Here is a 54,615-nt window from a genome sequence, read left to right as displayed (position 1 = left end):
GTTTCCGGCGCGGGCGTTCTTGTGTGGTCAGGAGCCGCGGATGACCTCCGGACGCACGACGACGGGACGCGGCGATGACTGACACCCCGGCCGCGCTGCTGCGCGCCTCCGCCGTGGGAGCCCAGGTGGGCGAGCGCTGGCTCGTGCGCCCGACCACCTTCACCGTACGGCCCGGGGAGATCGTGGCCCTCACGGGGCCCAACGGTTCCGGCAAGACCACGCTGCTGCGGCTGGCGCTGGGCCGGCTCGACCCCACGACCGGGACCCTCGACCGCCGGGTGGACCTGGGGGACGGGGCCCGGGGCATCGCCGCCATGACCGGCCCGCCGCCGTTCTACGCCCGCCTGACGATCGCCGAACACCTGGATCTCGTGGAGACCTCCTGGGCCGGTGCGGGCGGCATGGCCCTTCCCCTGGACGAGGTGCTCGAAGCCCTGGACCTGGCCCGGCTGGCCGACCAGTACCCGGATGAGCTGTCCTCAGGGGAGCGTCAGGGGATCGGCCTCGTGATGGCGTTCGCCCGCCCCGCCGCGCTGCTCGTTCTGGATGAACCCGAACAGCGTCTGGATGCCCGGCGCCGTCAGGTCATCGCCGAGCTGATGCTGCGACGACGCGATCTCGGGACCGGCGTCCTGCTGGCCACGCACGACCCGCGACTCGTGGACCTGCTGGGCGCCCGCGAGGTGGTGCTGGCCCGCGAGCAGGAGGGGAACGCGTGGGCGGACGACGACGAGTCCGGTGACATCTCCGACGCCGACCCCGGCGGCGGAGCGCTGTGAGCGCCTCGCCCGACCCCGCCGCATCACGCGACCCAGACACGTCGCCCGCCCCGGCCGTCTCGCCCGCCCAGTCGGGCCGCCGGCAGCTCCAGGCCGTCAGGGTGCTGCTCCGCGGCGCGTCCGAGGACGGCCGCTGGTACCCCTGGTATCTGGCGGCTCTGCTCCTGGGGCTGGTCATCGGTCCGGGCGTCTGGTCGGTGGTGCTCGTGCTCGCCGGGCCGGTCGCCCCGCTCTCTTCGGCCGGAGTGCTCGGCCTCGTCGCAGGCCTGGAAGCGCTCCTGGTCCTGGCCGCCGTGGCGACCCCCGCCTACCTCGGCCCGGTGTGGAGTTCCGCCGAGGAGATCCATTACCTGGCCGCGGGACCCTTCGGCGTCCGGGCCACGCTCGGCGCCCGCACGCGGCTCATCCAGGGGTGCGCGGTGCTCTTCGCGCTGGTCCTCGCTGCGCTGCCGGTCCTGGCCTGGTGGCAGGGGAACGGCGAAGCCCCGGGACTTCCGGGCATCCTCGGGACGGCGCTTGGCGTGGGACTGATCGGCGGGCTCGTCTCGGCCCTGCTGGCATCTCGCAAGCAGAGAGGTCCGGCCGGCCTGACGATCCCGCGTCTCGAGGATCTGACCGCCGCACGGGACGTCGCACTCGCCGGACTCATGACCGGGGACAACCGGTCCCTCGCCGCCGGGATCCCGCGGCGCGGGCCACGCCGGACAGGCCGCGCCTTCCCGGCGGGTCTGCTCGCGCGATCAATCGCCATCGACCTCCGCTATCTTCGACAGGATCCGTGGGGCGTGGGGCTCGCGCTCGTGCTCCTGGTGGCCGGCGCGGTGGCACTGGCTTTGGTGGGAGCGACTCCGGCGATGCTCGCGGTGGTGCTGCTGCTCGCGCAGGCCGCCATGACCCGGCTGAGCGGCGCCCTCGGCGATGTCGCGGATACCGTGGGGTACGACGTCGTCGTGCCGCAGCCGCTGCCGGCCCGGCTGCTGGCTCACGCGGCGCTGCCGCTGATCGTCCTGCTGGCAGCCGTCGCGGCGCCGGTCCTCGCCGTCGATCCCTCCCGCCTGGCGCCCGCTCTTCTGGTGACGGCCTGCGCCGCGCTGATCCGGTTCGCGAGCCTGGGAGCGGCGGGCCTGCCCGCCCAGTACCTCACGCCGGTGAGCACCCCGGTGGGTGACACGACCGCGGTGTTCATGGTGCTGTGGCTGCTCAGGCCCGTGATCCCGGCGGTGTGGCTGCTCTGGGCGGGAACGCGCTTCCCGTCGGGCACGGTGCTCGGGGTCCTGGCGGTGGGGCTCGGGGTGCTGTCGCTCCTCCGGTTCGCCGGGCTCGCTTCCCGACGCTGACGGGCCCCGGTCAGGCGCGACAGTCAGGACCGCCGGTCAGGCCCGCCGGTCGTGTGGCGGGATCGCGTAGCGCGGGCTGCTGTAGATCCTGAGAGCGAGACCCATGACGCATCCCGCCACGAGCAGTGTGGGGACGATGAGGAAAAGCGGTGACACCTGTCCGTCCCGGTCCGTCGCGATGACCGAGGCCACCATGACCCAGCTCAGCAGCAGGAGCACCAGCAGATTCACCACGCCCAGATCCCGGGTGAGGTTGCGGGCCAGGAGGGCACGGTTCGCCGGCCGGAACCAGTACTCGGCGTTCGGCACGTTGACCATGCCCGGCGGGAGCCGGAAGATCCAGTGCGGCGCGGTGGTCAGGAGCAGCGTGATCCCCGCCGCCACCGCGGACAGCGTGAGGACGAAACGTCCTTTGGTGTCCCAGCGGTTGACCGTGCCGTCCGCCCCGAAATGGCCCGGCACGGCGTCCGGCGCCACGGTCAGGAACCACACGACCGTGGCGGCGAACACCAGCAGGCCCGCGCCGGTCAGCAGCCGGCCGGTGCGGACCTGGTGGTCGGCGTGTGTGTCGTGTCCCGCGTCATTCCCCATGGTGGGAGCCTAGCCCCGGTCGGGATCCTGCCCGTCGTTCACCGCGGCGGTGACGCGCGCGACGAACAGCGCGAACGCGTCCAGCCAGCCGCGCAGGAACTCGGCGGTGCCCTCGTTGGTGACGGTGCCGTCGTCGTCGATCAGGCCGGGCGTGAAGTGGATGTACGCCTCCGGGCTGGCGAGCTCGGGGGAGTTCACGAACGAGAGGATGCTCCGCAGGTGCTGCTGCGCCACGGCCGTGGAGATGTTGCCCGGCGAGGCGCCCGTGACCGCCGAGGGCTTCTTCGCGAACGAGTTGCTGCCGTAGGGGCGGGAGGCCCAGTCGATGGCGTTCTTGAGGGAGCCCGGGATGGATCGGTTGTACTCCGGGGTGACGAAGATGAGCGCGTCGGAGGCCTCGATCCGCGCCTTGAAGTCGCGGGCGACGGGCGGGAAGGTCTTGTCGTAATCCTGGCTGTAGAGCGGGAGGTCCTTCAGGGGGATCTCCTCGAGCTGCAGCTGCTCCGGCGCCAGTTTCTCGAGCGCCCTGGCGAGTTTCCGGTTGATCGAGGTGGATGACAGCGAACCCACCAGAACGCCGACCTTGAACGTCATGTCATGTCCTTTCAGAACGATTCACGGCTGAATCCCCCTCTGCCACGCTAGGCCGGGATGGCGTCCTGGTCCAGAGGCGCTGCGGGGTGGAAATCATCCCTCGTGCCGGGCGCGGTCCGGACGTACGCTTGGAAGACGTGGGCTCTGCCCGGGCCCACTCCGGACCCTCGAGAGGATGCCCCATGTCCAGCATCACCAATTGCCTCTGGTTCGACGGCCAGGCGGAGGAAGCCGCCGAGTTCTACGTCTCCGTGTTCCCCGACTCCTCCGTGACCGCGGTGTCCCGCTACGGCGAGGGCGCCCCGTTCCCCGCCGGGACGGCGCTGACGGTCGAGTTCCAGCTCAATGGGACCCCGTATCAGGGCTTGAACGGCGGCCCGCAGTTCAGCTTCAACGAAGCGATCTCCTTCTCCATCAGCTGCGCCGACCAGGCCGAAGTCGACTACTACTGGGACAAGCTCACAGCCGACGGCGGCTCCGAGGGCCAGTGCGGCTGGCTCAAGGACAAGTTCGGCGTCTCCTGGCAGGTGGTGCCGCAGGCGCTCGGCTCGATCATGTCCCGCGACGACGCCGCGGGCGTGGGTCGCGCCATGCAGGCCTTCATGGGGATGCAGAAGTTCGACATCGCGGCGCTTGAAGCCGCCTACCGGGGGGAGTGACCGTCATGCCCGCCCTGAAGAACTGCATCTGGCTGGACGGCACCGCCGAGGAGGCCGCGGACTTCTACGTCTCGGTGTTCCCGAACTCCACGCGCGGCATCACCACCCGCGTGCTGGAGGGCTCACCCTTCCCCGCGCCGTTCCCGCCCGGCACCGCGCTCACGGTGGACTTCACCCTGGACGGCGCGGCCTTCCAGACCCTCAACGGCGGCCCGATGTTCAGCCCGAGCGAAGGCGTCTCCTTCGTCATCATCACGAAGGACCAGGAGGAGACGGACCACTACTGGGACGCCCTCACCGCCGACGGCGGCCTGGAACAGCCGTGCGGCTGGCTCAAGGACAAGTTCGGGGTGTCCTGGCAAGTGGTCCCCGCCGAAGTGGATGCCATGACCGCGTCCACGGACACTGCGGCGTCCCTGCGCGCCATGAACGCCCTGATCACGATGACCAGGATCGACCTCGCGGCGATGCAGGCGGCGTATCGCGGAGACTGACCCTGCCGCCGTCGTCGTGCACGGCTGCGCCTCCCGGCGCGCACCGGGAGGCGCAGCCCTGCGTCAGGCGCCGACGATGGTCCCGACGATGCCGAGAATTCCCAGGACGGTCATCACGACGACGGTGAGCCAGCCGAGAGTGTTGCTGAGCCGTCCGTTGACCTGGTCTCCCATGAGTTTCCTGTCGCGGGCGATGAGCATCGTGATGATCAGGAAGGGCGCCGCGGCGATCGCGTTGATGGTGGCTGAAAGGACCAGGAGCTGGATCGGGTTGCTGAAGATGAGGCTCAGGATCGTGCCGAGGGCCGCGCCGACGAGGACCAGCGTGTAGAACACCGGGGCTTTGCGGGGCGATGTGTCGAGGTCCCAGTTCTTGTTCAGCAGGCCGGACAGGCCGGCCGCGCCGGAGGACGCGAGCACGGGGATGGCGAGGATGCCGGAGCCGATGAACCCGAGGGCGAAGAGCAGTTTGGCGAAGGGGCCGGCGATGGGTTCCAGGGCCTTGGCGGCGTCGTCCGCCGACCCGATCTCGGTGCCGGTCTGTCCGAGGGTCGCCGCCGTGGCCACGATGATCGCGAACATGATCAGGACCGAGAACGCCATGCCGGTGAAGACGTCGACGCGGGCGAGGCGCTTTTTGTTCTTCGTGTCCTGTGGTCCGCGTTCGTTGAGCCCGGTGGCGTCACCATCCGAGGACTCGGCTTTGAGATCCTCCACGCGGTTGGCGCTCTGCCAGAAGAACAGGTAGGGCGAGATGGTGGTGCCGAAGATCGCCGCGATCAGGGCCCAATAGCTGAGGTCCCAGTGCAGGCGGGTGGCGAGGAGCCCGTGGAGGATCTCACCCCAGTCCGCGTGGACCGTGAAGAGGACGGCGACGTAGGCAAACAGGGCGAGGCACAGCCACTTGAAGATGCGCTCGATGGTGGCGAACGATCCTTTGGCGAGAGTGAACGCGATGCCCGCACCGGCGATCAGATTCCAGAGGAAGGCCGGGCCGGCGCCCAGCATCTCCATGCCTTTGCCGACGGCGAGGGTGTCTGCGGCGAGGTTCACGACGTTCGCGATGATGAGTGCGATCAGCAGGATGGCGATGAGCAGGCGGAGTCTGCTGGAGAACTTCTCTCGGGCCAGGGCGCCGAGGGACTTCCCCGTGGCGAGAGCCGTGCGGTCGCAGATCTCCTGCACCGCCATCATGAGCGGCAGGGTGGCGGGCACGGTCCACAGGGCCGAGGCCTGGTAGGTGGCGCCTGCCTGCGCGTAGGTGGCGATGCCCGAGGGGTCGTCGTCGGAGGCTCCGGAGATCAGCCCGGGGCCGAGTGCTTTGAGGTACTTTTTCGCGCCGTGCGGTTCGTTCTCTTGGTCCGCACGGTCGGATTCATGTCCGGGAGTGTCCGCGGCCACGGTGTCCTCCTGTGGATGAGGTCGCGCCCCGGCGACCGAGCCGGATGAGGGCGCACGGGATCAGGACGAGGAGGCTGACGGCGTCGACCGGGTCGACGCCGTCAGCCGGCGGAGCCGAACGGCTACGCGGCGTGCTGCAGTGAGGGAGTGAGGCCGGCGCTGTCGATGCGGCGCACCGGGCGCTCCTGCGGCGCGGCATGGCGCCACTTCCTGAAGGGGGCGAGATCTTCGGCCATGGAGCGGGATGTGATCTGGACGTTCAGGCGGCGGCGCTTCGCGTCCCGGGCAGCCGCCAGGTAGAACGCGCGCCGTTCCCAGGGGGAGCGGAGGCCATTGGCGCGGCAGAGGAAGAACCGCAGCGTGGTTCCTTCGATGCGGTACTTGACGACGCCCTGGACGATGCCGTCCCGATAGATCTCGTACTGATTCTGGACCGGGTTGTCCACGATGTTCCAGGTCTTGCTGACGATTCGCATGCTCTCTCCTTGTCACGGGTTTGAGGCGAGTTGCCTGCTCGGTGTGGAGGGGTGTCATGGTCGCGAACGCTCTGGACGCCTCGCTTGATTAAAAACCTAGTTCCTCGAACTATCTATGTGCAAGAGGGAGGTTTCCGCCAGGAGCTCGGCCGCCTCTCTTGAAAACGTAGGGGTTCGATCGGCCGGGCGGCAGGTCTACAGTGGAAAGGGGGTTCACTAGTTCGTTTACCGAATTTTCCAGACGGGAAGGTCTTGCCGATGGTTCTGGAAGTGATCAACCGGAGCTGGCTCGAGGGTGGGCGTGAAGACCACGTTCTCAATTCCCTGCACCTGCTCCGTGAATTCCGTGAGGTCGAGACTGGCGCCCGGGAGTCCTTACGGGCGGATCTGAACATCAACGACAACGACCTGGAAGCGCTGCGCTTCGTCGTGGACGAGTCGGCTGATCACGACGTCACGCCGAAGCAGATCGGGGCTCACCTGGGCATCACGTCCGCCTCGACGTCGGGCTTGGTGGAGCGTCTGATCTCGGCCGGGTATCTCACGCGCAAGGTCGACCGGCACGATCGCAGGGCGCGTATCCTCCACGCCACGGCAGACGCCCGCGTCATGCTGGACTCCGGTCTGCAACGTCAGGTCAGCGCCCTGCTCTCCGCAGCCGGCGCCTTCACGGAGGAGGAGCTGGCCACGGTCGAGAGGTATTTGGGAGCGCTCATCGAAGCGCTCTCCGAGTTCGATCCGCACCCGGGGCGGGACACAGCGAAGTGACGGCAGCCTCGCCCGAGGTCCCTTGCGCTCCCGCTCGGGTCGAAACCGAGTCGGGCGGGCCTGGCGCGTCCCGGCAGCTCTCAGGTGCATCCCGTAGAGTCGAGAAACGAGGGAATGGTGCCCCGATATCGAGGGTCGCGCCGAACCTCCCAGCCATTGGCGGCACTGAATGAACACTGACCTCCTCTCGCGCCCCGCGCGGAGCAACCCCCTGGTGGAGCGATTCGTCGCTCTTCAAACGCAGATGAAATCCGATGGGCTTCTGGTTCGCCGCCGGGGCTTCTACCTCACACTTTTTTCGATCCTGATCCTGGCTTATGGCGCTGCATGGGCCGGCTTCGGCCTGCTGGGTGATTCCGGGTTCCAGATCCTGATCGCGGTCGGTCTGGGCGTGCTGATGACCCAGTTCGGCTTCCTGGCCCACGAGGCGGCGCACCGCCAGATCTTCTCCACCTGGAAGGCCAACGACTGGTTCGCGCGCCTCGTCGCAACAGGGCTGTCCGGCATCAGTTACGCCATGTGGCAGCAGAAACACACCCGGCACCATTCGACGCCGAACATGATCGGCAAGGATCCCGACATTCGCCCCGGTTTCGTGGCCTTCTACGATCAGGCGGCTGCAGCGAGGCCGAGGGCACTGCATTTCATCGCCAAGGGGCAGGGCTACTTCCTCTTCCTGCTGCTGCCGTTCCTCGGCATCAGCCTGCAAGTGGACTCCTACCGTCACCTGTTCAGCAGAGGGCGGGTGGACCGGCGCGCCCTCGAACTGGCGATTCTCACCATCAGGACCTGCGCGGTTCCGGCACTGGCGTTCATCTTCCTCCCGCTGCCCCTGGCCATCACCTTCGTCCTGGTCCAGCAGGGAGTCTTCGGTTTCTACATGGGAGCCACCTTCGCCCCGAACCATAAAGGAATGAAAGTGTACGCTGCGGGGGATCGGGTGGACTTTCTGACCAGGCAGGTCCGGTCCTCACGGAACATCACGGGGAACTGGGCCATGGATGTGCTGATGGGCGGCTTGAACTACCAAATCGAGCACCACCTGTTTCCCACCATGCCTCGGCCTGCCCTCCGACGCGCCGCAGCGATCGTCCGACGTACCTGCGCCGAGGAGAACATCCCGTACACCACGTCGACGCTGCTCGCTTCCTACGGGACCGTCATCAAGTATCTCAACGAGGTCGGCTATGGCCGCGGGTCGGTCTTCGAATGCCCTGTCGCGCAGACACTGCGGCGGCCGGCTCTCACGAGCTGAACGGACGCTCCACGGCCCGGTGCCCAGGAGGCGCCCGCCCATAGACCCATCTTCGCTCCGTGCCGGTCACGGTGGGATGATTCAAGGGGGATCACGGCATGGCGCCCGGACGGATCGGACCTCTCGGGCCAGGTGAGCGGAGGCGCGGATGCGCACGTTCGGAGTCGAAGAGGAACTGCTGATCGTCTCGGCGGACAGCGGGTGGCCGCTGCCTCTCGCCCGCGCCGTTCTCGACGCCGCGACGCGCTCCGGTTCGTTGCCCGGGCCGGGTCTCACGACGGAATTCAAGCAGGAGCAGATCGAGGTCAACACCAGGCCGTGCGAGACGGCGGAGGAGCTGCGGGCCGAGATCGTGGCCGGCCGTTCGCTGGCCGACGCTGCGGCCCGCACCGTCGGCGCACGGATCGCCGCCTCGGGAACCCCGCCGCTGATGCATACGACGCAGACGGAAGGCGACCAGCGGTACTCCGCCATGTCCCGGCGCTTCGGCATGGTCGCCCGGGAACAGATCACCTGCGGATTGCACGTCCACGTCTCCGTGGATTCACGGGACGAGGGTGTCGCGGTCCTGGACCGGATCAGACCCTGGCTCCCGGTGCTCCTCGCCCTCAGCGCCAACTCGCCCTTCTGGAACGGCGAGGACACGGGCTTCGCCAGCTACCGCACCCAGATCTGGAGCCGCTGGCCGTCGGCGGGGCCCGCAGAGCTTTTCGGCACCGCGGCCGGATACGACGCGACCATCGCGCGGCTGATCCGCACCGGCGTGCTGCTGGACGAGGGCATGGTGTACTTCGACGCACGGCTCTGCCGGCACCAGCCCACCGTGGAGGTGCGGATCGCCGACATCTGCCTCCGGGCCGACGACGCCGTGGTGCTCGCCGCAGCCGTGCGGGCACTGGTCGAGACGGCAGCCGCGGAGTGGCGGGCGGGCATCCCCGCTCCGGCCGTCCCGACGGACACGCTGCGGCTGGCCGATTGGCAGGCGAGCCGCTTCGGGCTGCGGGGAGAACTGCTCGACCCGGCCACCGGCGATCCTCGCCCCGCGGCCGCCGTCGTCGAGGACTTCACGGATCACCTCGACGTGGCGCTCGACGGCGCCGGCGACCTGCCGCTCGTCCGCGCCGGGATCGCGCGGATCCTGGAGCGCGGCTCGGGGGAGCGTCTGCAGCGCGAAGCCTATGAGAGCGGACGCGCCTCCGACGTCGTCGCGGCGATCGTCGAAGCCACCCACGCTTCCAGCGGGCAGACCGAACGCGAGCCGCTGGACTGAACGCGTTCCGAGTGCGGTTCAGTTCTCCGGTTCAGCCGCGGTCGGTTCTGCTGGAGGCGCTCGCCCTCAGGGCCTCGGGGTGGTGGGTGAAGCGGGCCGCGAGGCCGGCGATGTAGGACGCTCCCTCGGATCGGTAACCCTTGATTTCCGCTGCTGTGAGGCTGACGCGAACGGTTCCCCGGTCGCTCGCCATTGTCAGCACGAAGCTGGCGCCGTCGCTGTAAAGTGTCCACCTCAGGGGATCGCTCTCGATCCGCTGCAGACCGTTTAGGCCCGCCGCTGCCCCAGAAGGCGAGGACGCCTGGTCGGCACGACGTCGGCGATCACTCATCATCGATCTTTGGGCGCCGGAGGGCGGTAGAAGATCGCGAGCTGGCCCACCGCGCCGACGACTCCGAGGAAGACCGCGATGAGCAGTCCCGCCCAGCCGCAGAGGAGGCCGGCGATCCCGGTGCCGGTGAACACGTGGTCCACGCTGAGCCGCCCGGCGCCGAGCGTCGCCACGGTCACCGCCGTCGCGCCGAGGACCAGGTTGTACTCCCATCCGCCCTTGGTCGCGAAGAACCCGTGCCGGTGGACCGTCCAGAACGCGACGACCATCAGAGCGACGTAAGCAGCCCCGGCGAGCGGGGTGAAGAGCCCGAGGGCGAGCGCGATCCCGGCCGCCGTCTCGGTCGACCCGGCCATGATCGCGTTGAACCTGCCCGGTTTCATGCCGATGCTGTCGAACCAGGCGGCGACCTGCCCGATTCCGCCCTTGCCGAAGAACTTCTGGAAACCGTGGGCGGCCATCGTGATTCCCACGACGAGGCGCAGGAAAAGGATTCCCGCATCGAGTGCGGCGCTGTCGGCGATCATGGACACAACGTACCGCAGACGGGGTCCGCGCCGGCGGGAGGGAGCGAGTCCGTGCGGTCACGTTCATGCTCGGGGCTGAACCCGTGCGGTCGCGGCGAACACGGCCCCGCCTCACGCCGTCGCGCGCTCCCGCCACCAGGCCACGGTCGCCCGGGCGGCTTCGTCCAGCGGGGTCGACCCGAACCCGAGCAATGCCTCGCTCGTGCTCGAATCCATCACGAACGGCGCCGTGAACTGATACTCCAGCTCGTTCAGCTCCCGGATGGACGGCATCACCAGGCCCAGCCCCTTCATGAGCCGGCGGGGCAGCACTGCGACCTTCGCGGAGGGGACGCCGGCCGCCGTCGCGAAGGCTTCCGCCATCTCGCGCTGCGTCAGCGCTGGCCCCGTCGGAGCGTGCAGCACGCGGTCCCAGAGGGATTCGTCGCGGGCGGCGGCGATCATGGCGGCCGCGTAGTCGGGCACGTAGGTGAAGGAGTGCGGCTGGTCGGCCGACCCCACGACGCGCACCGTCTTCGCCGCCAGCACGAGCGGGACCATGCGCTCGCCGGCGTGGGCGTTCAGCGCCTGCGGACCGAAGTAGTCGCTCGCCACGATGCTCACGGTGTGCGCGGGGTGGGCCGCCCGGGCCGCGAGCAGCTCGGTGCGCACCCCGCGCTTGCCGCCGCGGGCCTTGCGCGGGCTGTCCTCGCGCATGACGCGGTCCGGCTCGCTGTATGAGTACAGGCTTTCGGGGAACACGACGACGGCCCCCGCCTCCGCGGCGGCATCCAGCACCGCGCGCTCGGCCTGCGGCAGTTCGGCGCGCCAGGCCTGCTCCGTGTAGGCGCTGCTGTGCATGCAGTGGAAGACGGCCCGCACGCCGTCGAGTTCCCGCGCGAGGGATGCCGGGTCTCCGGCGTCGCCCCGCACGCGGTCGATGAGCGGGTGGTCCGGGCCGGAGCCGGAACGGGTGAGCAGGCGGACCCGTTCGCCCTGCTCGGCGAGCTGGGACGCGACCGTCCAGCCGATGGGGCCGGCGCCGATGACGAGGTAGGTGCTGGGGTTCTGGGACATGGTGTTCTCCTGGGGCGGAAGTGAAGGTGGATGTGAAAGCGAGAGCACCGCTCTCTGAATCCAGAATGAAGCCCTGCCGGACGGAAGTCAAGAGCACTGCTCTCAAAAGTTGACGCTGCTCTCGGAATCGGACAGCATGGGTCCATGCCGGACACCTCAGCCCCTCGCGCCGACCGCACCCCCGGGCCTCGTGAGCGCGCCCGGGCCCGCACGATCGCCGACATCGTGAGCCTTGGGCGGAAGCATCTCGCCGAACAGGGGGCGGCGGCCCTGTCCCTGAGGGCGGTGGCGCGGGACCTCGGCGTCGTCTCCTCGGCCGTGTACCGCTATGTCGAGAGCCGGGACGAACTGCTGACGCTCCTGCTGATCGACGCCTACAACGAACTGGGCGACGCCGTCGACGCGGCCGTGAACCAGGTGCCGGACGACGATTTCCGCGAGCGGTTCCTGACCCTCGCACAGGCGGTCCGCCGCTGGGCCGTGGCGGAACCCGCCTGTTACGCGCTGCTGTTCGGCAGCCCGGTGCCCGGGTACCAGGCGCCGGGGGAGCGGACCATCGAGCCCGGGACCCGGGTGGTCCTACGGCTGGTCGGGATCCTCGACGCGGCCCACCGCGCCGGTGCGCTGCGGGATCCGGGGGAGGCCGGCGTCGTGTCAGACGCCCTGGCCGGCAACCTCGCCGCGGTGCGCGATGAACTCGGGCTGGAACTGCCGGATGAGCTGCTCGCCCGAGGTGTCCTGGTCTGGACGTCAGTGTTCGGGGCGGTCAGCTTCGAGGTGTTCGGGCAGTACGGGCCGGACACCTTCCCCGCCCGGGAGGAGCTTTTCGCGCATCAGATGCGGACGCTGGCCGATGTCGTCGGGCTGTAGCGCGGCCACGACCTCCTCGATCCAGGCCCAGAGGCCCGGGTCGGCGGTCAGCAGGGGTGCGGCAGAGTAGGCGAGCACGGTTCCGTCGGCGACTTCGAGGTCCCGCGCGTGACGCGTCAGGAGGTCCAGGCGTGGTCCGGTGAGAAAAGCTGCGGCCTCCGCGGCGCGCTCCGCAGGCGCCCACAGCTTGAACGCCGTGCCGTCCGCGCTGCTCACGGTGGACGCCCCGAACGACGACGGTGGCGGGACCAGGTGCCGCCGCAGGATGCCGCGCGCTCGCGCGGGTTCGAGGACGAGCGGCGGGAGCGGCCCGCCCGTTCTGATCGCGAGGTAGCCGCCGTCGAAGATGCGGGTGTTCCGGCCCCGGCCGACGACGAATCGGTAATTGCCCACTTCCACGGGCCGATGGGCGGTCCAGCGCAGAGCCTCGGTGGTGCTCTGTTGAGTGCCTTGTCCGAAGAGCAGCCCGGGCAGCCGTGGGGCCGGCTGATCGAACAGGAAGGTCCGGTGGTTCGCCGCGGCGAATCGCTGCAGGCGATGCCGCAGGGTGGCGCGTTCGCGGGCTTTGCGGCGCAGAGCGAGGGCCATCCAGAGGCGCACGCCCGCCATGGCCAGGGCGATGACCAGCAGCGTCAGCGCGAGCCGCCGACCGCCGCCGGGGTCCAGGGGGAAGGCCCACCAGGTCGCTCCTGCTCCGGCGCCCAGGAAGACGAGGGCCAGCAGGAAGACGACCAGTGCGGCCCCGGAGCGAGGCGGATCCGGAACCTCCGAGGGCGCGAGCGGTTCCGTAAGGGCGCTCGCGTCCAGAGGGGATTCCATGGGACCACCGTAGCGGGAGCCGTGCCGTGTGAGGCAGGGAGTGGTCCTGTCGGATTCCGCGCTCTGATTCATTCCCGGCGCGGCAATATCCCCGCCGGGAATGAAGTCGCGCACCGGAACCGGAAGTCGGCGTATGGCGCGCACGGTGGTCATGACTTGACCCGCTCAGCGCGGGCTGGTTCCGTGGCGAGATGATCACGGTGCAGGACGTCACTCCAGGGTTCCGCGAGAGAGGGCTCCGTGCCCTCACCTTCAACGGCGGGGCCGTATGACCCGGCTCGCCGTGGTGTCCGGGACGGGTCGGGGCCTCGGGCGGGCCATCGCGGAGGAACTGCTCGACGTCGGCTGGTCGGTGATCGGTCTGGAGCGTCCGCCGGGAGCACGGCGTGAACCGCGGGCCGGTCTGACGGTGCTCCAGCACGATGTGCGGGCCGACGTGCCCGAGGATCTGATGGCGGCCGTCGGGGAGCGCCCGGTCGATCTGCTCGTCAACAACGCGGCGCAGGGCGCGCCCGGCGGCGGTGTCCAGCACGCCGATCCGGACCTCGTGCTCGCGAGTCTCGACGTCGCCGTCGCGGGTCCGATGCGGCTCGTCGCGGCGCTGCTGTCGTCACTGCGCAAGGCGCCGGCTCCCGTGATCGTCAACGTGAGTTCGCGCCTGGGTTCGGTGACGGCCCAGGCCAGAGGTGACTTCGACGGTTTCGGCACGAGCTACGCCTACCGGATCTCGAAGGCGGCGCAGAACATGCTGACCGTTGCGCTGGCGCAGGAACTGTCTCCCGGGATCAGGGTCCTGGCCGTGCATCCCGGCCGGCTGATGACGGGAATGGGCCGGACCGGTGCGGACAAGGCCCCCGCGGTGGCGGCTCGGGAACTCCTGGCCCTGGTCGAGGAGGAGGATCGACGGAGTCCCCGGTTCTGTTCCCTCGGCGAGCCTGACCTGGAGTGGTGATTCGGGTGCCCTGATTTCCTTCCGGTGCCGCAATATCCGCACCGGAAAGAAATTCGCGCGCCGGAACCAGGGGACGGCGTGAGCCGCGGGCCGGACGTGTGAGGAGAGCGGGCTGCCCCATCCCCCCAACGATCGTCATGCTAGTTTTGACCTTTTGGCCACCGCTTCGGTGGCCTCCGGAATTTCAGAGCGGGGCCCTGTGCCGGTGGGTCCTGGCGGGTCTCCGGCCGGCCCCTCGGAAGGGCATGAGCACATGATGGACCAGCAGGGGCGTTCGCCCGAAGACCACACCGCCGGCAGCACGCCGCGCCGCGCCGTCGTGCGGGGAGCTGCCTGGAGCATTCCCGTGATCGCCGCGGCCGTGGCTGCCCCGCAGGCGGCCGCGAGCGGAGCGGGCATCGACGCCGCGGCATGGGCCGAGGCCGACTTCACCGACGGCGGCCTCCGCACCCGCCTCAGCGGTGGAGTGGTGGCGGGTCCGGCCTCCGGTGGGGACATCCCGGCAGGTGTCCTCCTCACGCTCACCATGGACGTCACCCTGGTGCGGGAGAACACCATCCCGGTGGTCGGCGTCGTGGTCGATCCCCGCCTGAAGCTCACCTCGACCGTGCCGCAGACGATCATCAGCACCGAGGTGTTCACGCTCACCGCCACGACGGTCGCGCCCCTCATCGTGGGCGCCCCGCCGGCGACCGTGTCCCTGACGGCAGGCCCGTCCACCGCGCTGAACGCGGCCCATGTCGTGGCGCTGATCAGCAACGTCCCGGGCGACACGGACCCCTCCAACGACGTCGCTGACGAGAGCGTCGGCCTCGCCTGAGGACACTAGGCGCCTCGAGGGATGTTCGCTCACGGCGAACTTGAGTGAAGGCGACTCAACTTTGCTTGACACCAGAATGCTTAAGAGTAGAGTTGAGTGCAGAGCGCTCAAGGAAAAGCCTTGGACGCAGCGAACACCTACTTTTTCCAAGGAAGGAAGCAACACATGTCACGTGCTGTAGGCATTGACCTCGGAACCACCAACTCGGTCGTCTCCGTTCTGGAAGGTGGCGAGCCCACCGTCATCGCCAACGCTGAAGGCGGTCGCACTACGCCGTCAGTGGTTGCGTTCTCCAAGAACGGTGAGGTCCTGGTCGGCGAGATCGCCAAGCGCCAGGCCGTCAACAACATCGACCGCACCATCGCCTCCGTCAAGCGCCACATGGGCACCGACTGGAGCGTCGACGTCGACGGCAAGAAGTACACGGCGCAGGAGATCTCCGCCCGTACGCTCATGAAGCTGAAGAACGACGCCGAGGCGTACCTGGGCGAGAAGGTCACCGACGCGGTCATCACCGTTCCGGCATACTTCAACGACGCCGAGCGCCAGGCCACCAAGGAGGCCGGTGAGATCGCGGGCCTCAACGTCCTGCGCATCGTCAACGAGCCCACCGCGGCCGCTCTGGCCTACGGTCTGGACAAGGGCAAGGAAGACGAACTCATCCTGGTCTTCGACCTCGGTGGCGGCACCTTCGACGTGTCCCTGCTGGAAGTCGGCAAGGACGAGGACGGCTTCTCCACCATCCAGGTCCGCGCGACCGCCGGTGACAACCGCCTCGGCGGCGACGACTGGGATGACCGGATCGTCCAGTACCTCCTGGGCCAGCTGAAGGCCAAGGGCATCGACCTCTCCAAGGACAAGATCGCCCTCCAGCGTCTGCGCGAGGCCGCGGAGCAGGCCAAGAAGGAACTCTCCTCCTCGACCAGCACCAACATCTCCCTGCAGTACCTCTCGGTCACCGCTGACGGCCCGGTCCACCTGGACGAGCACCTCACCCGTGCCAAGTTCCAGGACCTGACCAAGGACCTGCTGGAGCGCACCAAGAAGCCGTTCCACGACGTCATCAAGGAAGCCGGCATCAAGGTCTCCGACATCGATCACATCGTGCTCGTCGGTGGTTCCACCCGTATGCCCGCCGTGACCGAGCTGGTCAAGGAGCTCGCCGGTGGCAAGGAGCCCAACAAGGGCGTCAACCCGGACGAGGTCGTGGCCGTGGGCGCAGCCCTGCAGGCCGGCGTGCTGAAGGGTGAGCGCAAGGACGTGCTCCTGATCGACGTGACCCCCCTGTCCCTCGGCATCGAGACCAAGGGCGGCGTCATGACCAAGCTGATCGAGCGCAACACCGCGATCCCGACCAAGCGCAGCGAGACCTTCACCACGGCGGATGACAACCAGCCGTCCGTGTCCATCCAGGTCTTCCAGGGCGAGCGTGAGTTCACCCGGGACAACAAGCCGCTGGGCACCTTCGAGCTGACCGGCATCGCCCCCGCACCGCGTGGCGTGCCCCAGATCGAGGTCACCTTCGACATCGACGCCAACGGCATCGTGCACGTGTCCGCCAAGGACAAGGGCACCGGTGTGGAGCAGTCCATGACGATCTCCGGTGGCAGCGCCCTCTCCAAGGAGGACATCGAGCGCATGGTCGCCGACGCCGAGGCGCACGCCGCCGAGGACAAGAAGCGCCGTGAGGCTGCGGACACCCGCAACGCCGCCGAGCAGCTGGCCTACGCCACCGACAAGCTCATCGCCGACAACGACGACAAGCTGCCGGAAGAGGTCAAGACCGAGGTCAAGGCCGACGTCGACGCCCTCAAGGCCGCCCTCGAAGGCACGGATGACGACGCTGTGAAGGCTGCGTTCGAGAAACTCCAGGCTTCCCAGACGAAGCTCGGCGAGGCCATCTACGCCCAGTCCCAGGCTCCCGCCGGTGGTGAGGAAGCCGCAGGCGCCTCCGCCGGTGCTCCTGACGAGGACATCGTGGACGCCGAGATCATCGACGAAGACGAGAAGAAGTAACCATGCCGCACCACGGTAACGAAGCAGAACACGGCTCCGGGACCGGGGACGAGCGCCAGGAGCCGGTCATCCGGGACAACCGCAAGGTCGACCCGGAGACCGGCCAGGCACGGACCCCCCAGGGCTCCGAAGCTCCAGCCGGTGGCGGCGCCACCGACGCGAACGGTGATGCACTCAGCCAGGCCGAGGAGATCCTCAACGCCGCGGGCGCCGATGCGGGGAACACCCCGTCGTCGTCCGAGGCGGAGGAGCTGCGCAACGATCTGCTGCGCCTCCAGGCCGAGTACGTCAACTACCGCAAGCGGGTGGAACGTGACCGGGCGGTGGCGGGCGAGATGGCCGTCATCGGCGTGCTGAACGCCATCCTGCCGGTCATGGACGACATCGACGCGGCACGGGCCCACGGGGACCTCTCCGACGGCCCGTTCGCGGCGATCGCCGGCAAGCTGGAGAACACGCTCAAGACCTACGGACTGGAGCGCATCGAGGAGACGGGTGTCGAATTCGACCCCACCATCCACGAGGCCCTCATCCAGCAGCCCGGCGAGGTCGAGGTGGACACGGTCAGCCAGGTCCTCCGGGCCGGCTACCGCACCTCCTCCCGCGTCCTGCGGGCTGCGCAGGTCATCGTCGCGGTCCCGCAGTAAGCGGGGACCATCTGCGGTGCGGGCGCCACGGCGCCCGCACCGCCCCCTTTGGATTTTCAGACAGGAAAGGAAACGCCCTTGGCAAGCCAGGACTGGGTTGAGAAGGACTTTTACAAGATCCTTGGTGTCGCCAAGGACGCGTCCGACGCCGACATCAAGAAGGCGTACCGCAAGCTCGCCCGCAAGTATCACCCCGACACCAACGCCGGGGACGCCGAAGCGGAGAAGAAGTTCAAGGACATCACCGAGGCCAACTCGGTGCTCTCCAACCCCGAGGACCGTCAGCAGTACGACGCCATCCGCGCCATGGGGAGCGGCGCACGCTTCGCCCCGGGCAGCGGCGGACAGGGCGCCGGACCCGGCGGCTTCGAGGACCTCTTCGGCGGCATCTTCAACCAGGGCGGCCGGACCCGCGGAGGCTCCTCGGGAGGCATCCCGCCGGAATTCGCCGATCTGTTCGGCGGCGGAGGCGGCTTCGGAGGCTTCTCCCAGCAGCCCACCAAGGGCACGGACCGCACGGCCAGCACCACGATCTCCTTCAAGGGCTCCATCCAGGGCACCGCGGTCAGCCTGCGCGAGCCGGACGGCAACGTCATCGATGTCAAGATCCCGGCCGGCATCAAGGACGGTCAGAAGGTCCGCCAGCGCGGCAAGGGCAACCCCGGATCCGGTGGCAACGGCGACCTGATCATCACCGTCCACGTGAAGGAGCATCCCTTCTTCAAGCGGGACGGGAACAACATCCGCATCCACGTGCCGATCAGCTTCAACGAGGCCGCGCTCGGTGGGAACATCGAGGTGCCGACCATGGAGGGCGAGAAGGTCAAGCTCCACCTGGCCGCCGGCACTCCGAGCGGACGCACCCTGCGGGTGAAGGGCCGCGGCGTGAAGACGGCGAAGGCCACCGGCGATCTGCTGGTGACGGTCGACGTCGTCGTGCCGCAGAAGCTCAACGACGCCGCCAAGGCGGCGGTCGAGGCCTTCGCCGACGCCACCGCGGGTGAGGACCCCCGGGCGGTCATCGCCGCCCACGCCGTGCTGTAGGAGGTGAGCCATGGCGATCGACCTGAATCAACCGCTTTTCGTGATCTCGGTTGCCGCCGAGCTGGCCGAGATGCACCCCCAGACCCTGCGTCAGTACGACCGGCTGGGCATCGTCTCGCCGAGCCGGGCGCCGGGCAAGGCGCGCCGCTATTCGCAGCACGACGTCGACCGGCTGCGTGAGGTGCAGCGCCTCTCCCAGGAGGGCGTCTCCCTCGAGGGCATCAAGCGCATCCTCGAACTGGAGAACCAGGTCGCGGCTCTGCAGTCCCGCGTCCGGGAACTGACCGAGGAACTGGAGCGCCGCCCGGCGGCGCAGGAACCCCGGGTCTTCGCCGCCGGGGTGTCGGCCGGCGACGTGGTCCCGCTCGCGCGGGGCCAGCGCCCGACGCCGCGGAGCCAGGCCGTCGTCATCTGGCGGCCGTAGCGTTCCGGGCAGCGCCCGTTCGCATCCGGTGCGGATTCTGAGCGATCCCGTGCCGTCCCAGGCCTGACCACCAGGGCCACATCACTCAGGGGCGGGACACCAGGCAGGTGTCCCGCCTTTCGTGTGTCCGATGACGGGTTTCCGCCTCCCTCCGGGGGCAGGAACCCCGCGTTCAGCCGTCTTTCCGCTCGTTCGTCCGTGCCGTCTAGTTGTTCGGCAGCTCCGAATGACCAGTCGGTATGGCCCCATGGACGCCGAAGAATAGCGCTCCTAGGCTGAAAGCACAACGATGACAAGCCACCGCCCGTCAAGGCGGTACGAACGTGGGGCACCAGCGAAGGTCCCACGACGCTGCGGAGGTCTTCCTCCGCAGTTCCTGAGGTGAGAGGAACCGCGAGGGAGCGGGTCCCGGGCGGTTCCTCTCACTTCTTTTGACCACCAGTCTTCTGACCACGACCAGATGGGATGCCATGCTCCTGACACAACTCCAGTACTTCGTCGCCCTGGCGCGGGAGGAGCATTTCGGCCGGGCGGCCGCGGCATGCTTCGTCTCGCCGTCGACGCTTTCGGAGGCGGTGCGCAAGCTGGAAGTCGAACTCGGGGTGCCGCTGGTCCGCCGCGGACACGCCTACGAGGGCCTCACGCCGGAGGGCGAGATGGCGCTCACCTGGGCCCGCCGTGTGGTCTCCGACCAGGAGGCACTCTCCGCGGAGATCGCGGCGGCACGGGGCCAGCTGACCGGCGTCGCGCGGATCGGCACCATTCCGGCCGGGATCGCCCTCGCGACGGCGGTGGTGTCGGCCCTGGCGGACGCGCATCCTCTGGTGCGCTCCACCGTCCAATCGGGGCTGAACAGCGAGGACGTGGTGGCGCGGCTGAGGGCCTTCGAACTCGACGCCGGCATCATCCACCCGTCCGCGGCGGACGGCCCGGACCTCGTGTCGGTGCCCCTGGGCGAGGTCACCAATGTGGTCGTGGCCGCTCCGGGCATGTTCCCCGAGGACCAGCCCTCGATCACGGGACGCATGCTCGCCGAAGTGCCTCTCGGACTCCTGGCCTCGGACATGCGGGCCCGGCAGCTCGCCGATGAGGCGTGGCGGTCCGCCGGCCTCCAGATCAAGCCACGCCTGGAAGCCGACTCCAACGAAGCGCTCCTGAGCCTGGTCACCTCCGGGCTGTGGGCCGCCGTCGTCCCGGAGACCGCCGTCGCGGCCCGCCGTGACGATCCGTCCATCCACGTGCTGCCGCTGATCGAGCCGGAGGTCTCCACCCCGCTGGCGGTGGTGCGGCTGGCCGGCAAGCCGGCACCCGTCCTGGTTCGGGAGCTCGGCGCCGCGGCACAGACCGTGCTCAAAGACCCCCGCCGCGCCGCCCAGGCGCGACGCTCCCGGAACGGCTCGGCCGTCCACGCCTGACCGGCCCCTGAAGCGCAGGGGCCGTGCCCCTGACACGCTGAAAGGACCGCCGTCATGTCTCTTCCCCCGTCCCCGGGCCGCACCGTGCCCGTGCTTCCCTCTCCCGGGGGAGTGAAGGAGGCGGGCCCATGCGGGTGATCATCAACTGCGTGGTGCGTCCGCGGCACCATGCTCCCGGGCCGAAAGGGTGCGCGGTGTGCGTGGAAGCGCTGCTGGAGGCCGTGGCCGCCCATCCCACGCCGCGCGCCGCGGCGGATCGATTCGCCGAGGCCGTTCAGCTCGCCGTCGAGGAGACGCTGCGCCGTCAGCGCTGGTGGATCGCTCAGGACCCCACGGAGACCGCCCGGCAGCTCATCTTCCTCCAGGCCGCGCGGGAACTCGCGATCGCCAAGACCTTCCTGCAGGGCCGCCGCCCGGAGGAGTACTTCCCCTCCCATGCGGCCTATCTGGACTTCAGGGCCGGGGAGTTCGGTCTTCCCGGGTACGTCTTCGCGTCCGACTACTACGAGATGATCGCGCTCCTCTCCGGATTCCCGCTCTCCCTCCTGGTCCGGCCGCCGCTCGGGCTGGACGATGCCGAGGAGCCTCCGCCGGGGATTTCCTGAGTGGTTACCGCAAGCCCTCCCGCCAGCGGTCCTGCTGTGCCAGAGTGGGAATTGCGGGTGAATCCTGAGATCGGGGAATGCCCTCCCGCCCCGGCCGGTTCAACCCTTTGGACCTGACATCCCCCTTGTGAAGGAGTCCTCATGACCACCGTTGCCGCTCTCGCCGCGCCGTCCGCCACGGAACCGCTCATCCGCACCACCGTGGAACGCCGCGAACTCGGCCCGCATGACGTGCTGATCGACATCAAGTACGCGGGCATCTGCCATTCGGACATCCACACCGTCCGCGGTGACTGGGGCCCGGTCCCCTACCCCCTGACCCCCGGCCACGAGATCGCCGGGATCGTCGCCGCCGTCGGCTCCGAGGTCACCACCCGCAAGGTCGGCGACCGCGTCGGCGTGGGCTGTCTGGTCAACTCCTGCCGCGAGTGTGAGCAGTGCCTGGCCGGTCAGGAACAGGACTGCCTCAACGGGAACGTGGGCACCTACGCCTCGAAGGACCGCGACGGCACCATCACCCAGGGCGGCTACTCCAGCCAGGTGGTGGTGAACGACGCGTTCACGCTGCTGATCCCGGATTCCCTCGAGCTCGACGTCGCCGCCCCGCTCCTCTGCGCCGGCATCACCACGTACTCGCCGCTGCGCCGCTGGGGCGCCGGCCCGGGCAAGAAGGTCGCCGTGATCGGCCTCGGCGGCCTCGGCCACATGGCCGTCCAGCTGGCTCACGCCCTGGGCGCCGAGGTGACCGTGCTGTCCCAGTCCCTCAAGAAGCAGGAGGACGGGCTCAAGCTGGGCGCGGACCACTACTACGCCACGAGCGACGAGACCACCTTCCAGGATCTCAAGGGCAGCTTCGACCTCATCATCAACACCGTCAGCGCCAAGATCCCCCTGGACGACTACCTGCGCCTCGTGAAGCCGCACGGCGCCATGGTCTGCGTGGGCGCCCCGGGCGAGCCGCTGGAACTGAACATCTTCAGCCTGATCGGCGGGGCCAAGGCGCTGGCCGGCTCCAACATCGGCGGCATCCCCGAGACGCAGGAGATGCTCGACTTCTGCGCCGAGCACGGCATCGGCGCGCAGATCGAGGTCATCGACGCGGATCAGGTCAACGAGGCCTACGAGCGCGTGCTGGCCTCCGACGTCCGGTACCGCTTCGTCATCGACGTGTCCACCATCGGCTGACCACTCCGGAAGGAGACACCATGAAGGTTTTCCAGATCGGCGCGGCCGGCGGCATCGGCAGCATCCTCTCCGGGCTCCTCGTGGAGCGCGGTGACCAGGTCACCGGCATGCACCGCAGTCCCGAACAGACGGAGACCATCACCCGGACCGGGGCGCAGTCCGTGCTCGGCGACCTCATCGCCGACTCCACGGAGACGCTGGCCGGCCACCTGACCGGGCACGACGCCGTCGTGTTCTCCGCCGGAGCGCATGGCACCGGGCAGGAGCTGACCACCGCGATCGACGGCGACGGCCTGGTGAAGGCCGCCGACGCCGCGGCCCTCGCCGGGGTGCGGCGGTTCGTGCTGGTGTCCGTGTTCCCCGACGCCGGTCGCGGCGGGGACTCCCCGAACGCCGGCTTCGAGCACTACATGCGGGTCAAGAAGACCGCGGACGTGCACCTGGCCGGGACGGATCTCGACTGGGTCATCGTCCGCCCCGGCACCCTCAAGGACGAACCCGGCGACGGCCTGGTCACCGCCGGGCCCGCCATCGAGTACGGGAACGTCCGCCGCGGCAATGTCGCGGCGTTCCTGGCCGAGGTGCTGCACGAGCCGGCCGTGAGCCGGGAGATCGTGGAACTCACCGACGGCACGACGCCGGTGCCGGACGCCGTGGCCGCGCTCGCCGCGCTGCGGGGCTGAGGCCTCCTCGCCGACTTCTGCGCCCTGATTCATTTTCCGCGGGGATATTGACCCGCGGAAAATGAATCAGGGCGCGTTTTCGTGGGCGCGGCGGTGCCGAAGGGCGGGGCCGGGCGTCAGACCCGGAAGCCGGTGCACGCCTCGTTGCTGCACCCGGCGTCGCGCGGGGTCCAGCGCGGCGGGTTCCCGGCGCCCTCGACCGGCACCCAGCGCACGTGGCGGTGCTGGCCGCACATCTCGCAGGCGGGGGCGACGAAGCTGGCCCGTTCCTCGGCGGTGTAACTGCGGAAGTCCGTCATGGTTCCTCCTCGGCAGACATGGACACTGCCCTTTCAGGCTACGCCCGGCCGTCCGGCCGCTGGTAGGGGTCGCCTCGCCTGCCCTTGCGGGGTCAGGTGATGTCGGCTGTGACCCCTGGAGGGGCCATCACGTGACCCCGCAACGGGGGCGGGGAGGAGGCCTACTCCCGGAACAGGCCGGCCAGGTCGTCCGCGGTGAGGTGGGTGGACGCGAGAGCCTCGTCGCCGGCCACCGAATTGAAGAGCTTGGACTTCTTGGCCTTGAGCGCCATGACCTTCTCCTCGATGGTGTCCTTCGCGACCAGCCGGTACACCATGACCTGCTTGTCCTGGCCGATCCGGTGCGCCCGGTCCACGGCCTGAGCCTCGCTGGCGGGGTTCCACCAGGGATCGAGCAGGAACACGTAGTCGGCCTCGGTCAGGTTGATGCCGAAGCCGCCGGCCTTCAGGCTGATGAGGAACAGCGGGGCGTCGCCCTCCTTGAAGGACGCGATCACGTCGGCGCGCTGCCGCGTGGAGCCGTCCAGGTACGCATATTGCACGCCCGCAGCATCGAGCCGTTCCCGGACCTTTCCGAGGAAGCCGGTGAACTGGCTGAAGATGAGGGCGCGGTGCCCTTCGGCCAGGACATCCTCCAGCTGCTCGAACAGGACGTCCAGCTTGCTCGACCGCACCCCGCTCAGTTCGGGGTCCACGAGGGACGGGTCCAGCGCCATCTGCCGGAGCAGGGTCAGTGACTGGAAGATGGTGAAGCGATGCTTGTTCGCGTCCTCCAGGAGCCCCAGGATTTTCTGCCGCTCGCGCTGGAGATGCGTCTGGTACGCCTTCGCATGGCGCTGATTCAGCTCCACCGTGAGGACCTGCTCCAGTTTGGGCGGCAGTTCCTTGACCACCTGCTCCTTGGTGCGGCGCAGCATCAGCGGCCGGATCCGCTGCCGCAGCTTGGACAGCAGTTTCGGGTGGCCGTGGACCTCGATGGGCCGGCGGTAGTACTCGGCGAACTTCCCAGGGCTCGGGAACAGGCCCGGCGCCACGATCGACAGCAGCGCCCAGAGCTCCATGAGGTTGTTCTCCAGGGGCGTGCCCGTGATCGCGAGCTTGAAGGGGGCGTCGAGCTTCCGCGCCGCCTGGTACGCCTTGGACTGGTGGTTCTTCACGAACTGCGCCTCGTCCAGGACCAGTGCGCCCCAGGAGAGCTTCTGGTACTGCTCGAGTTCCAGGCGGAACAGCGCGTAGGACGTGACCACGAGGTCCGCCCCGGCGAACTCCTCCGCCGGATTCAGGCCGCTGCGCTTGAACGTCTCGGCCACGGCCACGGTCTTCAGCCCGGGCGCGAAGCGTGCCGCCTCCATCGCCCAGTTGGACACCACGCTGCTCGGGGCCACCACCAGGAACGGGGCGCGGGTCGCCCCGGAATCCGCGGTCGCCGCAGGGTCTCCGGACGCCGCCGACGTCGCCGGCCCGCCCTCCGCGCGCTCGGCGGCCACCGCTGCGGCGGCCTCAGTCGTGGTGACCGCCGCGGACTGGCCGGCCGGGGCGCCGTCGTCGTCCGTAGTGCCCGTGGGATCCTCGCGCAGCGAGCACAGCAACGCCAGGGTCTGGAGGGTCTTGCCGAGGCCCATGTCATCCGCCAGGACGCCGCCCAGCCGGTGGTCGTAGAGGAAGCGGAGCCAGCGGAAACCCTCCAGCTGGTACGGGCGCAGCTCGGCGTGCAGGCCGGTGGGGGCCGCGAGATCCCGGGTGGAGTCGTCCACAGTGAGCAGCCCTGTGACGCTGCGGCGCCACTCCTTCGCCTGCTGTTCCACGACGCCGATCGCCGCGAACTGCTCCCACAGACCCACCTGGAAGCGGCTGATCTGGAGTTCCTCGCCGGGGCGGTCGGAGAGGGCGCGGGCTTCGTCGATCAGTTCGCGCAGCTGCTGGAGCTCGGGGCTGTCGAGGGGGAAGTGCTTGCCGCTCGGCAGGACCATGCGCGTCTGACCCGAGGCCAGGGCGGAGAAGATCTGGCCGAACGCCACCTGCTCGCCTTCGAGGGTGACGACGATCTCGAGGCCGAACCAGTCGCGGTCGTCCTTGTCCAGCGTGGAGACGTGCACGACCGGGGCTTCGACGGCCTCCTGGAAGTCGGGGACCACGCCGTTCACGTCCACTTCGACGTCCGGGACGGTGCGCAGCTGCGGCAGGACCTCCTCGGTGAAGGCGACGGTGTCCATGCCGTGAAGGGTCGCGGTGGGGGCGAGCGACGGCAGGGTCCAGAGCCCGTCCGGCCCGATCGTGGGCTCGGTGGCCAGGGCGGCCACCACCTCCCACGGCTTGCCGAGCGAGTTCAGGATCTTCTTCTCCTGAGCCTCGTCCCGGTAGCCGGCATCGGCGCGGTCGAAGGCGAGGGGCTGTGAGACCTGCTTGCCGTTGCTCGTGTAGTGCCACTCCCAGTGCAGATCGAGGCGGTGGTCCTTGCGGTAGTCGGCCAGGAGGGACAGCACGGGCTTGCCGATGGTCGGCAGGCGCACGCTTTCCGACGCCGCGACCACGGGGGCGCCCTGGCGCAGCCGCGGGTAGAACTCACTGAGGAAGCGGTCCTCGTCCGCCGCGGGGATGTGCACGGACTCCGCCGCGCGCGCGAAGGCCACCATCTCGGGGGAGGCCGGAGCCAGCGGCGTCAGCACGAGCGTCCCGTCCACGAGGCCGCCCGGCACCGAGGCGCCGCCGTGGAAGGCCAGGGCCGCGGGCTCGCCCGTGAAGTGGAGTTTCTTCAGATCGAGATCGCGGCCGTGGGCCTCAAGCCGCGGCGCGACGTCGAGGCCGCCGTCCGCACGGCGGTCCACCGAGAGCTCCAGGACGGCGGGTTCGCGCTCCAGCCGCACGCCCGGCGACCGCGGATCCGTGTCCTGGATGAGGAGGATCCCCTTGCCGGCCAGGTCTGCGAGGGCCGTGGCCAGGTGCTTGCCGTTGTACTGGGAGAGCTCCAGCCACTGGCCCGCGGGACCCTGATACTGGCCCGGCATGCGGGAGAGCTCGAGGAATTCCGCGAGGGCGTCCGTCTGTTCCCGGCTGAATTTCCGGTAATAGCTGAGGTAGTTGATGTTCGTCCAGGCCACCTCGCTCTTGATCCACTTGCCGCGCGCGCCCATGGACATGGGGCGGACCCGAAGGCCGGCGGGTTCGGCCTGGCTGTAGACGCGGCCGCCGCGGGACACGGCCGGCTTGGGATCGGTCACCTCGAAGAGCAGGGCCAGCTGCGGTGTGGTGGAGGCGGCGGTGGTGGCCGACTCGGGCAGGAGCGGCGCGAGGGCCTTCTCCCAGGCGGAGGACGCGGCCGGTGAGGTGGGCGCGGAGCCGTTGGCGGACGACGCCGACCCGGGCAAGGGCGCGGGGCCCCGGCGACGGCGGGCGACGGCGTCGTCGGAGTCCAGGAGGCCGCGCTCCTTGGCGGCGAAGAGGAGGGCCGCCACATGCTTGCAGTCCTGCCGGACCGGGCAGTCGCAGAGGGCGGTGAGGCAGATCCAGGAGTCGTCCTTGGGCTGCAGCTTGGCGACGGCGCGGTATGAGCGAGTGCCTTCCACGCGGCCGGTGAGCAGTCCCGTGGTGCGGCCGAAGACGACGTTGAACACGCGCTCCTGGCGGGCATACTCGCAGCCGCGTTCCACGCTGCCTTCGTCAAAGCGCGCGGCGAGGGTGCCCAAGCGTTCCTGGGCCTGCGAGGTGGCCATCCACAACAGTCTAGTGCGAGCGGCCCGGGAGCGGTCTGCGAGATGGAGCACAGGGGGTCCGGTCGCCGGGGTGGCCCGGGCCCGATCGCCGGCTGGGGACACACGCGGGCCGTGCCGGGTGGGCGGATCCGCGCGGGGCGGAATCCGCGGTCGCCGTCGGACCCGGCCGATAGGCTGAGCGGCATGGCACAGACGAGGAAGAACCGCCCCGCCGCACCCCGGGCCGCTGCTCCGGACCTGCCCGCCCACCTCGGTGAAGTGGACGGGCTGCGGCGCTATGACGAGGTCTCGGAGAGCGCCGTGCTCGGGCTGTCCGGGGACGTCGACGCGTCCCACGCCCACCTCAGTGAGTGCGTGATCCGGGACGCCCAGCTGGACCGCCTGGACCTCACCGGCGCCACCCTGACGGACCTCGATGTCAAGGATCTGCAGGTCACCGAACTCGTGCTCCGGAACGCCCGGCTGCGCCGCGTGCGCATCAGCGGCGGCAGGATCGGCACGCTGGACCTCTCGGGCGCGGAGGTGGACAGCCTGGAACTGCGCGACGTCAGGATCGACTACCTGGGCCTGAACGGCGCCGAGGGCAACGACGTCGCCGTGTCCGGCTGCCGGCTCCGCACCCTCGACGTGCCGCTGGCGAAGCTCAAGCGCGTCGCGTTCCGGGACAGCAGCGCCGAGGACGTGGACAGCCGCGACCTGGACGCCACCGACGTCGACCTCCGCGGCCTGGACGCCCGCGTCTTCACCTCGGTGACCGGCCTCCGCGGCGCCACCCTGACGGAGACCCAGGTACGGGAACTCGCCTTGCAGATGGCGCTCCAGGCAGGGATCGACGTGAAGGAAGGCTGAGCGCCCAGCTCAGTTCACCCAAGGTTCACCCGCCCGTGACCCGGGACCACCGGTCACTCCCAGGGACGGCGCGTACGGTCGAAGTGTCCCGTGGACTTCTCGAGTGAGGATCAGCATGACCAGCAAGCAGCTCCCCGTTGTCCTTTTCAAGGAAAGCCTTGAAGCCGGCCCCGATGAAGTGGTGGACGGCAACGTCACCGTGGTCAATGCCATGTACCAGGAGCTCCTGGGCCAGGACGAGATCGCCGAGGACGCCCTCCGCAGCTACTACGTGGACTTCTACCTGACCCAGGCCCTGGGCGGCGGCTTCGCCCAGTACGTCTTCACGGCCACGGACCGCGAAGAGATCGACGCCTACGTTCGCGGCGGTCTGGAGGCCATGGGCGCGAAGGCCCAGCTTGACCTCTTCGACCGCACCGCCGCGGCCTTCGAAGCGCTCAGCGAGGACGAGGTCGACGCCTACCTGGACGGCGACGCCGAGGATGAGGACAGCGAAGTCAGCGACGCGGTCCTGGCCCAGGAGGAGCTCGACAACGAGTTCGAAGCGCTCCTGGAGACCGAGGACCTCATGGAGCTCAACGCCGCCTGGCTGCGGAGCCTCGAGGGCCTGCTGGTGGTGGACGAAGACGGCCTGGACGCCGTGATCGACGAGCGCCTGGCCACCGTCGAGGACCTCGAGGAGCGCCGCGCCCAGGCCGAGGCCGCCTCCCTGGAGGACATGCCGGACTTCGAGATCATCATCCGCGAACTCTGCGATGTCGCCGAGGTGGAGCTGGAGAAGATCACCCTCGGCGACCCCAACTTCGTCTACGAGGCCGAGACCGTGGTGGCCTGGCACTTCCTGGCCGACGGCGAGGAGTACATCATGGTGGAGCTCGAGGACGAGGCCCTCATGCTCCGGCCGGAGTCGCTTGAGGTCGTGGCCGCGGTCGAGATCGAGGAGATCGACGACGACGAGCTGGAACCCGCCGGCGCCGAGGTGTGAGGATTGCCCGGGGCACTGACGGACATGCTCTGTCGGCTATCCCCGCGGCCCTCGTGCCCGGCATCCGCCGTGGTCCTGGCCGCGGGGCCCCTTGACGCCGACTCCCGCATCTCAGTGCCCCGACGCACTGACGCACGACGGCGGCGGGTTCCCCTCGCCGTCGTCGTGGGTTAAGGGGTTGCGGGTCAGCCCGCTGCCGTGCGGATCAGGGACGCGAGGGTTGCTTCGGTCTCCGCGTCGAGGGACGTGATGTTCCAGACGATCGGGTGCATGGCCGCGCCCTCCTGGAAGGCCGGGTTCACGGATTCGCCGAAGCCGAAGGCGAGGTAGTCCTTGCCGGTCTTGATGTAGCAGATGTCCTCGCCGTTGCGGACGTAGAACGGGAGACCCCAGCGGACCACCGGTTCCAGGGACGGTGCGTTCTCGCGGATGATGGCGTGCAACCGCTCGCCGAGTTCCGCGTACGGCGCGGGGGCTTCCCGGAGTTTGGCGAGTGCGGCGTCGTCGCCCTTCTTGCTGAACAGCATGGTGGAGCCTCCATCACAGGGTGCGTCGGATCTGAGGTGCGGCCGGTCTGCCGGCCGGAGTCCAGCCTACGGCGGCGGAGCGGGGGTGTGAACCTCGCGACATAGTGACCCACGCTATGGGCGGGCGGGAACCACGGTGAAAAGATGGGGTGGAACAACCCTCAGGAGCGCCATGTTCACAGGAATCTACGTCACCGCCACCTCCACGGGATCGGGCAAATCCGTGGTGGCCCTCGGCCTGGCCGAGGCCCTCTACCGCCGGGCGGGACGGATCGGGTACTTCCGGCCCGTGGTCCCCGGCGACACCCCGGACCACGACCCCATGGTCGAGCTGATCCGCACGCGCTACCACCTGGATCCCGCCGTCTGCCGGGCCGGTCTCACGCTCAAGGAGGCCCGCCGCCTGGTGGCCGAGGGACGCCGCGAGGAGATCAGCACCCGGTGCGTGCAAGTGTTCAGCGAAGTCTCCGCTCTGTGCGATGTGGTGATCGTGGAAGGCTCCGACCTCTCCGGCGCCGATTCCGCCGTCGAGTTCGACCTCAACGCCCAGCTGGCGAAGGACCTCGGCTGTCCCGTCGTGGCCGTGGTGAGCGGCAAGGACCTCAACCCGGAGGAGATCGCGGACGCGGTGGACGTGGTCCGCGCCGAGCTCTCCGCCGTGCACGCCGACCTCCTCATGGTGATGGTCAACCGCGCGGATCCGGACCACGTGGACGAGGTGCGGGCCGCGATCCGGCCCGGTGACCTGAAACGCCCCGTCTACGTCCTGGAGGAACGGCCCGAGATGGCCCGTCCCACCACCGGCGAGATCTCCGCGGCCCTGGGTCTCCAGTTGCTCGCGGGCACCGCGGACATGGAGCGCGAAGTGGCCGGCGTCAAGGTGGCCGCCATGAGCCTCGGCAACTTCATTGGCGCCCTGGAGCCCGGCGATCTGGTGATCGCCCCCGGCGACCGGGCCGACATTCTGGCCGGCGTGCTCGCCTCCACGCAGTCGCCCGACTTCCCGGTGCCGTCCGGCGTGGTCCTCAGCGGCGGCCTCATGCCGGACCCGCACATCCTGCCGCTGCTGGCCGGCGCCCCGTTCCCGTTCTTCGCCCACCCCGAGGACACCTATCACACGGCCACGGCCGTCTCCGGGGTGCGCAGTGAGATCTCGACGGGCAACAGCCGCAAGGTGGCCTCGGCCCTGGGCGAGTGGTCCCGCCAGGTGGACGAGGACGAGATCTTCGAACGCTTCAACCTGAGCCGACCGGCGTCGATGACCCCGCTGCGTTTCCTCCACGAACTGATCGGACGCGCCCAGGCGGACCGCCGCCACGTGGTGCTCCCCGAGGGCACGGACCTGCGGATCCTGCGGGCCGCCGAGATCCTGCGCCGCCGCGACGTCTGCGAGCTGACCATCCTCGGCAACGAGGCCGCGGTCCGGGAGCTGGCCGCCGCACACGGCGTCTCCCTGGACGGCATCACGCTGGTGGACCCGGCCACGAGTGAGCTGCGCCAGCGGTTCGCCGAGGAGTACGCCCGGCTCCGCGCCCACAAGGGCGTGGACCTCGCCAAGGCCCTCGAGACCATGCTCGACGTCAGCTACTTCGGCACCATGATGGTGCAGCTGGGCATCGTGGACGGCATGGTCTCCGGCGCCGCGCACACCACCGCCCACACCATCCGTCCGGCGCTGGAGTTCGTGAAGACCCGGCCGGGCGTGGCGATCGTGTCGTCGGTGTTCCTTATGCTCATGCAGGATCGTGTCCTCGCTTACGGCGACTGCGCCGTGAACCCGGAGCCCACGGCCGAACAGCTCGCGGACATCGCGCTCGCCTCCGCCGAGACGGCCCGGCAGTTCGGGGTGGACCCGCGCGTGGCGATGCTCAGCTACTCCACCGGCGGCTCCGGCACCGGCGCGACCGTGGACAAGGTGCGGGCCGCGACGGAACTGGTGCGGGAGCGCAAGCCCGACCTCGCCGTCGAGGGTCCCATCCAGTACGACGCCGCCGTGGACGCCGCAATCGCCGCGGCCAAGCTGCCGGGATCGGATGTGGCCGGTCAGGCGACCGTGTTCATCTTCCCGGACCTCAACACCGGCAACAACACGTACAAGGCCGTGCAGCAGTCCTCCGGCGCGGTCGCCGTCGGGCCGGTGCTGCAGGGCCTGAACAAGCCCGTCAACGACCTCTCGCGGGGCTGCACGGTGGAGGACATCGTCAACACCGTGGCCATCACCGCCGTCCAGGCCCAGAGCGTCGCCGCGCCGTCGCCCGCCGCATCCCAGGAGAACTGAATGCTCATCCTCGTCATCAACTCCGGCTCCTCCTCCCTGAAATACCAGGTGCGCGACGTCGACGCGGGGGAGGTGCTGCTGGAGGGCCTCGTGGAGCGGATCGGGCAGCCCGACGGCGACGCCCCGGCCGCAGTCCCCGACCACGGCGCGGCCCTGGAGATCGTGGCGGCCCGCCTGCACGAGGTCCTGGGCGACCGGCAGGTGGACGCCGTCGGACACCGAGTGGTGCACGGCGGTGAGCGGTTCGCCGAGCCGGTCCTGATCAACAACGAGGTCACACGGGCCATCGAGCGCCTCAACCCGCTGGCCCCGCTGCACAACCCCGCCGCCGTCCTCGGCATCCGCGCCATCACGGAGAAGTGGCCGCAGCTGCCGCAGGTGGCCGTGTTCGACACGGCGTACCACCGCACCCTGCCGGAGAAGGCCTGGCGCTACGCCGTGCCGGACTGGCTCTACACGCGCCACGGCATCCGCCGCTACGGCTTCCACGGCACGAGCCACCAGTACGTCGCGGCCCGTGCGGCCGCGCTGCTGGGCGAGGCGCCGGATGAGTTCAACGGCGTCATCCTGCACCTCGGCAACGGCGCCTCCGCGACGGCCGTCAAGGGCGGGGCCTCGGTGGACACGTCCATGGGCTTCACCCCGTTGGAGGGCCTCGTCATGGGCACCCGTTCCGGCGACATCGACCCGTCCATCCTCGTGTTCCTCGGACGCCAGGGCCTGGACGCGGACGCTCTGGACGATCTGCTCAACCGTGAATCGGGGCTCCTGGGCCTGGGCGGCTCGAACGACATGCGGACGCTGGTGGACGCCGCCGAAGCCGTGGGCGGCGACGACGGGACCTCCTCCGGCGTCGACCCTCTGCGCGCCCGGCGGGCGCTCGAGGTGGCCGCCTACCGTCTGGCGAAGTACGTGGGCGCGTACCACGTGGCCGTCGGCGGGGCGCAGGCGATCGTGTTCACGGCCGGGATCGGGGAGAACTCCTCGCCGTTCCGCGCGCTGGTCTGTGAGCAGCTCGGGGCCCTGGGGATCGAGCTCGACCCGGAGCTCAATGCCGTGCGCTCCAAGGAGCCGCGGGTCATCTCCACTCCGGCGTCGCGGATCCCGGTGCTCGTGATCCCCACGAACGAGGAGCAGGCGATCGCCGAGGCCACGGCGGAGGTCGTCGCGGGCTGAGGGGGCTGAGGCGAGGCGGACGGTCGAACGGGCGGGGCCGCCGTCGTCGTCCGTCTCGTTCTGCCGAGTTCGGGGGTTCGTTCCGAGAACGGGGCATGCAGACCTCGTCCTCGGAACGAACCCCCGAACTCGGCGGAGGGGCGGGCGCGGGGCGGCTCAGGCGAACGCGGCTTCGCTGAGCTTCCCGTCGCGCATGTGGGCCTCGCGGTCGCAGAGCTCGACGAACTCCAGATCGTGCGTGACCATGACCGTCGCGGTGCCGAACTCGTGCGTGATCCGGGCCAGCAGCTCGACCACGGCGCGGCTGCGCTCCTCGTCCAGCGCCGCCGTCGGCTCGTCCACCAGGAGCACGCTCGGCTCGCCCATGAGCGCCCGGGCGATGTTCACCCGCTGCCGCTGCCCGCCGGACAGCTGATGCGGACGCTTGTCCTCCTGCCCTTCCAACCCGACGGCGGCGAGCAGACGGCGCGCCCGGGCCTCCGCCGACGCGCGGGCGGCCTTCCCTCCGAAGCCGCGGACATGTTGCGTCACGAGCAGCTGTTCGACGGCGGTCAGCGACGGCAGCAGATTCGGCTGCTGGAAGATGATGCCCAGCTTCTCGCGCCGCAGAGCCGCCTGCTCCTTCCGGCCCAGCGCCTGGACTTCGCGGCCGTCCACCAGGATCCGACCGGCCGTCGGCTTCACGAGCGTGGCGGCCACGGCCAGGAGGGTGGACTTCCCGGAGCCGGACGGGCCGGTCAGGGCGAGGAATTCCCCCTGGCGCACGGTGAGCGACGCCTGGTCCAGGGCGGTGATGGTCCCGGCGCCGTCCGGGTAGTCGACGGTGACGGATTCGAGTTGCAGTGCGGGCGTGTTCATGGGGTTCTCCTGGTGATGACGACGGGGGTGGGGGCGGGCCGGCTCAGCTGCCGCCGAGCGCGAGCAGCGGATCCACGCGGGTGACCTTGCGGACCGCCAGCGCGGAACCTGCGAGGCCCAGCAGCACGATGCCCACCACGGGACCGGCGATGGTCAGCGGCCCCAGGACGAACGGTGCGGCCTGTCCTGCGAACCAGCCGCCCAGCCCGCCGATCACGGCACCGAGGACGGTGCCGCTCAGCAGCACGATCAGGGCCTGTGCCAGGGCGTCCTTGAAGACGTAGCCCTGGGTCGCGCCGAGGGCTTTGAGGACCGCGATGTCCCGGGTGCGCTGCACGGTCCAGATGCTCAGGAACGCGCCGACCACCAGGGCCGAAATGCCGTAGAGGAACCCCTGGATGAGGAGCAGCGAGCCGTTCTCGCTCTTGAAGGATTCGAGGGCCTGGAAGCTCGCGGTGCGCTCCGCGCTGACGGTGCCGTTCCGGCTGTCGGCGCGATCCGCTGCCGTGGCGTCCGCGCCGGGCGCCACCAGAACGGTCGCCTCGCGGCCTCGGTTCATCTGCTGCCAGTCGCCCAGGCCCACCCAGGCCACGGCGAGGTGCGAGTACCACTGGTCCGGGACGACGGCCTTCACTCTGAGGTCCGTGCCGTTGCTGTTCAGGACGTCGCCGTCGGACAGGTTCAGCGCCGAGGCGAGGGATTCGCTCAGCACGATCTCGCCCTTGCCGGGTGTCACAGGCGCGAGGGCAGTTCCGTTCACGTCGTCCGATCCGAAGAACGCCGCGTTGGTCGTGCGGCCGCCGTCAGGGGTGGACGCCGCCGTGCCGGTGCGCAGTTTGCCCTGCGAGATGCCGAGCGGGACGGCCGTGACGCCGGCGTCACGGGACCAGGCCGCGGCCTGCTCCGGGGTGACCTCGGAATCCGCGTAGCTCGCCTTCGCCGCGGTGCCCTGAGGCGCCCCGAAGACCACGCGGCCGGCGGGCAGGGCGCCGATCGCGGAGGTGGACTGGTGCGCCAGGCCGGCGGTGAGGCCGGAGAGCATGACGAGCAGGACGGTGATGAGCGCGACCACTCCGCCCATGAGGGCGAAACGGCCCTTGCTGAAGCGGAGGTCGCGGAGGGCGAGGAACATGGTGGGGTCTCCTGGAATGCCGGGGTTTCTGGCGTATCTCCAGCCTCCCGCGGAGCGTGCACGCGCACATCGGCGGGGTGGTTGAACCGGGCGCTCGCTGTGGTTGAGCGCCGAATCAACCGAATGGTTGATGGGCGGGGGCGGCCTCGGGAGGGATTCCTGTCGGCACCCGCCGTTAGGGTGGTGGCATGGGAAACGGGCCCGGACCTCACGGCCACTCCGTCGCCGGTGGCGGCGCGGGTGAGAGTGACCTGGACGCTGCCCGGAACCCGGCTCAGGGGACCCAGGTCATCCTGCGGGTTCTGCGGGTGAGCCTGCATCTCGGATTCGCCGCGCTCCTGCTGCTGGGCGTGGTGCGTTACTCCCTGGCGCTGGGGTCCCTGGCGCTGGGTTCGGGCGGTCCGGCTCCGGCGTGGAGTCCCGTGGTGGTCTACCCGGTGGCGGCGTTGCTCGCGGCGGTCTATCTGGGAGGCACCGCCGCCGAGAAACGCCACGCCCTCGGCGCCGGCCGGCTCGATCCCGCGCCGTACGCGCGGTGGTGGCTCGCCGTCGTCGTGGTGCTGTGGCTGGTGCTGCTGGTGTTCTCGGCCGACTTCGCGTGGCTCGCGTTCCCGCTGTTCTTCCTGGAACTGCATCTGCTGCCCCGCGGGGTGGGTCTGCTGGCGGTCGTGGGCACGACGGCGGCGCTCGTGGTGGCGCTGTTCCTGCACGCCGCGCCGGGCTCACCGAACGGCGCGCTCGTGATCGGTCCGGGCTTCGGCGCCGCGTTCGCCGTGGTCACGGCGCTCAGTTATCAGGCCCTGTACCGGGAGGCGGAGGAGCAGCGGCGCGTCGCGGCGGCCCTGCGCGCGGCCCGTTCGGAGCTGGCCGCGAGTCAGCGTGAGGCCGGGGTGCTGTCCGAACGGGCGCGCCTCGCCCGCGAAATCCACGACACCCTGGCGCAGGGCCTCTCCTCGATCGTGCTCATGAGCCGAGCGGCCGGCAGATCCCTGGAAGCGGAAGAGCTCGGCACGGCCCGCGAACGGCTGGCCGTGGTGGAGGAGACGGCGTCGTCGGCCCTGGAGCAGGCGCGCGAGTTCGTGCGCTCGCCCGGCGGCTCCGCGGGCGCCGCGCTGCCCGAACTGCTCGCCGCGCTCTGCGCCGACACCGAACGCCAGGCCCGTGCTGCCGGGAGCGGCTTGTCGGTGACGTTCCGGCTCAGCGGGGAACCGCGCGACGTCCCTGTGGAGCTGTCCCAGGCGTTGCTCCGCGCCTCGCAGGCGTCGCTCGCGAACGTCCTCCGCCATGCCCGGGCGGACCATGCGGTGCTCACGCTCGGCTTCCTGGAAGAGGAACTGACGCTGGATGTGTTCGACGACGGCGTCGGCTTCCGTCCCGAAGCCCCTGCGGTGGGCGATGGGGTCGGGCTCGGTCTGCTCAGGTCCCGCGTCGAGGCGCTGGGCGGGAGCCTGGTGCTGGAGTCGGCTCCCGGCGAGGGGACCGTGGTGGCGATCCGGGTTCCCGAGGGGGCTGCGCCCGGCGGTTCCCGGAGCGGCCCGGACGAGCAGGTTCACGACGAGCCGACTCGACACGCCCCGACTGACCACGCACCGACCGACACGGAGGAACGGCCATGATCAGGATTCTGCTGGTGGATGACCACCCGGTGGTGAGGGCCGGCCTGAAGGCGATGCTGGAGGACCCCGCGGTTCCGTCCGACGGTCCTGCCACCGATGACACTCAGGGCATCCGCGTGGTGGCCGAAGCGTCCGACGGCGCCGCCGCGCTGGAGGAGCTCCGGCGCCGCCAGACCCTGGGCGAGGACATCGACCTGGTCCTCATGGATCTCCAGATGGGCGATGGCATGGACGGGGCGACGGCCACCCGGAAGATCCGCCAGGGAGAAGGCGGGGTCCGTCCGGTTCCGGTGCTGGTCCTGACCACCTACGACAGTGATTCGGACATCCTCAGTGCTCTCGAGGCCGGGGCCAGCGGCTACATGCTCAAGGACGCCGAATCCGAACGGATCCGGTCGGCCGTACGCGCCGCCGCCGCGGGGGAGACGGCCCTCGCCCCGGAGGTCGCCGCCCGACTGGTGGGCCGGTTGAGGAATCCGGTCCCGCAGCTCTCGGCCCGGGAGGTCGAGATCCTCGAACTGCTGGCCACCGGCCTGTCCAACCGGGCGCTGGCCAGGGCACTCTTCATCTCGGAGGCGACCGTCAAGACGCACCTCGTGCACATCTACGCCAAACTCGGCGTGGACAACCGGACCGCCGCCATCACGACGGCGGTCCAGCAGAAGATCATCCGGGTCCCGGACGCCTGAGTCAGCCCGCGGCGACCACCGAGGATTCCTCCTCCTCGCGGGACACGGGCAGGGTGTCGTCCGCGAGCTGCCGCTTCTTGACGGTGGCCAGGTGGCTGAGCAGCACCAGGGCGACGCCGCCGAGTGCCCACAGGGCCAGCTTGAGACCGTCCATGCCGAAATCGGCGCCGGGGAAGTAGGTCAGGTCGCGCACCGCGTTGAGCCAGGCCGCGCCATTCCAGAAGGTGTTCAGCCCGGCGAAGAAGGCCGGCGACAGCGACGCCGGGTACACGCCGCCACTGCTGGTGAAGTTGAGCATCACGAACAGGAGCGTCAGGGCCGGGGTGGTCCACTTGCCGAGGATCGGGTGCAGCCCCAGGCCGATGGTGATGATACCGAACGAGTACAGCGAGCCGAGCAGCCAGATGTTCCACTCGTAGCCGTTGAGCACCTGATACACCGGCCCGGCCACGAGGGTCGCGATGCCGGCCACTACCAGGGCGGTGCCCGCGCCGATGAGCAGGCGGATGCCCACCCGGAGCTTCGCGGTCGCGGCGGCGATCGCCACCACGCTGGCATAGGAGCCCACGCTCAGGGCCACGAGCATGAAGAACACGGACTGGCCGGCGGTGTCATTGGGGCCGCCCGGACGGACGTCCTCGACGGCGACCGGCAGGTGCTGCTTGTAGGCCAGCGGCAGGAAGACCTTCTGGGCCGCGCCGGCGGCCGCTTCGGATGCGGCGCCGGAGACCAGGATGGTCGCGTGATCCCTGCTCGGGACGTAGGCCGCGGAGATCTTCTGGTCGGTGATCTGCTGGCGCGCCTGATCGGCGGTGGCCACGGTCGTGACCTGGAGCTTGCCGTCCGAACCGTCGTTCAGCGACTGGGCGAACACCTTCGTCTCGGGGCTCTGACCCACCACGGCCACCGGGAAGTGGTGCGGGTCCGGGGAGTGGAAGGCGCCGAGGTAGGCGAAGGCCATGCCGGCGCCCATGACGAGGGGGATGAGCAGATGCAGGGCGATGTGGCCCCAGGTCCTGCCGTCGGGCCAAAGGCGCGGACGTGCCGAGGGCAGCGTTTTCACAAGGGGGAGGCGATGCGTGGACATGGGTTCCTGTCGGAGAAAAGTCAGCAAGGGGGAGAGGCGTTCCGCGAAGGGAAGATTAGGCTCGCTAACTACTTTAGGCCTAATTGTTGCATTGCGCAACCATTAAGGCGACGGTCGGCCCGCGGCAGGCGGCCGACGGCCCGCGACGGCCCGCCGGGAACCGTGCCCCGGCAGGCCGTGGACGCATTCGTCAGCCGACGACCGGATCGGCGCGGCTCACCGAGCCGCGCCGATCCGGAGTGTCTGGCGCCAACGCTGCCCGCTCAGTACTTCGTGTACTGGACGCGGTCGTAGGTCGCCGTGCGCTGTCCGGAGTACTGGAAGGGGCCGAGCCACGAGTCGACACCTGTCCCCGGCCAGAAGTTCGTGATGATGCGCTGAGGATGGGTGGGCAGTGGGCCGCGCGAACCGGTCTCCTGGTGGACGAGGCGCCCGTCGACGAACCAGTTGATGGAACCGCCCGGCCACCATTCGAAGGCGTAGTCGTGGTAGCCGGCCGAGGCGTCGAAGCCGAGGTTGATCAGGGTCTCGTGGCCACCGACTCCGTTGGTGAAGTAATTGGTCTGCATCTGCCATGTGTTCTTGCCGAGGATCTCGACGTCGATCTCGTCCCACGGCTGGCCGTCGCTGGCCCCCGTGTAGGTGAAGAAGGAGGTGACGGTGCCTGCGCCGGCGCTCGCCTTCAGGCGGGCACTGTAGCGGCCGTAGGAGAAGAGATCATTGGTCCGGTACTCGCCGGACGCGTACGGCTTGCCCGAGCAGCCGGTGGGGCACGTGGCGGTGTCCAGATTCAGCCCCATCACGCCGCCGTTGAACCAGACGTGATCGGCGCGCCATCCTGCGTTGAACATGCCGCCGTTCGACCAGCCGTCCGCCTTGCTCCATCGGGAGGTGTCGTAGGAGGAGAAATCGTCGGAGAAGCTGCCGCCGATCGCTGCCGCTGCGGGTCCCGCACCCAGCGGCGAGGCGGCGAGCAGGAGAATCGCCACCGCGGCCATGCGGAGCAGTCGATGAACGACGCGCGGCGAGAACCTCCGCCTGCGCGCTTCGGTTGAGTGGTGCGCGGTCAAGCGGCGTGCGGATAGGTGGCGTGCGGCCGGGTGTCTGAGGTGTGAGTGCATGGGAGCTGAGCCTCCATCGAGGTGTCGGGTTTTCAACGGTGAAATGAGAGCGCTCCCACCGTCAACCTTCGGGCACCCGGATGCGCCCTGTCAAGGGGTCGGTGAACCACCCGGCGACCGCAATAGGCATCACCGAACTCCGGCAGCGGGCGGCAACGGAGCGGCGGCGTGCCGCGGCGGATTGCCGGCGTCGTCGCGCTGAGCGGGGCGCGGGAGCAGTCGTGCGCGAAGTGCCGAGCCTTGACGGAGGAGTTGGCGGTCGGGCAGGGTTGACGCAATTTGGGAGCGCTCCCAAACGCTCGCCACGGCGGGTTTCCCTCACGAAGGAGTGACATGAGGTTCAGAAAAATGCGCGTGTCGGCGGTGCTGGCATCCGCGCTCTTGCTCGGAATGGGGTCCGCCCTGCCGACCCAGGCCACGGCCCCGGCCGCGGTCGATGATCCGGGCGGCGTCCCCGGCGTCAGTGGTGCGGCGCTGTTCGCAGACCCGCTGAGCACGACGCTCGCGGCCGCGCAGGGACTCCGCGGTCAGGCGCGTTCCGACGCGCAGCTGCTGGCCAGCATTCCGTCGGCGACCTGGCTGGCGGGTGGCACGCCCCAGGAGGCGCGGGCCGAAGCCGATCGGGTCGTCACGGCGGCCGCGAAGTCCGGCACGGTCCCGGTGCTCGTCGCCTACAACCTGCCCTTCCGGGACTGCGCGCTGTACTCGGCCGGTGGCGCCGCGGACACCAAGGCCTACAACGCGTGGATCGACGGCGTGGCCGCCGGAATCGGCAACCGCCGGGCGATCGTCCTCATCGAGCCGGACGGGCTCGGAGTGATCCCATTCCACACGACGCTCGACGGTGTGCTCGATTCCTGCCGGCCTGAGGGCGCCGATCCCGAGCGGGCTTCGGACGCGCGGTTCGAGCAGCTGAACCACGCCGTCGACGTCCTGAGCGCGCTGCCTTCCGTGGCCACGTATCTCGACGGCACCAACGCCGCCTGGCTGAACGTCGGGGAGATCTCCTCGCGTCTCGTCCGGGCAGGCGTGGGCCGCGCCACCGGGTTCTTCCTCAACGTGTCGAACTACCTGTACACGAAGAACTCGAATGCCTACGGCACGTGGGTCTCGTCCTGCATCGCTTATGCCACCCAGGTCGCACCGGGCAAGTTCAAGGACTGCGGGGACCAGTTCTGGAATGGCGGCCCGGCCAACGACTGGCAGGGCGTCGCGATGTCGCAGTACGGCGAGTGGAGTGCGGGCGCCGCGGACCCCGCCCTCGACACGGCGGGGGTGGACTCGCGGTACGCCGCCCAGCTGGGCGGCGTCAAGCCGACCGCGCGCTTCATCGTCGACACCAGCCGCAACGGCATCGGCCCCTGGCAGTATCCGGCGGGCGTGTATCCGCAGCATGAGGACTGGTGCAATCCTCCCGGACGTGGCGCGGGGCAGAGGCCGACCACCACCACGGGCGTGGATCTCGCGGACGCGTACCTGTGGGTCAAGGTTCCGGGCGAGTCTGACGGGCAGTGCTATCGCGGCACGGCAGGGCCTCTGGATCCAGCGCGGGGAATCCAGGATCCGCCGGCCGGGCAGTGGTTCCCTGAGCAGGCGCGTGAACTCGTCGCGAACGCGGCGCCCGCGCTGGCGCCGCTCACGTGTGAGGTGACGGTGACGCCGACCGGGCACGGCGCTTCGTTCTCGCAGACCCTGCGCCTCCGCAATCTTGGATCGGAGACCGCCACGCGCTGGGTGCTGAGCTGGACCTTCGGCGGTGACCAGAAGGTCAAGGCCGTGCCCGGCGCGACCTTCGTGCAGCGTGGCGCCGAGGTGTCGGTCAGTGCACGCGGCAGGGCCACGTCCCTTGCGCCCGGCGCAGAAACGTCCCTCGTCGTGCGGGGCGTTGGAGCGGCCGATGCCCCATGGCAGTTCCGCCTCAACGGCGCGGCCTGCGCGACCCGGTAGCCGGTCCGGGTCCGCGGAGGGGATTTCCCGCCGCCGCATTCGGCCGGATGAAATCCATTGACACGCGTGGGAGCGCTCTCATACACTCAAATTCCTTCTGGGAGCGCTCCCATGCTCCACCTCGCACCACATGAACTCCGCATCATCACCACGCACACAAAGGAGTGCCCGTGAAACTCACAGCACGCAGATTCGCCATCCCCGTCGCGGCGGCCGTCGCCGCCGCATCCCTGGTCCTGACCGGCTGTTCCGGCGGCAATGCCCCGTCCGACCCGAATGCTCCCATCACGCTCACGGTCGCGACCTTCAACGATTTCGGGTACACCGATGCGCTGCTGAAGGAGTACACGGCCTCCCACCCGAACGTGAAGATCGTGCACAACCGGGCCGCCACCAGTAACGAGGCCCGCGAGAACTACTTCCAGAAGATCGGCAAGTCCGGTCTGGCCGACGTCGAAGCCATCGAGGTCGACTGGCTGCCGGAGGTCATGAAGTACTCCGATCTGCTCGCCCCGGTCGACGCGAAGCTCAAGGACCGCTGGCTCGATTGGAAGTCCGCCGCCGCCACGGACAAGGACGGAAATCTCATCGGCTACGGCACCGATATCGGGCCGGAAGGGGTCTGCTACCGCAGCGATCTGTTCGCGGCCGCGGGTCTCCCGACCGATCGCGAAGCCGTGGCCAAGCTCCTCCAGGGCGACTGGGACCACTACTTCGAGGTGGGTGCGAAGTACACCGCCGCGACGGGCAAGCCGTTCTTCGACTCGGCCGGCGGGACCTACCAGGGCATCGTCAACCAGATCGAGGCCGCCTACGAGGACCCCAAGAGCGGTGAGGTCATCGCGACGACGAACGCCGACGTCAAGACGGCCTACGACAAGGTCCTGAAGGCCAGCAAGACGCAGTCGGCACACCTCAGCCAGTGGTCGCCGGACTGGATGAAGGGCCTGTCGAACGGCTCCTTCGCCACGATGCTCTGCCCCGGATGGATGCTGGGCGTCATCTCGGGCAACGCCAAGGGCGTCAAGGGCTGGGACATCGCCAATGTGTTCCCCAATGGGGGCGGCAACTGGGGCGGCTCCTACCTGACGGTGCCGAAGAACGGGAAGAACGTCAAAGCCGCCCAGGAGCTCGCGGACTGGCTGACGGACCCTGCCCAGCAGATCAAGGCGTTCTCCAACGCCGGCACCTTCCCGAGCCAGCAGAAGGGGCTCGCTGACAAGACGCTGCTCGGGGCGACCGACAAGTACTTCAACAATGCGCCTGTCGGCAAGATCCTGTCCGAGCGCGCGAAGGCCGTGACGGTGGCGCCGTTCAAGGGACAGCGCTACTTCCCCATCAACGACGCGATGCAGAAGGCCCTGACCCGCGTGGAGGAACGGACCCAGGATGCGGAGACCTCCTGGAAGCAGTGGACTGACGAAGTCACGGCACTGAAGTAACGCCGCGGCGGGGCCGCCTTCCGTACACCAGGGCGGCCCCGCCCGTTTCCCGCCTTCCCGCCCGGACAACCCTCTAGGACCTGTCATGACCACTGCCACGCCGCGGCGTTTCGGCTTCGGGGCGCGCCTCTCGCGCTGGGATCTGAAGCTCTCGCCCTACCTCTACATTTCGCCGTTCTTCCTGCTGTTCCTCGTCGTGGGGCTTTTCCCCATCGCCTACACGGCGGTCATCTCGTTCATGGACTGGGACCAGGTCCGCGGCAAAGGGACCTGGATCGGATTCGACCAGTATGCCTACGTGCTGGGCCAGCCGAAGTTTTGGATCGCCCTCCGCAACACGTTCAGCATCTTCCTGCTCTCCAGCGTTCCTCAGATGGTGTTCGCGGTGTTCCTCGCCGCGCTCCTGGACCAGAACCTGCGCGCGAAGACCTTCTGGCGCATGGGCGTGCTGCTGCCGTACGTCGTCGCGCCCGTCGCCGTCGCGCTCATCTTCTCGAATCTGTTCGGTGACCGGTACGGCCTCGTCAACACCGCGCTGCAGGGCATCGGCCTGGAGCCGATCCCGTGGCACACCAACGCTTTCGCCAGTCACATCGCGATCGCCACGATGGTGAACTTCCGCTGGACGGGCTACAACACGCTGATCCTCCTGGCCGCCATGCAGGCGATCCCTCGCGATTACTACGAGGCCGCGACGGTGGACGGCGCGGGCCGGTTCCGCCAGTTCTTCGCCATCACGCTGCCGAGTCTGCGTCCGACGCTCATCTTCGTCGTCATCACCTCCACCATCGGCGGTCTGCAGATCTTCGACGAGCCCCGGATGTACGACCAGTACGGGACCGGAGGGTCCAACAGCCAGTGGCTGACCATCTCCCTGTACCTCTACAACATCGGCTGGGGCGAATGGAACTTCGGACGCGCGGCCGCTCTGGCCTGGCTCCTGTTCCTCATCGTGCTCGTCATCGGCGCGATCAACATGCTCATCACCCGCGCCCTGGTGCGCACGGACGGAGACCAGCGATGACCACCGCAACGCGCACCACCGCCCGCGACCGCAGCACGACGACGGCGCCCACATCGCCCGCCTCGCCACGCACCCGACGCGTCCGCGGCACCCGTCCCGGATGGTTCGTGTACGGGTGTCTCGGCCTCGTGCTGGCCGGGAGCGTCTTCCCGTTCTACTGGTCGTTCCTGATCGGTTCGGGGGACGCCTACACGCTCCGGGACCCCCACATGTCCTGGATCCCCGGCGGCAATTTCATCGCCAATGCCCTGACCGTGGTCAACGACCCCGCCTTGAACTTCTGGAAGGCCCTGTGGAACTCGGTCTTCACCTCGGCGCTGATCGCGCTCTCCGTGGTGTTCTTCTCCACGCTCGCCGGCTGGGCGTTCGCCAAGCTCCGCTTCCGCGGGCGTGGCTGGCTGCTCGCGTTCGTCGTCGGGACCATGGCGGTGCCGACCCAGCTGGGTGTCGTCCCGCTGTACGTGCTCTTCAATGAGCTCGGCTGGACGGGGAAGACGGGCGCCATCATCGTCCCCGCGCTCGTGAGCGCGTTCGGGGTGTTCTGGATGACCCAGTATCTGCAGCAGGCGGTGCCCGATGAGCTGATCGAGGCGGCCCGGATGGACGGGGCCAGTTCCTTCCGCACCTTCTGGACCATCGGCCTGCCGGCGGCCCGTCCCGCGGCGTCGATGCTCGGGCTGTTCACCTTCGTCTCGGCCTGGAACAACTTCTTCTGGCCGTTCATCGTGCTCGACCGGCAGGACCCGACCCTTCCGGTGGCCCTGTCACTGCTCCAGTCCAACCATTTCGTCGACTACTCGATCGTGCTCGCAGGTGTGCTGCTGTCGACCATCCCGTTGCTGATCCTGTTCGCCGGAGCAGGAAAGCAACTGGTCAGCGGCATCATGCAGGGCGCGGTGAAAGGATGACCCGTATGTCCCGACCCTTCCCGGAGAACTTCCTCTTCGGCGCCGCGACCGCCGCGTATCAGATCGAGGGCGCCGCGTTCGACGACGGCCGCACCGCCTCGATCTGGGACGCCTTCAGCCGCGTTCCGGGAGCCGTGGTGAAGGGAGACACCGGGGATGTGGCCTGTGACCACTACAACCGGTACCCCGAGGACGTCGCGCTCATGCGGGAACTGGGCCTGCAGAGTTACCGGTTCTCGGCGTCGTGGTCGCGCGTGCGGCCGGACGGCGGCGAGGTCAACCCGGCCGGGGTCGCGTTCTACGACCGCCTGGTCGATCAGCTGCTGGAAGCGGGGATCCTGCCCTGGCTGACGCTCTACCACTGGGACATGCCTCAGGCGCTGGAGGAGAAGGGCGGCTGGACGGTCCGCGAGACCTCGGACCGGTTCGTCGAGTACGGGCTCACCCTGCATGACGCGCTCGGCGACCGGGTGAAGCACTGGACGACGCTGAACGAGCCGTGGTGCTCGTCCTTCCTCTCCTACACCGCGGGCGTGCACGCCCCGGGCCGGTACGACGTCGGCGACGGACTGCTCGCCGCCCATCACCTGCTGCTCGCCCACGGACGCACGATCGAGGCCCTGCGCGAGCGTGATGACGCCCTGGAATGCGGCATCACGCTCAACCTGACGGTCGCGGATGCCGCCGATCCGCAGGACCCCGCTGATCTCGACGCGGCCCGGCGGATCGACGGACAGTTCAACCGATGGTTCCTCGATCCGGTGCTCCGCGGTTCGTACCCGGAGGACACCGTGGCGGACATCCGGTCGGCGCACCCGGAAGCGGTGACGCGGTGGGAGGCGGCCGTCCAGGACGGCGACCTCGCCGCGGTGTCCACGCCGCTCGACTGGCTGGGCGTCAACTACTACCACGGTGAGCTGGTGTCGGGGCACGCTCCCCGGAGCGCGGACGAGCAGGCGCCGGGAGGCGATGCCCACGTCTCCCGGCGCACGGAGTCACCCTTCCCGGCCGCCGAGGGGGTGCACTGGGTCGAACGCGGACTCCCGCGCACCGGCATGGACTGGGAGGTGCAGCCCGACGGCCTGAGGCGGGTGCTGCAGCGCGTCGCCGAGTCCGCCCCCGGCCTGCCCCTGTACGTCACTGAGAACGGCGCGGCGTACGACGACGGACTCGTTGATGGCCGGGTCCCCGACACGGAGCGGACCGCGTTCCTGAGGGACCACCTCGGCGCCGTCCTCGAGGCGATCGACGCGGGAGTCGAGGTCCGCGGCTACTTCTACTGGTCTCTGCTCGACAACTACGAGTGGGCCTGGGGATACGAGAAGCGGTTCGGGATCGTCCGGGTCGACTACGAGACGCAGGAGCGCCTGGTGAAGGACTCGGGGCTTGAATACCGGCGGATCATCGCCGAACGGACGGTGTGAGTTCATGACGGGCTGCCCGGCCCACACTTCGGCGCGGACCGGGAAACCCCGGCCTGTGCCGTGGTGTGGGCCGGCGCTGCCCGACAGGAGGGCGGTGTAAGATCACGGCTGTCATCCGCGATGAACCCGAAGCGTATGCAGGAGAACGGAGCAGGGGTGGACCCGAGGGAAAGTGCAGCCCGGCCGACGCTGGAAGAGGTGGCGGCCGCCGCCGGCGTGTCCCGATCCACGGTGTCACGGGTGGTGAACGGTTCCACCGCGGTGAGCCCTGAGGCCCTGGAGGCCGTGGGCGCCGCCATCGAACGGCTCGGCTACGTGCCGAATCGCGCCGCCCGCTCCCTGGCCACCCGCCAGACCCATGCGATCGCCCTGGTCGTCCCGGAGGACACCACCCGCTTCTTCGGAGACCCGTTCTTCGCAGCCGTCGTGGCCGGGATCAGCGACCGGATCGCCCGTTCGGACTATGTCCTGAACCTGCTGGTGGCCAGTGATGATCCGGATGGGCGGGTCACCGGCTTCGTCCGCAACGGCGGCGTGGACGGGGCGATCGTCCTCTCGTATCACACGAGCGATGCCTTCATCGACAGCATCGTCGAGGCCGTTCCCGTGGTCTTCGGCGGCCGCCCGTGGGCCGAGCGGGAGAGCGATTACGTCGTCGACGTCGACAATGTCACCGGCGCGCGGTACGCGGCCGACCACCTGATCAGCACGGGACGCACCAGGATCGCGACCATCACCGGTTCCCTGTCGATGGGGGCCGCGGAGGACCGGCTCCAGGGATTCCGCAAGGCGCTCCTCGACGCCGGGCTGGAACCCTTCGCGGAAGTCCCCGGCGACTACTTCGAGGCCGACGGTGTCCGGGCCGCACGCGAGCTGCTCGCCCGGGCCGCGGAACCGGGCGGGCGGCTGCCCGATGCGATCTTCGCGGCGAACGACCTCATGGCCCGCGGCGCGCTGGAGACCCTCACCGCGGAAGGGATCAGGGTTCCGGAGGACGTCGCGATCGTCGGATATGACGACTCCCCGGTCGCGGTCTCCACGACCCCGCCTCTCACCACGATCCGTCAGCCGCTCCATGCGCTGGGCGAGGCGACGGCCGGCGTCCTCATCGACCTGCTCACCGGGGCCACTCCGCCTCGCCGGACGGTCCTGGAGACCGAGCTCGTGGTGCGCGGATCCGCCTGAGTCCAGGCCGTTCGGTCCCCGTGACGCCGGCGTGACAACCGCGGCACTAGGCTGGAGGGATGGTGACACCGGAGAAGGAGCATGCCGAGCACGACGCCGCCGTGGCCCGTATTCAGACGGGCCTGACCACGGTCAGCAGGCGGGGGAGTGCCCGCTTGAGGCGCTCCAACCAGACGCTCTCGCCGGTGGACCATTCCATGCTGGAGTACATCCGTTCCCACCCCGGGTGCCGGGCCGTGGACATGGCCACGCATTTCGAACTCAACCGCTCCACGGTGTCCCGGCAGCTCGCGGCGCTCACCCGTATGGGCCTCATGGCCGTGGTGGATCCGGAGTCCACGGCACGCAGCCAGGCCCTGCGGCTCACCCCGGAGGGCGAGGCGGCGCTGGAGACCTCGGCCCGCCTGCTCAATGAAGTCATGATCGAACGGCTCGCCGACTGGTCCAACGAGGACCTGGAGGCGTTCGCCGAGATGCTGGACCGCTTCAACGCCGCCATGGGGGAGAACTAGCGAAATCCCGGCCCCGGCAGTCAGCGCGTCAGCCGGGTCTCATCCTCCACGGCGCCGAGCTTCTGCGGGTTCCGCATCGCGAAGATCCGGGTGATCCGGCCGTCCTCGACCGCCACGCTGATGAGCGTGGGGCCCGCCACTTCGTCGTCGATGCGCAGACCCGGCAGGCCGTTGAGCCACAGCACCGCACTGCGCGGATTCACCGCCGCCTGCGGGAAGGACTTGAGCAGGTTGACGACCTTCTTCAGGCCGAGGACCGGCACCCTGACCGCCTGAGCCAGGCCGCCGCCGTCGGCGATCAGCACGACGTCGGGCGCCAGGACGTCCATGAGCCCCTGCACATCGCCGGTGCTCACCGCCGCCAGGAACCGTTCCACGACCTGTCGCTGCTCGCCGCGGTCGACGTGGACGCGAGGACGCCGCGCGGCCACGTGGGAGCGGGCGCGGCTGACGATCTGCCGCACCGCGGCCGGCGACTTGTCCACCGCCTGGGCGATCTCCTCGTACGGGGTGTCGAACACCTCGCGCAGCACGAACACCGCGCGCTCCACCGGCGCCAGCGACTCCAGCACCGTCAGCATGGCGATTGAGACGCTCTCGGCCAGCTCGACGTCGTCGGCCACATCCGGCACGGTGAGCACCGGCTCGGGGAGCCATTCCCCGATGTAGTCCTCCCGCCGCCGCGCCAGGGTCCGGAGCTGGTTGAGCGCCAGGCGCGTGACCGTCCGGACCAGGTAGGCGCGGGGATCGCGCACCTCGGCGCGGGCCTCCGGGTCCAGCCCGGCCCACCGCAGCCAGGCCTCCTGCACCAGATCCTCGGCGTCCGCTGCGGAGCCGAGCATCTCGTAGGCCACGGTGAAGAGCAGGCTGCGGTGGGTGACGAACGGGTCCGCGCTGTCGAGGGCGCCGGGGCTGCTCATGGCGCTCAGGCTACCCCGTGGCCGCTGCGCGCCGCGAGGGGTTTCAGTTCGCAGGCCTCGGCGAAGCCTTCGGACTCGATGCCCATCGCCACGTTGCCGCGGGTCGTGAGGTTCGCGAAGCCGATGACGCTGGTCAGCTCCACGAGCGCCGGCGCCCCGAGCGCCTTCAGCAGCCGTGCCGAGAGCTCGTCGGTCACGGTGACCGGGGTGCTGGTCGTGGCCTCGGCGTACTCGAGGACGTCGCGCTCCAGGGGCGTGAAGACGTCGGAGTCCCGCCAGCAGGGGATCTGGCGCGCCTTCTCCAGGTCGAGGCCCTGGTTGTAGGCCATGAAGTAGTTGTAGTCGAGGCACCAGCTGCAGCCGATGTACGACGCCACGGCCATGTGGGCGTAGGACTTCAGCGATTCGTCGCAGTGGTTCCACTTCTGCAGCTTCTGCCCGAAGCCCATCGAGGCCTTCAGGACGCCCGGGCTGTGCCACATGACGCCCAGGGATTCCGGGACGCGACCGAACATCTTGGCGCTGAACTTCTTGACCAGCGCTCCGTAGAGGCCGGTGATCTCGGTGGCGGGGATGCGGGTGGTCATGACTCCTCCTGAGGGGTGTTCCGTTCCTGACGTCATGAAGACACCGCCCGGGGCCGATCTGTGACAGATAGGGTGGAAACCATGAGCATCTCGCAGGACCAGGCCTATTACCGGGACACCTACCTTTTCGAATCCCCCGCCCAGGTGGTGGCCGCAGGCCAGGACGACGACGGCGCCTGGGTCGCCGTGAGCCCGAACATCTTCCACCCGAAGGGCGGCGGCCAGCCGTCCGATGAGGGCACCGTCAACGGCGTGCCCGTGGTCCCGTCCCGCACCGAGGACGGTCTCGTGGTGCTGAGCGGCGACGGGCTCGCGCTGGATGAGGGCGCGGAGGTGGTCTGCGCGATCGACGAGACCCTGCGCAAGCGGCACGCCGCGCTCCACACCGCAGGCCACGTCCTGGGTCACCTGGGCGAGGCGCGGGGCTGGCAGAGCGCCGGCCACAGCCACTACCCGGGTCAGGCGCGGCTCGACTTCAATCCCGAGGGCCTGGAGTCAGAGCTCGCGACGCCGGAGCTGCGGGACGCGGTGCGCGCCGAGTTGCAGGAGGCGTTCGACGCCGTGCTCGCCCGCGGCGGCGCCGTCACCGCCGCGACCGATGAGTCCGGGCACCGCACCGTGACGATCGAGGGCGTGAACGCGGAACCGTGCGGCGGGACGCACGTCTCGGACCTGTCCCAGCTGAAGGACGTCCGCGTGCTCGAGCTGAAGGTCAAGCGCGGCGCCCTGAAGGTCCGCTACGAGGCCGACCACGCCTGACCGCAGACCTTAACCGGCGATGGTCGCGTCGCCGGGGGTGCCGTCGGCTGCCACCTCGACGAGGATCGCGTGGCCCCAGAACAGCTCGTCATCGTCGTAGTAGGCGGTCATCGAACCCTCCGTGTCGAGGGAGAGCTCGCTGAGGCGGATGCGCTGAGCGAAGGTGTCGGCGGTGATCGGAGCTTCGGGCGCGGCGTCTTCCTGCTCGTAGTCCTGCGCATCGTCCTGCCAATCGTTGGCCAGGTCGGTGAGCTTCTTCGCGGCGAACGCCCGCCACCGTGCGTCGATGGCTGCCAGGTCCGCGACCAGCGTGTGCAGGCGGCCGAATGTCGCCCGGCAGGTCTCGGCGCCCAGGATGGCGGGCTCGTCGACGGCGAGCGTCACTGAGATGTCGCCGTCGTCTCGCGCGATCAGGCCCGAAAACCATCCGAAGGCGCGATCGAGCTCGAAATCGCCGATGTCGGTGGACATGGTGACGGGCTGGACCCACTGGTCCCTCCGCTCGAGGAGGAAGCGGTTCTGCACGTCCCGTTCCACCACCTCGTCGAGGGCGAAGTGGTGCGAGAGATCGGGGACGGGCAGCCCGTACTTGGCGTACTCGGCAGGATCCGGGGTCGCGCGGCGCGCCCTGACCACGTATTGGGTCAGCGGCTTGAGGTCGTGAATCCACGTATCGCGCTGCTCGTCGGTCGCGAGCCACGACAAGCGCCCTGATGCGTCCACATCCGAGCCGTTTTCGTCACGGTAGGCCAGCACGTCGGCTGAGGCCGTCCAGAGAACCGCGCCACCGGCTTTCCCCGCCCCACCGGTGTGCTGACCGGTGAGGACGGTGATCTCCACCGCGTCCGACGCGTGGCGCTTCTCAAAGTCCAGACGTTCCTGATCCCCCGACATACGGGTCACCCTACCTGGCCCGGGTCATCCGGCGCTCAGGCGTTGCGGCCTCGTGCCGCGATCTCCCAGCGCTCCACGACGGCGCCGTCGGACACCACGGTGACCTCGTCCACCAGGTTCACCGCGACGCAGACGTGATTGGGGATGAGGCGCAGCCTGCTGCCCAGCGCGGGCAGCGGTGCGTCCTCGGGCCACAGGACCGTCGCGTGATGCTCGGACAGGGCGCTGACCCGAGCGTCGGGCTCCTCCTGGACCCGGGCGAAGCCGCTCGCCCAGGCGGGGCGGTCGCCGCCGAGCATCTTGCTGCCGGCGTCGAGCACGATCCGGCGCGGCATGTCCTCGGACCCTTCGTGGCGGCTGACCACGGTCGCTGCCACGCTGAGGGACACGTCCTCCGGGGCGCACCGCCCGAGCTCGAGCTGCTGAGCGTCCCCGAACACGTAGACACCCGGCCGCAGCTCCGTGGCGACCGAGTCGCCGGTGAGCAGCGCCGTCGGCGTCGAGCCTCCGCTGAGGACCTCGACGTCGTGCCCGGCCTCCCGGAGCGCGACGGCGGCCTGGTCCAGGGCCGCTCCCTCCTGGTCCACCGCGGTACGGGGCATGCCCGGGGCGTAGCTGTGACCCGGGAACGTGAAGACGCCGGCGACGCGGAAGCCGGCGTCGCGGGCGGCGTCGGCGATCGCGGCCGCGTCCTCGGGCCGCACGCCGCTGCGGTGATGCCCGCTGTCGATCTCGACCAGCACGCCGAAGTCCGCGGATGCCGGACCGAACAGCCGGCCGGCCTCCCGGATGGCCTCGACGGAATCCGTGCCGAAGGCGATCCGTGCCCGCTTCGAGAGAGCCGTGAGACGCTCCGCCTTCGCCGCGCTGAGCCACAGGGGGTAGGCGATGAACAGGTCGGTGGCTCCGTGGTCGGCGAAGACCTCCGCCTCGCCGATCGTCGCGACCGTCAGGCCCACCGCTCCCGCCTCGAGCTGAAGCGCCGCGATCTGGGGGATCTTGTGCGTCTTCACATGAGGCCGGAGCGCCAGACCCCGTTCCCGCACCCGCGAGGCCATGCGCTCGATGTTGCGGTGCAGAATGTCCCGCTCGATCAGGATGGCAGGGGTCTCGATCTCGTCCGGGATGCTGTGCATGGCTTCATTCTGCCGCACCGGATCGAGTGGTCACGATCGCCCGGTCACACCGGCGAGGAGGCGTTCCTCCTCGTCAGAGCTCGATGAGCGCTGGAGTGATGTCGAGGCGCAGTCTCGTCAGCATCGACTGGAACTCGTCGAGGGGGTGCTCCTCGGAGGCCGTGGCGATGCAGACGAGCCGCCCGGATCCGGGCGTGGCCAGTGGAGCGAAGTCGGCCACGACCTGATCCGCAGGATCAAAGAGGGGCAGGCTTGGCGCCACCCGCGCGATCGCGGGAGCCAGCCACGGCAAGTGCGTGCTGGAGAGGGACAGCCCACCCAGCCGCCCGTGCTGTGCGCGCAGCGCCGCGATGAAGGCGGCGATCGGCTGCTCGACGTTCGCGAAGTCGAGGAAAGCCCCTGACTCGACCAGCCCGATGAGGTCGTCGGCGGCCACGGCGTGCACGCGGTGTGCCTCCAGGCCCACGGCGTTCTCGATGAGCTGCGCGAGCGCGTCACTCTGGATCAGGACGCTCGCGCCGGCGACCATGAGGGTGCTTTCGCCGGGGAGCGAGGCCAGCGCCGAGCGCACGGGAGGCACCACACCGAGCACCGGCACGCTGACCTGGGCGCGCAGTGGTTCGAGGACCGTCACGCTCGGCGCGTTGGAGGCGAGAATGATCGAGGCCGCGCCCAGGGATTCGAGCGCCTGGGCCGCCCTGCCGACGCTGGCCAGCAGGGCCTCTTCGCTCTTGGCCCCATACGGGAAACTCGCGCGGTCGGCGAGATACAGCACGTCCTGCCGGGGATACGCGGCGCGGATGCGGCGCACCAGGTCGTAGCTGCCGATTCCCGCGTCGAAGATGCCGACGGGGCGGTGCAGCACCTCCGCACCGGTGAAGGTCTCCACCGTCATCACGAGTCCCGCACCGCGTGCCGGAGGGTTTCGCCGTGCACGTCCTCCAGGGTCACATCCACCACGAGGTGCTCGGCGACCACGACGGCGCGCACGCCCTCGGACACCTTCGTCACCACGGTGGACTCGACCTCGGTGAGGTCACTGTCCGGGGCGACGCTCACGGCGCATTCCGCGCGCCAGCGCCGGTGCGGGGAGTCGCTGTCCTCGGGCCGGACGTCCACGTAGTTCACCTGGATGCGGGCGATTCCGCCGAACACGTTCCGCACGGCGTCGGCGAGGTCCAGCGACGTCACCTTGACCGGTCCGCCACCATCGGCGGCGATCGCGCTGGTGCTGCGCAGAGGGCGGAGGTTCTCGCGGACCGCGCGCATCACGGCGGCGATCGCGCCGTCGTCGTTCCCCTGGCTCTCTTCCTCGGTGCGGAGGAGCGTGGCCAGGCCGGAGTCCAGGTCCTTCAGGCGGGCACGCTCGGCGTGGCACCAGGGGCACTGGATTTCGTGGGCGTCGGGTGGCCCGTCGAGATTCTGCAGGACGTCATCGCGTGTCCTGCCGCAGGGCAGGGTGCTCATGGCGTCGCCTCCTCTCCAGGATCGGTGGTCAAGGCCGCGCGGGCCCGTGCCAGGCGTCCGCGCAGGGTGGTCTCGGTAGTCCCCATGGCGAGTGCGGCGTCCCGGTAGCTCAGTCCGTGCACGGCCACCAGCAGGAACGCCTCGCGCTGCGCGAGCGGCAGCGCGGCCACCCGGCTCCACGCCCGCTCCAGTTCCAGTCTGCGCTCGGTCTGCTCTTCGGGCTGCGCGTCCTCGGGGGCCGCGAGCTCCAGGATCTGAGCGTCGAGCGAGTCGGCTTTGAGCCTATCCCGCGAACGGATCCTGTCCAGGCAGACGTTGCGGGTGATCGAGTACGCCCAGCCGGTGAAGGCGGCACGGTCCTTCAGATGGGGGAGCCGCCGCCAGATGCGCAGCCAGGCCTCCTGGACGGCGTCCTCGGCTTCCGCCCAGTGCCCGAGCACGCCGCGGGCGAAGCTCCGCAAGGGGCCGTTCAGGCGCGTGACGAGGTGTTCGAAGGCGGTCGGATCACCCTCCTGGGCGCGGCCCACCCAGGGAACGAGTGAGTCGGGAACCCCCTGTGACATGTGGCCAGCCTAAGGCAGGATGGGAGTAAGCGGGAGCGGGGTCCCAGAACCCCTCATGCTATGTGATGCAGATCACGGAAAGACCGCGTGAGGATTCCGGTGTCCGCTCCGTCTTCTTCTGTGTCCAGCGTTTTCGACAGCAAGACTGAGAAGCAAGGAGTGACCATGTCGCAGAATGTCAGCCCCGTCGTGAAGCCCACCGGTGAGGAAGCGGAACGCCAGGCGAAGCGCGAAGCAGCGCAGCAGCACGAGCAGCAGCAGGAGACCCGCCTCACGGGCCCGCTGCACACCGACCACGGCAAGACCACCATCGAAGATCGCGTGGTCCAGAAGATCGCCTCGATCGCAGCGCGCGAGGTCCCCGGCGTCTACGCCATGGGCAATGCGGCCCGCCGGACGTTCAACTCCATCGCGGAGCGCATCCCGGGCGCGTCGGCCAACACCGCCGGCGGCGTGAACGTGGAGAAGGGCGAGCAGCAGGCCGCCATCGACGTGACCATCG

The 54,615-nt window shown here is 69.5% G+C and carries 54 protein-coding genes (1 of these 54 cut by a window edge); 33 read left to right on the top strand and 21 right to left on the bottom strand.

Annotated features, from left to right (window positions below; all coding sequences use genetic code 11):
- Positions 1–74 precede the first annotated feature (74 nt).
- A complete protein-coding gene (locus P9849_RS15000; RefSeq protein WP_278267518.1) occupies positions 75–779 on the top strand; it encodes an ATP-binding cassette domain-containing protein in 705 nt (234 codons plus the stop codon).
- A complete protein-coding gene (locus P9849_RS14995; protein WP_278267517.1) occupies positions 776–2,116 on the top strand; it encodes a hypothetical protein in 1,341 nt (446 codons plus the stop codon). The genes P9849_RS15000 and P9849_RS14995 overlap by 4 nt, the downstream gene beginning before the upstream one ends.
- 36 nt (positions 2,117–2,152) lie before the next feature.
- Here the strand turns inward: P9849_RS14995 and P9849_RS14990 are convergent, their stop codons facing one another.
- Both P9849_RS14990 and P9849_RS14985 read right to left on the bottom strand, forming a co-directional pair.
- Entirely contained in the window at positions 2,153–2,707 is a 555-nt protein-coding gene (locus P9849_RS14990) for a DUF1648 domain-containing protein (protein WP_278267516.1), read from the bottom strand.
- Between the two features lie 9 nt (positions 2,708–2,716).
- On the bottom strand, positions 2,717–3,301 hold the full coding sequence (locus tag P9849_RS14985; RefSeq protein ID WP_278267515.1) for an NADPH-dependent FMN reductase: 585 nt from the start codon (positions 3,299–3,301) through the stop codon (positions 2,717–2,719).
- A 182-nt stretch (positions 3,302–3,483) separates the two neighbouring features.
- Between P9849_RS14985 and P9849_RS14980 the strand changes: the two genes are divergently transcribed.
- Positions 3,484–3,960 carry a VOC family protein gene (locus P9849_RS14980; RefSeq protein ID WP_278267514.1) on the top strand — a complete coding sequence of 159 codons (477 nt, stop codon included), beginning with the start codon at positions 3,484–3,486 and terminating at the stop codon, positions 3,958–3,960.
- Positions 3,961–3,965: 5 nt separating this feature from the next.
- Positions 3,966–4,454, top strand: coding sequence for a VOC family protein (locus P9849_RS14975; protein WP_278267513.1), 489 nt, complete (start codon positions 3,966–3,968; stop codon positions 4,452–4,454).
- Positions 4,455–4,517: 63 nt separating this feature from the next.
- Here the strand turns inward: P9849_RS14975 and P9849_RS14970 are convergent, their stop codons facing one another.
- A complete protein-coding gene (locus P9849_RS14970; protein WP_278267512.1) occupies positions 4,518–5,855 on the bottom strand; it encodes an Nramp family divalent metal transporter in 1,338 nt (445 codons plus the stop codon).
- Positions 5,856–5,977: 122 nt separating this feature from the next.
- On the bottom strand, positions 5,978–6,331 hold the full coding sequence (locus P9849_RS14965) for a hypothetical protein (protein WP_278267511.1): 354 nt from the start codon (positions 6,329–6,331) through the stop codon (positions 5,978–5,980).
- Between the two features lie 258 nt (positions 6,332–6,589).
- On the opposite strand from P9849_RS14965, the gene P9849_RS14960 reads away from it, so the two are divergent.
- The 3 genes from P9849_RS14960 to P9849_RS14950 all read left to right on the top strand — a co-directional run bounded on the left by P9849_RS14960 (position 6,590) and on the right by P9849_RS14950 (position 9,624).
- Positions 6,590–7,099: a MarR family winged helix-turn-helix transcriptional regulator gene (locus P9849_RS14960; protein ID WP_278267510.1), complete on the top strand. Its 510-nt coding sequence runs from the start codon at positions 6,590–6,592 to the stop codon at positions 7,097–7,099.
- A gap of 214 nt (positions 7,100–7,313) precedes the next feature.
- The gene (locus P9849_RS14955) at positions 7,314–8,354 is read left to right on the top strand and encodes an acyl-CoA desaturase (RefSeq protein ID WP_347567905.1); all 1,041 of its coding nucleotides are present in this window, start codon (positions 7,314–7,316) and stop codon (positions 8,352–8,354) included.
- A gap of 148 nt (positions 8,355–8,502) precedes the next feature.
- Complete coding sequence (locus tag P9849_RS14950) at positions 8,503–9,624, top strand: glutamate--cysteine ligase (protein ID WP_278267507.1); 1,122 nt, start codon at positions 8,503–8,505, stop codon at positions 9,622–9,624.
- 330 nt (positions 9,625–9,954) lie between these two features.
- On the opposite strand, the gene P9849_RS14945 is transcribed toward P9849_RS14950, so the two are convergent.
- A complete protein-coding gene (locus tag P9849_RS14945) occupies positions 9,955–10,482 on the bottom strand; it encodes a DoxX family protein (protein ID WP_278267506.1) in 528 nt (175 codons plus the stop codon).
- A 111-nt stretch (positions 10,483–10,593) separates the two neighbouring features.
- Positions 10,594–11,538, bottom strand: a complete 945-nt coding sequence (locus P9849_RS14940) for an NAD-dependent epimerase/dehydratase family protein (RefSeq protein ID WP_278267505.1) — start codon at positions 11,536–11,538, stop codon at positions 10,594–10,596.
- 144 nt (positions 11,539–11,682) lie between these two features.
- Between P9849_RS14940 and P9849_RS14935 the strand changes: the two genes are divergently transcribed.
- A complete protein-coding gene (locus tag P9849_RS14935) occupies positions 11,683–12,408 on the top strand; it encodes a TetR/AcrR family transcriptional regulator (RefSeq protein WP_278267504.1) in 726 nt (241 codons plus the stop codon).
- Here P9849_RS14935 and P9849_RS14930 read toward each other — a convergent pair.
- Positions 12,289–13,227: a hypothetical protein gene (locus P9849_RS14930; protein ID WP_278267503.1), complete on the bottom strand. Its 939-nt coding sequence runs from the start codon at positions 13,225–13,227 to the stop codon at positions 12,289–12,291. The two genes, P9849_RS14935 and P9849_RS14930, sit on opposite strands and share 120 nt — an antisense overlap.
- A gap of 268 nt (positions 13,228–13,495) precedes the next feature.
- Between P9849_RS14930 and P9849_RS14925 the strand changes: the two genes are divergently transcribed.
- The 10 genes from P9849_RS14925 (at position 13,496) to P9849_RS14880 (ending at position 23,018) form a co-directional block, all read left to right on the top strand.
- Positions 13,496–14,179, top strand: coding sequence for an SDR family NAD(P)-dependent oxidoreductase (locus tag P9849_RS14925; RefSeq protein ID WP_278267502.1), 684 nt, complete (start codon positions 13,496–13,498; stop codon positions 14,177–14,179).
- A gap of 253 nt (positions 14,180–14,432) precedes the next feature.
- Positions 14,433–14,999, top strand: coding sequence for a hypothetical protein (locus tag P9849_RS14920; RefSeq protein ID WP_278267501.1), 567 nt, complete (start codon positions 14,433–14,435; stop codon positions 14,997–14,999).
- A 165-nt stretch (positions 15,000–15,164) separates the two neighbouring features.
- Positions 15,165–17,015, top strand: coding sequence for a molecular chaperone DnaK (dnaK, locus tag P9849_RS14915; protein ID WP_278267500.1), 1,851 nt, complete (start codon positions 15,165–15,167; stop codon positions 17,013–17,015).
- Positions 17,016–17,017: 2 nt separating this feature from the next.
- Positions 17,018–17,662 carry a nucleotide exchange factor GrpE gene (locus P9849_RS14910; protein ID WP_208187040.1) on the top strand — a complete coding sequence of 215 codons (645 nt, stop codon included), beginning with the start codon at positions 17,018–17,020 and terminating at the stop codon, positions 17,660–17,662.
- Positions 17,663–17,740: 78 nt separating this feature from the next.
- Positions 17,741–18,706, top strand: a complete 966-nt coding sequence (locus P9849_RS14905) for a DnaJ C-terminal domain-containing protein (protein ID WP_278267499.1) — start codon at positions 17,741–17,743, stop codon at positions 18,704–18,706.
- A 10-nt stretch (positions 18,707–18,716) separates the two neighbouring features.
- Positions 18,717–19,130, top strand: coding sequence for a helix-turn-helix transcriptional regulator (locus P9849_RS14900; RefSeq protein WP_066216178.1), 414 nt, complete (start codon positions 18,717–18,719; stop codon positions 19,128–19,130).
- Between the two features lie 470 nt (positions 19,131–19,600).
- A complete protein-coding gene (locus P9849_RS14895) occupies positions 19,601–20,545 on the top strand; it encodes a LysR family transcriptional regulator (RefSeq protein WP_278267498.1) in 945 nt (314 codons plus the stop codon).
- Between the two features lie 128 nt (positions 20,546–20,673).
- On the top strand, positions 20,674–21,150 hold the full coding sequence (locus P9849_RS14890) for a hypothetical protein (protein WP_278267497.1): 477 nt from the start codon (positions 20,674–20,676) through the stop codon (positions 21,148–21,150).
- A 141-nt stretch (positions 21,151–21,291) separates the two neighbouring features.
- A complete protein-coding gene (locus P9849_RS14885) occupies positions 21,292–22,335 on the top strand; it encodes an NAD(P)-dependent alcohol dehydrogenase (RefSeq protein WP_208187037.1) in 1,044 nt (347 codons plus the stop codon).
- 20 nt (positions 22,336–22,355) lie between these two features.
- The gene (locus tag P9849_RS14880; RefSeq protein WP_278267496.1) at positions 22,356–23,018 is read left to right on the top strand and encodes an NAD(P)H-binding protein; all 663 of its coding nucleotides are present in this window, start codon (positions 22,356–22,358) and stop codon (positions 23,016–23,018) included.
- Between the two features lie 116 nt (positions 23,019–23,134).
- Here the strand turns inward: P9849_RS14880 and P9849_RS14875 are convergent, their stop codons facing one another.
- Both P9849_RS14875 and P9849_RS14870 read right to left on the bottom strand, forming a co-directional pair.
- On the bottom strand, positions 23,135–23,317 hold the full coding sequence (locus P9849_RS14875; protein WP_278267495.1) for a hypothetical protein: 183 nt from the start codon (positions 23,315–23,317) through the stop codon (positions 23,135–23,137).
- Between the two features lie 161 nt (positions 23,318–23,478).
- On the bottom strand, positions 23,479–27,027 hold the full coding sequence (locus tag P9849_RS14870) for a DEAD/DEAH box helicase (RefSeq protein WP_278267494.1): 3,549 nt from the start codon (positions 27,025–27,027) through the stop codon (positions 23,479–23,481).
- Between the two features lie 183 nt (positions 27,028–27,210).
- Here P9849_RS14870 and P9849_RS14865 point away from each other — a divergent pair, with 183 nt between their 5' ends.
- The gene (locus P9849_RS14865; protein ID WP_278267493.1) at positions 27,211–27,876 is read left to right on the top strand and encodes a pentapeptide repeat-containing protein; all 666 of its coding nucleotides are present in this window, start codon (positions 27,211–27,213) and stop codon (positions 27,874–27,876) included.
- 115 nt (positions 27,877–27,991) lie between these two features.
- Complete coding sequence (locus tag P9849_RS14860) at positions 27,992–28,861, top strand: hypothetical protein (RefSeq protein ID WP_278267492.1); 870 nt, start codon at positions 27,992–27,994, stop codon at positions 28,859–28,861.
- 185 nt (positions 28,862–29,046) lie between these two features.
- Here the strand turns inward: P9849_RS14860 and P9849_RS14855 are convergent, their stop codons facing one another.
- Complete coding sequence (locus tag P9849_RS14855; RefSeq protein WP_278267491.1) at positions 29,047–29,388, bottom strand: DUF1801 domain-containing protein; 342 nt, start codon at positions 29,386–29,388, stop codon at positions 29,047–29,049.
- 172 nt (positions 29,389–29,560) lie between these two features.
- Between P9849_RS14855 and pta the strand changes: the two genes are divergently transcribed.
- Both pta and P9849_RS14845 read left to right on the top strand, forming a co-directional pair.
- Entirely contained in the window at positions 29,561–31,666 is a 2,106-nt protein-coding gene (gene pta, locus P9849_RS14850; protein WP_278267490.1) for a phosphate acetyltransferase, read from the top strand.
- Positions 31,667–32,842 carry an acetate kinase gene (locus P9849_RS14845; protein WP_278267489.1) on the top strand — a complete coding sequence of 392 codons (1,176 nt, stop codon included), beginning with the start codon at positions 31,667–31,669 and terminating at the stop codon, positions 32,840–32,842.
- Between the two features lie 156 nt (positions 32,843–32,998).
- On the opposite strand, the gene P9849_RS14840 is transcribed toward P9849_RS14845, so the two are convergent.
- On the bottom strand, positions 32,999–33,700 hold the full coding sequence (locus tag P9849_RS14840) for an ABC transporter ATP-binding protein (RefSeq protein ID WP_278267488.1): 702 nt from the start codon (positions 33,698–33,700) through the stop codon (positions 32,999–33,001).
- A gap of 43 nt (positions 33,701–33,743) precedes the next feature.
- On the bottom strand, positions 33,744–34,832 hold the full coding sequence (locus tag P9849_RS14835; protein ID WP_278267487.1) for an ABC transporter permease: 1,089 nt from the start codon (positions 34,830–34,832) through the stop codon (positions 33,744–33,746).
- 188 nt (positions 34,833–35,020) lie between these two features.
- On the opposite strand from P9849_RS14835, the gene P9849_RS14830 reads away from it, so the two are divergent.
- Together P9849_RS14830 and P9849_RS14825 are read left to right on the top strand one after the other, a co-directional pair.
- Positions 35,021–36,448: a sensor histidine kinase gene (locus P9849_RS14830; RefSeq protein WP_278267486.1), complete on the top strand. Its 1,428-nt coding sequence runs from the start codon at positions 35,021–35,023 to the stop codon at positions 36,446–36,448.
- Positions 36,445–37,137: a response regulator transcription factor gene (locus tag P9849_RS14825; protein ID WP_278267485.1), complete on the top strand. Its 693-nt coding sequence runs from the start codon at positions 36,445–36,447 to the stop codon at positions 37,135–37,137. The genes P9849_RS14830 and P9849_RS14825 overlap by 4 nt, the downstream gene beginning before the upstream one ends.
- Before the next feature lies 1 nt (position 37,138).
- Here the strand turns inward: P9849_RS14825 and P9849_RS14820 are convergent, their stop codons facing one another.
- On the bottom strand, positions 37,139–38,224 hold the full coding sequence (locus P9849_RS14820) for a hypothetical protein (RefSeq protein ID WP_278267484.1): 1,086 nt from the start codon (positions 38,222–38,224) through the stop codon (positions 37,139–37,141).
- Between the two features lie 263 nt (positions 38,225–38,487).
- Positions 38,488–39,222: a glycoside hydrolase family 16 protein gene (locus tag P9849_RS14815; protein ID WP_278267483.1), complete on the bottom strand. Its 735-nt coding sequence runs from the start codon at positions 39,220–39,222 to the stop codon at positions 38,488–38,490.
- Between the two features lie 456 nt (positions 39,223–39,678).
- Between P9849_RS14815 and P9849_RS14810 the strand changes: the two genes are divergently transcribed.
- The 7 genes from P9849_RS14810 to P9849_RS14780 all read left to right on the top strand — a co-directional run bounded on the left by P9849_RS14810 (position 39,679) and on the right by P9849_RS14780 (position 47,787).
- On the top strand, positions 39,679–41,292 hold the full coding sequence (locus tag P9849_RS14810) for a glycoside hydrolase family 6 protein (protein WP_278267482.1): 1,614 nt from the start codon (positions 39,679–39,681) through the stop codon (positions 41,290–41,292).
- A gap of 170 nt (positions 41,293–41,462) precedes the next feature.
- Positions 41,463–42,734, top strand: coding sequence for an ABC transporter substrate-binding protein (locus tag P9849_RS14805; RefSeq protein WP_278267481.1), 1,272 nt, complete (start codon positions 41,463–41,465; stop codon positions 42,732–42,734).
- Positions 42,735–42,819: 85 nt separating this feature from the next.
- Positions 42,820–43,758, top strand: coding sequence for a sugar ABC transporter permease (locus tag P9849_RS14800; RefSeq protein ID WP_278267480.1), 939 nt, complete (start codon positions 42,820–42,822; stop codon positions 43,756–43,758).
- Positions 43,755–44,666, top strand: a complete 912-nt coding sequence (locus tag P9849_RS14795; RefSeq protein ID WP_278267479.1) for a carbohydrate ABC transporter permease — start codon at positions 43,755–43,757, stop codon at positions 44,664–44,666. The genes P9849_RS14800 and P9849_RS14795 overlap by 4 nt, the downstream gene beginning before the upstream one ends.
- Positions 44,663–46,090 (top strand): GH1 family beta-glucosidase, encoded by a 1,428-nt coding sequence (locus P9849_RS14790; RefSeq protein WP_278267478.1) that lies wholly within the window; start codon positions 44,663–44,665, stop codon positions 46,088–46,090. Before P9849_RS14795 ends, P9849_RS14790 begins: the two co-directional genes overlap by 4 nt.
- 135 nt (positions 46,091–46,225) lie before the next feature.
- A complete protein-coding gene (locus P9849_RS14785) occupies positions 46,226–47,275 on the top strand; it encodes a LacI family DNA-binding transcriptional regulator (protein WP_278267477.1) in 1,050 nt (349 codons plus the stop codon).
- Between the two features lie 59 nt (positions 47,276–47,334).
- Positions 47,335–47,787, top strand: a complete 453-nt coding sequence (locus P9849_RS14780) for a MarR family winged helix-turn-helix transcriptional regulator (RefSeq protein ID WP_066216220.1) — start codon at positions 47,335–47,337, stop codon at positions 47,785–47,787.
- Between the two features lie 20 nt (positions 47,788–47,807).
- Here P9849_RS14780 and P9849_RS14775 read toward each other — a convergent pair whose 3' ends face one another.
- Positions 47,808–48,707 (bottom strand): RNA polymerase sigma-70 factor, encoded by a 900-nt coding sequence (locus P9849_RS14775; protein ID WP_278267476.1) that lies wholly within the window; start codon positions 48,705–48,707, stop codon positions 47,808–47,810.
- Between the two features lie 5 nt (positions 48,708–48,712).
- A complete protein-coding gene (locus P9849_RS14770; RefSeq protein ID WP_278267475.1) occupies positions 48,713–49,294 on the bottom strand; it encodes a carboxymuconolactone decarboxylase family protein in 582 nt (193 codons plus the stop codon).
- Between the two features lie 81 nt (positions 49,295–49,375).
- Between P9849_RS14770 and P9849_RS14765 the strand changes: the two genes are divergently transcribed.
- On the top strand, positions 49,376–50,053 hold the full coding sequence (locus tag P9849_RS14765) for a hypothetical protein (RefSeq protein ID WP_278267474.1): 678 nt from the start codon (positions 49,376–49,378) through the stop codon (positions 50,051–50,053).
- A 9-nt stretch (positions 50,054–50,062) separates the two neighbouring features.
- Here the strand turns inward: P9849_RS14765 and P9849_RS14760 are convergent, their stop codons facing one another.
- The 5 genes from P9849_RS14760 to P9849_RS14740 all read right to left on the bottom strand — a co-directional run bounded on the left by P9849_RS14760 (position 50,063) and on the right by P9849_RS14740 (position 54,113).
- Positions 50,063–50,947 carry a DUF2262 domain-containing protein gene (locus P9849_RS14760; RefSeq protein WP_278267473.1) on the bottom strand — a complete coding sequence of 295 codons (885 nt, stop codon included), beginning with the start codon at positions 50,945–50,947 and terminating at the stop codon, positions 50,063–50,065.
- A 35-nt stretch (positions 50,948–50,982) separates the two neighbouring features.
- A complete protein-coding gene (locus tag P9849_RS14755) occupies positions 50,983–52,083 on the bottom strand; it encodes a D-TA family PLP-dependent enzyme (protein ID WP_278267472.1) in 1,101 nt (366 codons plus the stop codon).
- Between the two features lie 73 nt (positions 52,084–52,156).
- A complete protein-coding gene (locus tag P9849_RS14750; RefSeq protein WP_278267471.1) occupies positions 52,157–52,978 on the bottom strand; it encodes an aspartate/glutamate racemase family protein in 822 nt (273 codons plus the stop codon).
- The gene (locus P9849_RS14745; RefSeq protein WP_278267470.1) at positions 52,978–53,550 is read right to left on the bottom strand and encodes a hypothetical protein; all 573 of its coding nucleotides are present in this window, start codon (positions 53,548–53,550) and stop codon (positions 52,978–52,980) included. Before P9849_RS14745 ends, P9849_RS14750 begins: the two co-directional genes overlap by 1 nt.
- The gene (locus P9849_RS14740; protein WP_278267469.1) at positions 53,547–54,113 is read right to left on the bottom strand and encodes an RNA polymerase sigma factor; all 567 of its coding nucleotides are present in this window, start codon (positions 54,111–54,113) and stop codon (positions 53,547–53,549) included. The genes P9849_RS14745 and P9849_RS14740 overlap by 4 nt, the downstream gene beginning before the upstream one ends.
- A 165-nt stretch (positions 54,114–54,278) precedes the next feature.
- Here P9849_RS14740 and P9849_RS14735 point away from each other — a divergent pair, with 165 nt between their 5' ends.
- Positions 54,279–54,615, top strand: the 5' portion of a protein-coding gene (locus P9849_RS14735) for an Asp23/Gls24 family envelope stress response protein (RefSeq protein ID WP_278267468.1). It continues 182 nt past the right edge of the window; only the first 337 of its 519 coding nucleotides appear in the window; the start codon lies at positions 54,279–54,281; its stop codon lies off the right edge, out of view.

Origin of the sequence: Arthrobacter sp. Y-9, from assembly GCF_029690065.1 — a bacterium.
Classification (GTDB): domain Bacteria; phylum Actinomycetota; class Actinomycetes; order Actinomycetales; family Micrococcaceae; genus Arthrobacter_E.
Note: the sequence above shows the minus strand (reverse complement) of the source record. Positions and strands in the feature narration are given on the sequence as shown.

What these genes read in the sequence shown, in the direction of transcription:
- P9849_RS14800 (WP_278267480.1), top strand. Translation starts at nt 42,820, where the DNA reads ATGACCACTGCCACGCCGCGGCGTTTCGGCTTCGGGGCGCGCCTCTCG.
- P9849_RS14755 (WP_278267472.1), bottom strand. Translation starts at nt 52,083, where the DNA reads ATGCACAGCATCCCGGACGAGATCGAGACCCCTGCCATCCTGATCGAG.
- P9849_RS14845 (WP_278267489.1), top strand. Translation starts at nt 31,667, where the DNA reads ATGCTCATCCTCGTCATCAACTCCGGCTCCTCCTCCCTGAAATACCAG.
- P9849_RS14815 (WP_278267483.1), bottom strand. Translation starts at nt 39,222, where the DNA reads ATGGCCGCGGTGGCGATTCTCCTGCTCGCCGCCTCGCCGCTGGGTGCG.
- P9849_RS14790 (WP_278267478.1), top strand. Translation starts at nt 44,663, where the DNA reads ATGACCCGTATGTCCCGACCCTTCCCGGAGAACTTCCTCTTCGGCGCC.
- P9849_RS14775 (WP_278267476.1), bottom strand. Translation starts at nt 48,707, where the DNA reads ATGAGCAGCCCCGGCGCCCTCGACAGCGCGGACCCGTTCGTCACCCAC.
- dnaK (WP_278267500.1), top strand. Translation starts at nt 15,165, where the DNA reads ATGTCACGTGCTGTAGGCATTGACCTCGGAACCACCAACTCGGTCGTC.
- P9849_RS14925 (WP_278267502.1), top strand. Translation starts at nt 13,496, where the DNA reads ATGACCCGGCTCGCCGTGGTGTCCGGGACGGGTCGGGGCCTCGGGCGG.
- P9849_RS14860 (WP_278267492.1), top strand. Translation starts at nt 27,992, where the DNA reads ATGACCAGCAAGCAGCTCCCCGTTGTCCTTTTCAAGGAAAGCCTTGAA.
- P9849_RS14780 (WP_066216220.1), top strand. Translation starts at nt 47,335, where the DNA reads ATGGTGACACCGGAGAAGGAGCATGCCGAGCACGACGCCGCCGTGGCC.
- P9849_RS14880 (WP_278267496.1), top strand. Translation starts at nt 22,356, where the DNA reads ATGAAGGTTTTCCAGATCGGCGCGGCCGGCGGCATCGGCAGCATCCTC.
- pta (WP_278267490.1), top strand. Translation starts at nt 29,561, where the DNA reads ATGTTCACAGGAATCTACGTCACCGCCACCTCCACGGGATCGGGCAAA.
- P9849_RS14965 (WP_278267511.1), bottom strand. Translation starts at nt 6,331, where the DNA reads ATGCGAATCGTCAGCAAGACCTGGAACATCGTGGACAACCCGGTCCAG.
- P9849_RS14900 (WP_066216178.1), top strand. Translation starts at nt 18,717, where the DNA reads ATGGCGATCGACCTGAATCAACCGCTTTTCGTGATCTCGGTTGCCGCC.
- P9849_RS14935 (WP_278267504.1), top strand. Translation starts at nt 11,683, where the DNA reads ATGCCGGACACCTCAGCCCCTCGCGCCGACCGCACCCCCGGGCCTCGT.
- P9849_RS14820 (WP_278267484.1), bottom strand. Translation starts at nt 38,224, where the DNA reads ATGTCCACGCATCGCCTCCCCCTTGTGAAAACGCTGCCCTCGGCACGT.
- P9849_RS14940 (WP_278267505.1), bottom strand. Translation starts at nt 11,538, where the DNA reads ATGTCCCAGAACCCCAGCACCTACCTCGTCATCGGCGCCGGCCCCATC.
- P9849_RS14885 (WP_208187037.1), top strand. Translation starts at nt 21,292, where the DNA reads ATGACCACCGTTGCCGCTCTCGCCGCGCCGTCCGCCACGGAACCGCTC.
- P9849_RS14990 (WP_278267516.1), bottom strand. Translation starts at nt 2,707, where the DNA reads ATGGGGAATGACGCGGGACACGACACACACGCCGACCACCAGGTCCGC.
- P9849_RS14895 (WP_278267498.1), top strand. Translation starts at nt 19,601, where the DNA reads ATGCTCCTGACACAACTCCAGTACTTCGTCGCCCTGGCGCGGGAGGAG.
- P9849_RS14950 (WP_278267507.1), top strand. Translation starts at nt 8,503, where the DNA reads ATGCGCACGTTCGGAGTCGAAGAGGAACTGCTGATCGTCTCGGCGGAC.
- P9849_RS14930 (WP_278267503.1), bottom strand. Translation starts at nt 13,227, where the DNA reads ATGGAATCCCCTCTGGACGCGAGCGCCCTTACGGAACCGCTCGCGCCC.
- P9849_RS14890 (WP_278267497.1), top strand. Translation starts at nt 20,674, where the DNA reads ATGCGGGTGATCATCAACTGCGTGGTGCGTCCGCGGCACCATGCTCCC.
- P9849_RS14960 (WP_278267510.1), top strand. Translation starts at nt 6,590, where the DNA reads ATGGTTCTGGAAGTGATCAACCGGAGCTGGCTCGAGGGTGGGCGTGAA.
- P9849_RS14870 (WP_278267494.1), bottom strand. Translation starts at nt 27,027, where the DNA reads ATGGCCACCTCGCAGGCCCAGGAACGCTTGGGCACCCTCGCCGCGCGC.
- P9849_RS14750 (WP_278267471.1), bottom strand. Translation starts at nt 52,978, where the DNA reads ATGACGGTGGAGACCTTCACCGGTGCGGAGGTGCTGCACCGCCCCGTC.
- P9849_RS14920 (WP_278267501.1), top strand. Translation starts at nt 14,433, where the DNA reads ATGATGGACCAGCAGGGGCGTTCGCCCGAAGACCACACCGCCGGCAGC.
- P9849_RS15000 (WP_278267518.1), top strand. Translation starts at nt 75, where the DNA reads ATGACTGACACCCCGGCCGCGCTGCTGCGCGCCTCCGCCGTGGGAGCC.
- P9849_RS14770 (WP_278267475.1), bottom strand. Translation starts at nt 49,294, where the DNA reads ATGACCACCCGCATCCCCGCCACCGAGATCACCGGCCTCTACGGAGCG.
- P9849_RS14765 (WP_278267474.1), top strand. Translation starts at nt 49,376, where the DNA reads ATGAGCATCTCGCAGGACCAGGCCTATTACCGGGACACCTACCTTTTC.
- P9849_RS14785 (WP_278267477.1), top strand. Translation starts at nt 46,226, where the DNA reads ATGCAGGAGAACGGAGCAGGGGTGGACCCGAGGGAAAGTGCAGCCCGG.
- P9849_RS14835 (WP_278267487.1), bottom strand. Translation starts at nt 34,832, where the DNA reads ATGTTCCTCGCCCTCCGCGACCTCCGCTTCAGCAAGGGCCGTTTCGCC.
- P9849_RS14795 (WP_278267479.1), top strand. Translation starts at nt 43,755, where the DNA reads ATGACCACCGCAACGCGCACCACCGCCCGCGACCGCAGCACGACGACG.
- P9849_RS14980 (WP_278267514.1), top strand. Translation starts at nt 3,484, where the DNA reads ATGTCCAGCATCACCAATTGCCTCTGGTTCGACGGCCAGGCGGAGGAA.
- P9849_RS14910 (WP_208187040.1), top strand. Translation starts at nt 17,018, where the DNA reads ATGCCGCACCACGGTAACGAAGCAGAACACGGCTCCGGGACCGGGGAC.
- P9849_RS14760 (WP_278267473.1), bottom strand. Translation starts at nt 50,947, where the DNA reads ATGTCGGGGGATCAGGAACGTCTGGACTTTGAGAAGCGCCACGCGTCG.
- P9849_RS14825 (WP_278267485.1), top strand. Translation starts at nt 36,445, where the DNA reads ATGATCAGGATTCTGCTGGTGGATGACCACCCGGTGGTGAGGGCCGGC.
- P9849_RS14985 (WP_278267515.1), bottom strand. Translation starts at nt 3,301, where the DNA reads ATGACGTTCAAGGTCGGCGTTCTGGTGGGTTCGCTGTCATCCACCTCG.
- P9849_RS14975 (WP_278267513.1), top strand. Translation starts at nt 3,966, where the DNA reads ATGCCCGCCCTGAAGAACTGCATCTGGCTGGACGGCACCGCCGAGGAG.
- P9849_RS14830 (WP_278267486.1), top strand. Translation starts at nt 35,021, where the DNA reads ATGGGAAACGGGCCCGGACCTCACGGCCACTCCGTCGCCGGTGGCGGC.
- P9849_RS14855 (WP_278267491.1), bottom strand. Translation starts at nt 29,388, where the DNA reads ATGCTGTTCAGCAAGAAGGGCGACGACGCCGCACTCGCCAAACTCCGG.
- P9849_RS14740 (WP_278267469.1), bottom strand. Translation starts at nt 54,113, where the DNA reads ATGTCACAGGGGGTTCCCGACTCACTCGTTCCCTGGGTGGGCCGCGCC.
- P9849_RS14745 (WP_278267470.1), bottom strand. Translation starts at nt 53,550, where the DNA reads ATGAGCACCCTGCCCTGCGGCAGGACACGCGATGACGTCCTGCAGAAT.
- P9849_RS14840 (WP_278267488.1), bottom strand. Translation starts at nt 33,700, where the DNA reads ATGAACACGCCCGCACTGCAACTCGAATCCGTCACCGTCGACTACCCG.
- P9849_RS14810 (WP_278267482.1), top strand. Translation starts at nt 39,679, where the DNA reads ATGAGGTTCAGAAAAATGCGCGTGTCGGCGGTGCTGGCATCCGCGCTC.
- P9849_RS14875 (WP_278267495.1), bottom strand. Translation starts at nt 23,317, where the DNA reads ATGACGGACTTCCGCAGTTACACCGCCGAGGAACGGGCCAGCTTCGTC.
- P9849_RS14945 (WP_278267506.1), bottom strand. Translation starts at nt 10,482, where the DNA reads ATGATCGCCGACAGCGCCGCACTCGATGCGGGAATCCTTTTCCTGCGC.
- P9849_RS14865 (WP_278267493.1), top strand. Translation starts at nt 27,211, where the DNA reads ATGGCACAGACGAGGAAGAACCGCCCCGCCGCACCCCGGGCCGCTGCT.